Origin of the sequence: Streptomyces sp. NPDC094034, from assembly GCF_040303865.1 — a bacterium.
Taxonomy (GTDB): Bacteria; Actinomycetota; Actinomycetes; order Streptomycetales; family Streptomycetaceae; genus Streptomyces.
In genome coordinates this window covers 54,728-112,398 of record NZ_JBEOUD010000027.1, presented here as the reverse complement: position 1 = coordinate 112,398, position 57,671 = coordinate 54,728, and the positions used below count along the sequence as shown (strand labels likewise).

The following is a 57,671-nucleotide window of genomic DNA, read 5'->3' as shown; positions in this document are numbered from 1 at the left end:
AGATAGCCGATACCCGGGTAGTTGAAGACGACTTCGGTGAGCAGCGCGCCGCCGACGACGTGGCCGAGGGCGAGGGCGAAGCCCGTGAAGTTCGGCAGGACGGCGTTGCGGGCCGCGTAGCGGAGCATCACCCTGCCGTTGGACAGGCCCTTGGCCTGGGCGAGCAGCACGTAGTCCTCGCGCACGGTGGTGACCGTCATGTTGCGCATGCCGAGCAGCCAGCCGCCGAAGGCCGAGAAGATGATGGTGGCGGCGGGAAGCGCGCCGTAGTGCAGCACGCTGAGGAGGAAGGACGGGGAGAAGCCGATCGGGAGGTCGGCGTCGTATCCACCGGACAACGGGAACCAGCCCAGCAGGAAGGCGAAGAGCCACAGCCCCAGCAGCGCCATCCAGAAGTAGGGGATGGCCGAGACGAATGTGGTGAGCGGGCTGATCACACTGTCGAAGCGACCACCCGCCTTCCAGCCGGCCGCGGCGCCGATGCCGGTGCCCAGGACGAACGCGATGACGGTGGTCGTGCCGACCAGCAGCAGGGTCCAGGGCAGGCCCTGCCACACCAGGTCGCTGACGGGCGTGGGGAAGTGGCTGACCGAGACACCGAGGTCGAAGCGCGCCAACTGGCCCAGGTAGTCGAGGTACTGGCGGCCGAGATGGGCGCCCGGGTCGCCGAAGACCTTCTGGATCGACTCCATGGCGCTGGGCGACAGTTGCTGGCCGCTGACTCGCTGGAGCTTCTCGACGATCGCGGCGGAGGGGTCGCCCGGCATCAGCCGCGGCAGAAAGAAGTTCAGGGTGATGGCCGACCAGACGGCGGCCAGATAGAAGCCGAGCCGGTGCATCAGGAAGCCCCAGCGCCGGGGTGCCCTGGCCCGGCGCGCGGCGGGCGCGGCGGGTGCGGCGGGTGCGGCGGGCGCGGGAGGCTCCGTGGAAGTGGTCACCGCGGTCACTTGGTGGCCTGCTTCAGGTTCAGGAGCGTGAGCGTGGTGTCGGGGCCCAGGCCCGGGAACGGCACGTAGTCGAAGTCCTCGGGCGTGGGCCAGCCGGCCCAGTGGTCCGCGCTGATGGCTATGAACCAGTAACTGTTGTAGATGGGGCTGTACGGCACCTGCTCGGCGACGATCTTCTGGAGCTCGTGCCCGGCGCTCCGCGCCACCGCGGGGTCCTGCGTTTCCAGCAGCTTCTCGATCGCGGCGTCGGTGGCCCCGTCCTTCCAGCGGCCGATGTTGGCGGCGGCCGTCTCGCCCAGCGGGCGATAGGCCCGGCTGCTCAGCGCGCTGTAGATGCCCGCGACACCGGCGCCGCCCGTCAAGTTGATGGAGAGGTCGAAGTCACCGGTCTGCTGCTGCTCGTAGAGATTGGCGCTGGGAGCACCGACCGACTTCACCTCGATCCCGAGGTGCTTCTTCCAGCTGCGGATCATGATGTTGGCATAGGGGTCCCAGCCGAAGTCCTGGTTGAAAGACAGCCTCGGAGTGTAGGACGTGCCGTCCTTGACCAGTTCGCCGCCCTTGACCTCGAAGCCGCCGAGCGCCAGTTCCTTCCGCGCTTCACCGGCGTCCAGCTCCTGTACCTTGTGCCGGTATTCGGGAAGGATGTCGTCGGCGTATACCTCGTCGACCAGCCCCGTGGGGCCCGCCTCCGTACCGGGGCGCTGGAGCGTGGTGACGATGTCCTTGCGCGGAATCGTCATCGCGAGCGCCCGCCGCAGATGGACATTGTCGAAGGGGGCCCGGCCGGTGTTGAAGAAGAGTGAGTAGGCGCCGCCTGTGGCGTACTTCTGGTAGAGGTGGTGCTCGGGGTCCTTGCCGACGTACTCCTGCTCGGCCCCGTTCCAGGCCACGAGTGCCCAGTCCACCTCACCGCGCAGCAGTTGGGCCCGTACGGAGTCGCCACTGGTCGGGATGATCTTGAGCTGCTTCAGCGCGAAGCGGCCGCCCCAGTAGTCGCTCCGGGCGCCGAGCGTGACCTGCTGGGGCGCGAACCGCTCCAGGACGAACGGGCCGGTACCCACCGGGTCCGGGTTGGCCCAGCTCTTGAGGTCCTTGCCTTCCCAGATGTGCTGAGGCACGACGGGCAGTTGCGGGGACGCGAGTTGGTTCAATTCGCTGAAGGCGGGCCGCTGCCAGTGGACGGTGACGGTGGTGGCGTCCTTCTTGGTGACGCGGTCGTAGGTGGTGCCACCGGTGTTGAAGGCGGGGTCCTTGAGAGGAACGCCCAGGGAGAAGACCACGTCGTCCGCGGTCATGGGCTTGCCGTCCGAGAACGTCACATCGTCACGCAGCTTCACGGTGAGGGTGGTGCCGGCCTCGTCGAACTCCAGGCTCTTGGCCAGCCACGGCTTGACCTTCGCACCGTCGCTGTAGTCGATGCGCGCCAGCGGCTCGTAGATCAACTCGTTGTTGGGGGACTTCTGGGTGGCGGGGCCGAACATGTTGTAGTTGCGGACGAAGGTGGTCCCACCGTCGGTCTTGCCGAATACGAGCGCCTGTGTGCCCGTGCCTCCCGCTCCGGCTCCGCCGGTACCAGCCGTGCAGGCGCTCGCTCCGAGGGGGATCGCGAGGGCCGCCGCGGCGGTGCGCGCTAGAAAGACTCTTCTCGTGGGCATGGCTGACTCCTGGCTCCTCGTGAGGGCTGAGCTGGGCACGGAAGAACTGCGCATACGTATGACCTCGACCGTGGGAGACCCTCAGGCCTCCGCTTCTACGTATGACCACGGAACGTACGGACGTTGCGAGGGTGCGTCAAGAGTGTGACGTGAAGGTTTTTTTCGGCCACCCCTCCTCGAAGGTCAGCTCAACGGAAGGCCGAGGGACGCGACTTACGTGTTCCGCCAGGCAGGACCGCAAGACTCCGCGGGAAGAACGGGCCATTCGCGCCGGGCGCATGACGTGGCATCATCCGGACCGGTTCCGGCCCGCGGAGCGCGGACGGGAGGCGGACGCACGGCTGTCGCGCGGTGCCCCGGACGGGAGGCGGACACACGGCTGTCGCACGGTGCCCCCTCCAGTGCGCTCACTCTCATTGACACCTCGACGCGGCCCGCCTATGTTGAGCGCGCTCGTCGTCGGGGGCGGCATCGACCGCCGCCTCCCGGACCCCGCGTCGAGCGGTAACCGGCAACGCGTCCACCGCCGCCTAGGTCCTGTCCGGTCGATCTTCGCGGATAAGCCCGCGGCGTCTGGTGCCGTGCATCGCAAGGCGGAGGATCGCCCATGTACTGGACGTACTTGGGTGATCCGACAACGCGGCGAGGTGCGGTGCCAGGCGTCGCGGGCCCGCGAAGATCGACCGGACAGGACCTAGGTCCTGTCCGGTGGTCTTTCCGCTCGTGCCACCGGCCCGCGACAGCTCCGTGCCTCGGCTGACACGCCCCTGGTTCACCGACAGCCACCACCGGATCCCCGCCTCTGCCCTCTCCCCCGCTCTCCCGCGCCCACAACCGCCCCGAGCAACGCCGCACTTCTCGACCGCGTTGTTCGCGGCTCAGGACTCAGGAGCTTCGCCATGCCGCGATCCGACCACCCGCACCTCACCTGGGGCCGCGTTCCACGCCCCGCCTACGGCGCCGACTACAACCCCGAGCAGTGGGACAGAGCGACCTGGAAAGACGATGTCCGTCTGATGCGCGAGGCCGACGTCAACCTGGTGACCCTCGGTGTCTTCTCCTGGTCCTGGATCGAACCCAGGCCGGACGCCTTTGACTTCTCCGGCCTCGACGAGGTCATCGCTCTCCTGCACGCGTCGGGCATCGCCGTCGACCTGGCCACGCCAACCGCGGCACCCCCGCTGTGGTTCTCCCACGCCCACCCCGAATCGCTGCCGGTCACGGCCGACGGGCGTAGGCTCGCACCCGGCTCCCGTCAGGCGTACTGCGCATCGTCACCCGTCTACCGGGAACGCGCCGCGCTGGTCACCCGCCGCCTCGCGGAACGCTACGGCGATCACCCGGCCGTGGTCATGTGGCACATCAACAACGAGTACGCCAACGGCAACGCCCACTGCTGGTGCGCGACCTCGGCCGACGCGTTCCGCGACTGGCTGCGCACCACCTACGGAGACGATCTGGACGCCCTCAACGACCGCTGGGGCACAACCCTTTGGGGAGTGCGCTACAGCGACTGGGAGCAGGTCATCCCGCCGCGCACCAGCACCAGCAGCCTCCCGCCGGGGCTGTGGCTGGACTTCTACCGCTTCAGCGACACCGAGCATCTGGCCTGCTTCCGCGCCGAGCGGGACATCGTACGCGCCCACTCCCCCGGCCGCCCCGTCACCACCAACTTCATGGCGAGCGCGCTGCGCTGGAGCGACTACTGGCGCTGGGCGCGTGAGGTCGACATCGTCTCGAACGACCATTACCTCATGGCCGAGGACCCCGACCGCGCCGCCGACCTCGCCTTCGCCGCCGACCTGACCCGCGGCCTCGCGAACGGACAGCCCTGGATCCTCATGGAGCACTCCACCTCCGCGGTGCAATGGCAACCCCGCAACGTCGCCAAAACCCCCGGGGAGATGACCCGCAACACACTGACCCACCTCGCCCGCGGCGCGGACGGCGCCTTGTTCTTCCAGTGGCGTCAGTCCGCCTACGGCCCGGAGAAATGGCACTCGGCCATGGTTCCCCACGGCGGGGAGGACACCAGGATCTGGCGGGAGGCCAAGGCCCTCGGCAACACCGTGGCCGGCCTCGCCGACATCGCGGACAGCACCTGCCCGCCCGCCGACATCGCCCTCCTGCTGGACTACGAAGCCATGTGGGCCCTGCAACTGCCCCACCGGCCCAGCGGCGACATGACCTGCTCCGGCGTTCTTCGTGACTGGCACCGCGCCCTGTGGAGCCTCGGTCTGTCCTGCGACGTGGTGCCCGCTCCCGGCGAACAGCGCCTCCTGCTGGTTCCTTCGCTCTACGCCCTGTCCACCGACACGGCCAGGGCGCTGGAGGACTACGCGGCACGCGGCGGCCACCTGGTCGTCGGCCCGTTCAGCGGAGTGGTCGACCCGCACGACCGCGTCCACCCCGGCCCGTACCCCGGCGCGCTGCGTGACCTGCTCGGCCTGCGGGTGGACGAATACCTTCCGCTCGCCGCCGGCGCGTCGGTCGGCCTGGACGACGGCGCGACCGGCCACCTGTGGGCCGAGCGCGTCCTGCCCGATCCGGGCACCGAGGTGGAGAGCCGATTCATCGACGGACCCGCGCGAGGAGGCCCGGCCGTCCTGCGTCGCGGCCACACCCGCTATCTGGCCACCCGCCCTGACTCCGCCTCCCTCCTGGAACTCCTTCCCCGGTGGGCCGCACAGGCAGGCTGCGCCGCTCCGGTCCACGGGGCCGGCGGTGGAGTGGAGGTCACCCGCCGAAGCAACCCCAACGGCATGACCTGGCTCTTCGCCGTGAACCACACCGACCACCCCGCGCAGGTGGCCACGACCGGGATCGATGTCCTCTCGGGCACCCGTTCACCGGGCATGATCACCGTCCCGGCGGGCGAGGTCGCCGTAGTGTCCGAGGGAACTCGTCACACAACACTGGCGGCCGAGACTTACCCGCCCCGCTCGGCAGCTGCCCGCGGCGACGGCTGATCGTCGGTGTCGAAGTTCTGTCACGCGGAGCACTCCTTGGCCTGGCTTCCCATGAACCGCGAGTCGACGAGCGCTCCCACCGCTGCGAGTCAACAGCGCTCCCGCGGACTTCGGGGGCCGGTGGTCCTGTCCCTACGCCGTCGCCCTCATCTCCGTGCCCAGTTCGCGTCGGGCGCGGGCGGCGGCGCCGACCGCGACGGCGTCGGAGGCCAGGGCGGCCCGGACCAGGCGGATGGGGTGGCCGCTGACCGGGGGTTCGACGGCGAGGGCCGACAGGATCGCGGGCTCCAGCAGGTGCCAGGCGCGGCTGACGCCGCCGCCGACGACCACCGTGGTGATGTCGACGACGCCCGCCGTGATGACGATCGCGTGGGCGATGCCCGTTCCCGCCGCGCGGTAGACCGCGAGCGCGTCCTCGTCAGCCTGGGTGGCGGCCTCGGCGACTTCACGGGCGGTGAGGCGGCGGCCGGTGCGGTCGGCGTAACGAGCCCCGATGGAACGGCCGGAGGCCAACGTCTCCAGGTGGCCCCGGCCGCCGCAGGAGCAGGGCAGGTCGCCGAAGCCGGGAATGTGCCCGATCTCGCCGGCCGCACCGTGCGGACCCGGGAACAGGGCGCCGTTGGTCCACAGAGCGCCGCCGACGCCGGTCCCCAGAGTCATGCCGAGGACGTCGGCCTCGCCACGCACCGCTCCGGCGCAGACCTCCCCGTAGAGGAAGGCGTTGACGTCGTTGTCCAGGAAGGCCGGGACGCCCAGGGCCTCTTCGACGGCGGCCGTGACAGCGAAGCCGGCCCAGCCGCGGAAGGAGTCGCTCGCGACCAGGATGCGACCGTTCACGGAATCCACCACCCCGGCGGCGCCGATTCCGGCGCCCACCAGGCGGCCCGGGGTGCGGGCCAGCAACGGGGCGAGCGCGTCGAGCGCGGCGCCGACCATGGCCCGGCCGCCCTCAAGCGCGGGGGTGGCGGCCTCCGCGCCGTCGAGGACGGTCAGATCGTCCGAGCAGACCACCACCTGGGTGGTGGTGCCGCCGATGTCGATGCCTACGATCAGCGGCCGGAGGGTGGTGGGAATCGCCGGGTCCCGCGGGGTGCGGGGCGCGTGAAGAGGTCCGCTCACGCCTGGGCCTCCGTACGGCCGATCGCGAGGATCGTCAGGCGTTCGGCCCTGCGGCCCCGCTGCACCACCGGGTCGGGCACCGGCACCGCGGCCAGCAGACGGCGGGTGTAGTCGGTCTCCGGATGGAGCAGGGTCGTCCCGGTGGAGCCCTGCTCCTCGATACGGCCGGCCCGCATCACGACGACGCGCTGCGCGAAGTGCTGTACGACGGCGAGGTCATGGGAGACGAACAGGCAGGCGAAGCCCAAATCGGCCTGGAGTTCGGTGATGACCTCCAGGACCGCTTCCTGCACACTCACGTCGAGCGCGCTGGTGGGTTCGTCGGCGACCAGCAGCCGGGGCTCCAGGACCAGGGCTCGGGCCAGGCTGACCCGCTGGCGCTGTCCACCGGAGAGCTCGCGGGGCGCGCGGCGGGCGAGTTCGCGTGGCAGCCGGACCCGGTCGAGGACAGCGGCGACCTTGGCCTGCCGGTCTTTGGCGGACAGGTCGCGACGGTGCACCCGGAGGGGTTCGGCGACACACTCGCCGACGGTCATCCGAGCGTCGAGGGATGCCACCGGGTCCTGGAGGACGACACCGATACCGGCCCGCAGGGCGCGGCGGGCCCGGGCGCGGGTGCGGCCGAGGTCGGCGCCGAACAGGGAGACGGTGCCGGAAGTGGGCGGGATCAGTCCGAGCGCGACCCTGGCGGCGGTCGACTTGCCGGAGCCGGACTCGCCGACCAGGCCCAGGGTCTCCGCGGGCCCGACCCGGAACGACACTCCGTCGAGGGCGCGTACGGCCGACCTGCCGCGGCCGAACACCACATTGATGTCGCGCAGTTCGACCACCGCTTCGGCCTCGGGGCCGCCGGGCCCGGCGGGCGAGGCCGACGGCCCGGCCGTGGAACGATTCGTATGGGCCGGCCCGGACGCGGCCGGACGGCCGGTGCCGTCCGCGGCCTCGGCGACGGACAGCCGGGGCACGGCGGCCAGCAGGCGCCGGGTGTAGTCGTGGGCGGGGCGCAGCAGGACGTCCTCGACCGGTCCGGTCTCCACGATCTCGCCCTGGTACATGACGGCGACCCGGTCCGCGAAGTCGGCGACGACACCCATGTTGTGGGTGACGAGCAGCACACCGGTGCCGGTCTCGGCGGCGAGCCGGCGCAGCAGATCGAGGATCTCGGCCTGCACGGTCACGTCGAGGGCGGTGGTCGGCTCGTCCGCGATGAGCAGGCCGGGCTCGTTGGCGATGGCCATGGCGATCACGACCCGTTGCCGCTGTCCGCCGGAGAGCTGGAACGGGTAGGTGTGGGCGCGCTTCTCCGGTTCCGGGATGCCGACCCTGCGCAGCAGTTCGACAGCCTCGGCGGCGGCGTCCTTGGCGGACACCTCGCGGTGGTTGCGGATCACCTCGGTGATCTGCTTACCGATCCGGGTGAGCGGGTCGAGTGCGGTGGCCGGCTCCTGGAACACCATGGAGACGGTCTTGCCGCGCAGCGTCGCGAGGCCGTTCTCCGAGGTGCCGACGATCTGGGTGCCGGCGATGACGGCGCTGCCGGTGGCGCGGGCGTTCCCGGCGAGCAGGCCCATCGCGGCGAGCGCGATGGTCGACTTGCCGGAGCCGGACTCGCCGACCAGGGCCAGCGTCTCGCCCGGTTCGACGTGCAGGGACACGCCCTTGACCGCGGGTACGTCGCCGGTCTCGGTGGTGAAGACGACGCCGAGGTCGTCGAGTTCGAGGATCGGGCCGGATGCCGCGGTGCGCGCGGCGGAGTCCTTGGTGGTGGCGGTCATCCGCGTCCCCTCACATCGAATGCGTCACGGAGTCCGTCCCCGATCGCGTTGAACGCCCACACCACGAGGATGATGGCGAGGCCGGGCGGCAGGATGAGCCACCAGTAGCCGGAGTAGGCGGCGGTGAGACCGGCGGAGAGCATGCCGCCCCAGTCGGTCTGTGGCGGCCGCACTCCCATGCCCAGATAGGAGACGTAGGCGACCAGCAGGATGGCGTCGGCGACCTGGAAGGTCGCGGCGACGATGATGGTGGAGACCGAGTTCGGCAGGATGTGACGCAGGATTGCCCGGGCGTGTGTGCCGCCGGTGGCGCGCAGGGTCAGGACGTAGTCCCGGTTCTTCAGGGTCAGCGTCTCGGCGCGCACCAGCCGGGACGGCACCAGCCAGGACACCAGGCCCAGGATGACAACGAGACCGGTCAGGCCCGGCGTGGTGATGGCGGAGACCACCAGCAGGATGAACAGCGCGGGGATGGCGATGCCGGCGTCGACGATCCGCATCATCAGGGCGTCGATCCAGCCGCCCGCGTAACCGGCGGCGGCGCCCCACAGAGTGCCGATGACGGTGGCGAGTACGCCCGCGGCGAGGCCGACGGTCAGGGAGACTTTGCCGCCGTACATCAGCCGGCCCAGCACGTCGTGGCCGACGGCGTCGGTGCCGAGCCAGTGCGCGCCGCTGGGGGCGAGGTTGACCTGCTGGAGCATGGTGTGGGTCTGGTCGGTGGAGTACACCAGCGGACCGGCGAAGCAGAACAGGAAGAAGAAGACCACGACGGCGAGCCCGACGACGGCCAGCTTGTTGCGCAGGTAGCGGCGGACGGCGAGCCGGGCGCCGGAGGCCGCACGCGGCGGGCGGGCTTTCGCCGGGGCCATGTCCGGCTGGATGACGGCGCTCATGCCCGGCCTGCCTTCACTCGGGGGTCGATGATCCGCTGGACGATGTCGGCGAGCAGGGTGCCGACGACGGTGGCGACGGCGATCACCAGGACGCAGCCCAGCAGGACCGGGTAGTCGGAGGACTGCGCCGCGGTCCAGAACAGCAGCCCCATGCCGGGGTAGTTGAAGAGTTGCTCGACGACCAGGGCACCGCCGAAGAGCACCGGCACGTAGTAGCCGAGCATGGCGACCACGGGCGTCAGCGAGTTGCGGAACACGTGCCGCCACAGGATGGCGCGGGAGCGGGAGCCGCCCGCTCTGGCCGTGCGGACGTAGTCCTCGGAGAGGTTCTCCAGGGTGGCCGCCCGCATGTAACGGCTGAACACCGCGACCATGGAGGCCGCGCCCGCGACCACCGGCAGTACCAGCGCCTGCGGTTCGGAGATCACCTGGCCCAGCGTCTCGCCCTGCGGAGCCTGCGACGGGAACCACGCCAGTCCTTGGCTGAAGACCAGCACCAGGATCAGCCCGAGGAAGTACACGGGTGTGGAGTAGGCGATGAAGCTCAGCGTGGTGATGACGTAGTCCACCGGCTTGTTGCGGCGAACCGCCTGCCACATGCCCATCGGGATGGCGAGGACGAGGCCGACGAGGGCCGACAGCATGGTGAGGACCAAAGTCTTCGGCAGCCGCTCGGTGATGAGCTGGGAGACCGGCTCGTTGAGGGTGTACGAGGTCCCGAGGTCCCCGTGCAGCAATTGGCCGAGGTAGTAGAAGTACTGCACGGGCAGGGGCTTGTCGAGGCCCTGTTCGTGGTTGAAGTGGGCGATCTGCTGTGCGGTGGCCTGCGGTCCGAGGATCCCGCGCGCGGGGCCTCCGGGCAGGGCGTGCAGCAGGCCGAAGACGACGATCGTCACGATGACGATCACCGCGACGGCCTGGAGGACGCGTCTGATCAGATACGAGGGAGTGCTCATGTGTGTTCCGGTCGCTCCGTCTTCGTGGTGCGCGCGGGCGTCACTGCGACGTGGGTGTCGGCGTGGCGGGGGCCGGCGTGGCGGGGGCCAGTGCGGCGGGGGCCAGTGCGGCGGGTGCCGGTGCGGCGTGGGCGCCAGGGGTGCGCGCGGGCCCCGGGGCGGCCGGCCGGGTGGCCGGACGACTCCGCAGGCCCGCGCGGGCACCGACCGGGCTTACTTGGTCCACTTCCACATGGCGGGGTGGAAGTTGGCGAGGGAGTCCTGGGCGAAGCCGCCGAGGCCGTCCTTGACCACGGAGATCTGGTAATCGGGCTCCGGCAGCCAGATCACGGGGAGGTCCTTGGCGAGCGCGGCGCTGTACTTCCGCACCGCCTCGTTCGAGGAGGACGTGGTGGTTTCGGTGATCAGCTTGTCGACCTCGGCGTTGGAGTAGCTGCCGAAGTTGGAACCGCCTCCGGTGGCGAAGAGCGAGTCACCGCTGGGGTAGGCGGGGAAGTACCAGCTGCCCGCGGTGCCGAAGAACGACAGCTGCCACGTGCAGCTCGACTCGTCGGCGGTGCACTGGCCGGACTGCGACAGGACGGAGTTGACCGGGGCGGTCTTGATGCTGAACTTGATGCCGGTCTTCGCGAACGACGACTGCAACGCGCTCATCATGTTGTCCGTCACGGTCGAGCCGGACTGGGACAGCACCTGCATCTCGAACTTGGCGCCCTTGTCGACGCCCGCGCCGCACTGGTTGTCGCCGGTGCCGGGGACGGCGCACACCATGGTGCCGGCCTGTTCGGTCCAGCCGTGGTCGGTGAGGAGCTTCTTCGCCTTGGCCGTGTCGAACGGGTACGGGTTGGTCTTCTGCTCCGGGGAGACGAAGGACGAGTCCTGGCCCTGCGGGACCGGGCCGTAGGTGGGGACGGCGGTGCCGTTGAAGACCACCTTGGAGAGGGTGGCCTGGTCCACCGACATCTGGATCGCCTGGCGGGCGTACAGCTGCTTGAACACCGGGCCCATGACGGGGTTGTTGAAGTTGTACGGCATGTAGGTGATCGCCCAGCCGGTCCACGGCTTCACCGAGTAGCCCTTGGCCTTGAACGACGACTCCTGGCTCAGGTCGGTGGCGTTGATGTAGCCGTAGTCGACGGTCCCGGCGCGCAGGGCGTTCGCCTCGGCGTCGGCCGTGGTGAACGGCAGCAGATTGACGTTCTTGATGTTGGCCTTGCCCCCGCCGTCGTACTTCGCGTTGGCGGTCAGCTCGACCTTGCCCGCGGTGGAGAACGACGTGATGGTGTACGGGCCGCTGACCGTCTTCCACAACGGGTCGGACGCGTAGCCGGAGATCTTCTTGGCGGCGTTGTTGAGATACGTCCAGACCTTCTTGGCGCCGGCGGCGGTGCGGTCCAGGTCGGAGACGGCGCCGGAGTCGCTGGTCTTGTCCCAGACGTGCTGCGGCATCGGGCGGATCATGCTCAGCTCGTTGGCGAGCATCCACTCCTGGTTGTACGCCTTGTCGAAGGTGATCGTGAAGTGCGTGTCGTCGATCGTCTTGAAGGAGGTCCAGTTGTCCGGCGCCTTGCCCGGGCTATAGCTTGCCCAGTCCTCCTTGTTGGTCTTGACCAGGTAGAACCAGAACTCCACGTCGCGTGAGGTGATCGGCTTGCCGTCGCTCCAGTGACGATCGCCGAGGGTGATCGTCACGCTCTTGCTGTCCGCGGCGAACTTCGCGTCGGTGGCCAGCGAGTTGTCCTTGTTCCATCCGACCTTGCCCGTGGAGCCGTCGTACGCGATCAGCGGCTCCCAGACGGCCTGGGATATGGAGGAGTTGTTGGTGTTCAGGTGCGAGGCGGTGCCGACCGGGAGGATCCAGTTCGGCGTGAAGTTCGCCGGGAGGGCGTAGTTAATGGTGTCCGACGATGCCGAGCCGGAGGACGACGATCCGCCTGAACAGCCGGTGAGCAGCGCGCCGGTGGTGACGGTGGCACCCGCGACGAGGGCCCAGCGGCGGACGGCGGCCGTGTAAGCAAGGAACATGACTCTCCTCAGAGTGAAAGGACCCGCATACGTCCCGGGAGACCGGGTCGGCGCCGCGGGGTCGGCGCTGCGTACGGCGACAGTCAACGGCGCACGAGCCGAACAAACAAACAAGAGTTAGTAAAAAGTAAGTTTCCACGATCTCGAAAGCGTCACGCTCATCCGCTCCAGCCGTATCAGGAGGTGTTTATGGTGCGATTTAAGGCGATTTAACTCGCGTCGACGCTCTCCACTTTCATCGTGAGGCTGTTCCCCGCCCGCCTGGACGGGCGTACTGTCTCCGTCACACCCACCGTTGCGGAAGTTACTTCGTACATGACTGAAATAAGTGCTCGGGACCGCAAGACCCCCAAGAGCGTGTCCCAGAAGGGCTCGACCACCCTCGCCACGCGGGTCCTCGAACTCGTCGCCTCGGGCGAGGCGTCGTCCCGCGCCGAACTCGCGGAACTCCTCGGCACGGCCGCCTCCACCATCTCCCTCACCGTGGCTCAGTTGGTCGAGCGCGGGCTCATCGCCGAAGAGGGCACCCACTCCTCCACCGGCGGACGCCCCCGCAGGGTCCTCAGGGCGGGCAGCAACGACGAGTACGCCGTCGCCGCCGACGTCGGCGGCCGCCATGCCCGGATCGGTGTGGTGCTCCCGGGCGGCGGTGTCCGTGACGTCACCAACGTCCCGTTCGAGGTCTCCGACGGGCCCGAGGCCGCCCTGCCGAGGCTCGTCGAGCACCTTGAGTCCCTCGCCGAACAGCGTGGACGTGACCGGCTGCGGGGCGTCGGGCTCTCCCTGCCCGGGCCGGTGGACGTCGCCTCAGGCGCCGTCGTCCTGCCGTCCCGGATGCTCGGCTGGAACCGCTTCCCGGTCGGCCCTTGGCTGGAGGAACGTTTCGGGATCCCGGTCGCCGTCGACAACGACGCCAACTGCATGGCGGTCGGCGAGCAGAGCGCCAGGCACTCCGAACACCAGCAGTCGATCATGGTGAAGATCGGCTCGGCGATCGGCGCCGGCGTCATCGCCGACGGTCGCCTCTACCGGGGCGCCACCGGAGCCGCCGGCGACATCACCCACATCCGCATCGACGGCGGCGCCGACATTCCCTGCTCCTGTGGCAACACCGGTTGTCTGGAGACGGTGGCGTCCGGCGCCGCGCTCGTCCGTATCCTGCGCGAACGCGGTCTCGACGTCGCCAGCCCCGAGGACGTGGTACGGCTCGCCACCGACGCCGACCCGGAAGCCACCCGCGCCGTCCGCAGGGCCGGCGACCATCTCGGCCAAGTGCTCGCCGCGAACGTCAACTTCTTCAATCCGGACGCCGTCTACCTCGGCGGCATCCTGTCCACCCTCGAACCGTTCGTCGCCGCGGTACGCAGCAAGCTCTACGAGAGCTGCCACCCGTTGGTGACCGAACACCTCACCATCGAGCGGGCCAGTCTCGGCGCCGACGCCGGCCTGGTCGGCGCCGGACTCTTCGCCCTGCGGCTCGCCCTGACCCGCGCCCTCGGCGACATCGGCCGCGCCACCCCCGGCGCCGACCGGCGGCACACCGTCACGAACCGCGAAAGGATCTGACGCCGCTGCAAAAAGCCGCGCGGTCAAGGAAATTAGTCCGCGCGCACGTCGAAGCAACCGTCCGGGTATCGAAGTCCGCGGCACGCCCTCCGTGCCGGGCCGCGGAACGAGCCTCACGCACCACACCCCGTCCGAGGAGCCATGTCACCCACCCGCACCCCCGCCGCCCGCCCGGTCATCGCCGTCGCCGGGCTCGGCATCGAGTCCTCCACCTTCTCCCCGGCTCGCACCGAAGCCCCCGCCTTCCACCCCTCGCGCGGCGCCGGGATCTTCGACCGGTACCCCTTCCTCGCCCCCGGCGAGGAACTGCGTGAGGCCGCCGAGTGGCACGGCGCCCTGGTCGGCAAGTCGCTGCCCGGCGGTACCGTCACCGCCGCCGCCTGGACCGGCCTCACCGACGAGCTCATCGAACGCCTCGCCGCGCTGCCCCAGTTGGACGGCCTCTGGTACGACATCCACGGCGCCATGACCGTGGAGGGGATCGACGACGCCGAGGCCGTGCTGCTGGAGCGGATCCGCGCCACCGTCGGCCCCGACGTGATCGTCTCCACCTCGATGGACCTCCACGGCAACGTCTCCCGCGAACTCGCCCACCGCAGCGACCTGATCACCTGCTACCGGATGGCCCCGCACGAGGACCACATGGAGACCAAGGAGCGTGCCGTCCGCAACCTGGTCGACCTGCTGGCGTCCGGCGCCCCCCGCCCGGTCAAGGCGTGGGTGCCGGTCCCGGTGCTGCTGGCCGGCGAGCAGACCTCCACCCGGATCGAACCCGCGAAGAGCGTGTACGCGGCGGTCGACGAGATCGAGGCCACCGACGGTGTGACGGACGCGGCCATCTGGGTTGGCTACGCCTGGGCCGACGAACCCCGCAACCGCGCCGTCGTGGTCGTCACCGGCGACGACGCGGCGGCGGTCTCGGCCGGGGCAGAGCGACTCGCCCGGGGCTTCTGGAACGCCCGCCACGACTTCGACTTCGTCGCCCTGACCGGCGCCTACGACGAACTCCTTGACGAAGCCCTCGCCTCCGACCAGCGGCCGTACTTCCTCAGCGACACCGGCGACAACCCCACCGCGGGCGGCGCCGGTGACGTCACCTGGGGCCTGACCCGGCTGCTGGAGCGCCCCGAGTTCCAGCAGGAGGACGGGCCGACCGTCATCTACGCCTCCGTACCCGGCCCCGCCGCGATCGAGACCGCCGTCGCCGCCGGGGTCGGCGCCACCGTCACCGTCACCGCCGGCGCCGAGGTCGACGACCGGCACGCCGGCCCCGTCACCCTCACCGGTGTGGTCCACGCGATCCGGCACGGCGACCGCGACGCCGAGACCGAGGTCGTCATCCGGGTCGGCAGCGTGTACGCGATCCTCACCAGGCTGCGCAAGCCCTACCACCACGAGCACGACTTCACCGACCTCGACCTCGACCCGCGCTCCGCCGACATCGTGATCGTCAAGATCGGCTACCTGGAGCCCGAGCTGTTCGACATGTCGGTCGGCTGGAAGATGGCCCTCACTCCCGGCGGTGTCGACCAGGACCTGGTACGCCTCGGCCACCGTCGCATCCGCCGCCCGATGTTCCCCTTCGACCGCGACATGGCGGACCCGGACCTGACGGCCCGTATCATCCCGGCCTCCGACCAGCCGCTCACCGGGGACGACGAATGACCGACCACATCACCCGGCCCCCCGGCCCGCCCCGGGCCGGCGGCGCGGGCCGCCCCCCGGCACCGGTCGCGGCCGACGAGGGTGCCGGACTCGGGCGGCCCGGCCCCGCCGGACCGGTCCGGCGGCCCGCACTGGAGATCGCCGTCACCTCACCGGCCGGTGCCCGTGTCGCCTTCGACCACAGAGCCGATCGCGTCGAACTCTGCACCGGCCTTGAACTGGGCGGTCTGACCCCGTCGGCCGCCCTCGTCGAGGCGGTCGCCGCCGTAGGCCTGCCGGTGCAGGCCCTGGTCCGCTGCCGACCGGGCGACTTCGTCCACGACGCCGAGGAGATCGCCCTGATGGTCGCCGAGGTGCGGTCCGTGATCGCCTCCGGCGCCTCCGGCGTGGTCATCGGCGCGCTCACCGCCGACGGCGGCCTCGACATCGACGCCGTCACCCGCCTCACCGCGGCGGCTCATGACATGGACCGCCCCGTCGAAGTGACGCTGCACCGCGCGATCGACCTGTCCGCGGACCCGGTCGCCACCGCCGCGCTGCTGCCCGCCCTGGGGCTCACCCGGGTGCTCACCTCGGGCGGCGCCCCGGCCGCCGGAGAGGGACTCGCCGCCCTCGCCGCCATGGTCGAGGCCGCGCCCGGTGTGCAGGTGATGGCGGGCGGCGGGGTGCGCCCCGCCGACATCCCTGCCCTGACCGCCGCCGGTGTCGCCGCCGTCCACCTCTCCGCGAAGCGCCGCGCCGAACCCCGCGGCGGGGGTGCATGGATCCCGCTCGGCGCCTCCAGCGCCTCCGCCGAGCAGGACACGCACTTCGTCACCGACCCGGCGGTGGTCGCCGAGGCGAGGGGAATGCTCGAATCGCGGCCGGCCGGCTGACCGGCGGTGTGTTCCTTGCCGGGAGCGCGCCGTCCCGGGAGTCCGTTCGCGGGAACGATGCGGGGCGCCCGGATGAGCGGCGCACTTCCTTCGCCGCGCCCGCCTGGCGCCGTACCCCGAGAACACGGTGGCCATGCGGGCGCGGGGCCGCATACATTCGCCTCCATGGTTGACGCAATGTTCGGGCATCCGCGCCTCGCCGCCATCTACGACCCGCTCGATCCGGATCGCGGCGATCTCGACGCGTATCTCGCGATGGCGGAGGAGTTCGGCGCGCGGTCCGTGCTGGACATCGGGTGCGGTACGGGCGTGTTCGCGCTGCTGCTCGCCGAGCGCGGGATGACGGTCATCGGGATCGATCCCGCGCGGGCGTCCGTCGATGTCGCGCGCGGCAAACCGGGCGCGGAGCGGGTGCGCTGGATCGTCGGCGACGCGGGGGACCTGCCGCCCCTGCGGATCGACCTGGCGACGATGACCGGGAACGTCGCCCAGGCGATCGCCGATCCGCAGGCGTGGCGTACGACACTGCGCGGCGCGTACGAGGCGCTGCGGCCCGGCGGACGGCTTGTCTTCGAGACGCGCGATCCGGCGCGGCGCGTGTGGGAGGAGTGGGCGGAGTGGACGCGCGAGACCACGTACCGCGTGACGGACATCCCGGGCGTCGGCCACGTCGAGACCTGGGCCGAGCTGACGGACGTGAGCCTGCCGCTGGTGAGCTTCCGGGGTACGCACGTGTTCGCCGCGGACGGGGACGTACTGACCTCGGAATCGACACTTCGTTTCCGCGAACGTACGGAGATCGAGCGGGACTTGCACGAGCACGGCTTCATCGTCGAGGACGTACGCGAGGCACCCGACCGGCCGGGCCGGGAGTTCGTGTTCGTGGCGCGGCGCGCTACCGCGGAACCCGCCCCTCGTGGAGTGCCTCAGGGTGCGCGCGCACCACACAGCGCCGACCAGACGGGACTTTGAGGACACTGCCCGCGCGGTCTCGACCCCTGCCCGGCCGTCGAACCGAACGCCGACGCCATCTTCGTAGAGCCGGGCGAGGGCGGTGACGTGGCCCGCCGGTTCGGGGAACGCTCGGCGGCCGAGCTCCCCCGTCGCGGCGGTCCGCCGCCCCACCGCCTCCGCGATGCCCGGGTCCATCTCCCCTACCGGCCTTCGGCTAGTTTGTTGCAGGACAGGTACACGGGCCCGTGGTGCACGGGGGACGGGAGGTGGTGAAGGGTGTCGCTGCGCGTAGGCGATCCAGTCGAGATCGGCGGTTATCCGCTTGAGGCGCGGCTCGGCTCGGGTGGCATGGGCACGGTCTTTCTGGCCCGTACGAGTTCGGGGCGACCTGTCGCGATCAAACTGATCCACCAGCAGTTCGCGGGGGACGACGAGTTCCGCATCCGTTTCCGGCAGGAGGTGGCGGCGGCGAGGCGGGTGAGCGGCGCGTTCACCGCCGCCGTGGTCGACGCCGCCCCCGAGGCCGAGCAGCCGTGGATGGCGACGACCTACATCGAGGGGCACACGCTCGCCCAGCGCATCGCCGCGCAGGGCCCGCTGAACGGGCCGGAGCTGAGAAGGCTCGCCATCGGGCTGGCGGAGGCGCTGCGCGACATCCACCGGGTCGGGGTGGTCCACCGTGACCTGAAGCCCTCGAACGTCGTGCTCTCGCCCGAAGGCCCGCGCGTCATCGACTTCGGTATTTCGCGCGCCGTGGACCAGCAGACGCTGACGATGACAGGCCGGGTCATCGGCACGCCGCCTTTCATGTCGCCCGAACAGTTGCAGGCGCCGCGTGGTGTGGGGCCGCGGTCCGATGTCTTCTCCCTGGGGACGCTGCTGGTGTACGCGGCGACGGGCCACGGGCCCTTCGACGCGGACAGCCCGTATCTGACGGCGTATCAGGTGGTGCACGAGGAGCCGTCGCTGGATTCCGTGCCGGCGGCCTTGCGCGCGGTCGTCGAGCCGTGCCTGGACAAGGATCCCGAGGGGCGCCCCTCGGCGGACGAACTCCTGGTGCTGCTGCGGGACCTGTCGGCCGACCTCGGCGGGACCGACACGGACTCGATTGGCGCGGGCCGCACCCGCGACATGATCACCGAGCACAACTTCATGGCGCCGGCCACCCCGGCGCCGACTGCCCCGGCCGCCGCCCCGGCCGGTCCCGGTACGGAGAGCACCGGCACCCCCGTCAACCGCCGTCCGCGCAGCCGATGGCGGCCTGTGCTCGCCGCCGCGGTCGCGGTGGCGGCGATCGGCGGCGGAGTCGCCGCCCTGCGGGCGGGCGACGTCTGGGGAAACAGCGGAGACGACAAGGGCAACAGCGTTGCGGCGCCGGGTGCGCCACTTCCGGACGGCTTCGCCCCGTGGCGCGAGACCGTGCCGGGCGGTCGCGAGGACATTCCCGACGAGCTGCGTTGCGTCACGCGCGGCGACGCGCTGTTCTGCGGGGGCGGCGGTGTTGTCGCGACCCGTATCAGGGCCCTGGACGGCTCGCGCGTGTGGACGGCGAAGAGCCCGGGCGTCCCCGTCCAGGGCATGCACCTGGTGGGCGCCACCGACGACACGGTGCTCGGATACCGCTTCGCCGCCGAGGACGCCCCACAGGACCCTCCCAGCGAGGTGGTGGCCATCGACGTGGACAATGGCCGGGAGTTGTGGTCCGTGCCGTCCGGCGCCCAGTCCACGGCCGTCACGGGCCGGACTCAGGACGCCCTTGTGGTCGGCTCCGCCGTCGTGACGGTCGACGCTTCCAACTCCCGCTTCGAGGCCCGGGACGCGCACAGCGGTCAGGTCACCTGGACGACCCCGTTCCCCACGGGCACGCAGTGCGCTCCCGTCCCGGTGGGCCCGCGGCTCTTCGCCATGTGCGCGACGAATACGGAGGTGGACGCCTCAGAGGTGCGCCACCCCACTCTGCACCCGGTCGACCGCGCCTCGGGGAAACTGGGCGGGCCCATCGCGGTCAACGGCCCCGCCGTGCCGATGGGCGTCGCCGACGGCGAGCTCGTACTCCTTCTGGGACACATGGAGGGAACGGCGCTGGCCGGGTACGACGGGGTGGCGCGGGTCGACCCGACCTCGCGGAAGGTCACCTACTCCCGGCTGGCCAGGACATACGCGGGGACGCCCGGCATGGCGGACGGCACGGTCTACGTGAGCGGACAGGCCGGTCTCGTCACGGCGCTCGACCCCGCGACCGGCCGGAAGAAGTGGTCGCGGCAGACGGGCGTGGAGGGCGCGTCGGGCCCCACGGCGGGAGCCGACGCACTGTACTTCAGCTCGGCCACCGGCCGGGTGGTCGCGCTGTCGCCATCCGACGGCAGACCCCTGTGGACAACGGATCCGCAGGCCGAGGGCTTGACGGGCGAGCAGGGCGCCAGCCCGCGCGTGACCGTCGTAGGGCGTGCGTTGATCGTAGCCGCGGCCAAGAACACCCTCTTCGCCTTCGACACGCAGAAGCCGCCGAAGTCGGGCTGACTCCGGCGGCGCGCCCCGTCCGCCGAACGGTGACACACGACAGGGGTTAGGCCGCGAGACTCCGCAGCGCCTTGTCCTCCGGCGTCCCCGGTGCCGCCGTATAGACGAGCAGACTCAGCTCCGTGTCCTGGGGGAAGCGGGTGATCTCGTACGAGAGGGTGAGCGAGCCGAGTTCCGGATGGTCGATGCGCTTGAGTCCGTATGCCTTGGTTCGCACGGTGTGCTGAGTCCAGTGGTGCCGGAACTCCACACTGCCCGCCTTCAGTTCATCGACCAGCTCCCACAGTTCGGGATCGTCGGGGACGACTCCGGCCGCGATCCGCAGCTGCCCCACGACCTCGCGGGCGACCATGTCGCGATCGGGATAGCGGCCGCCGATCGTCGTGTCGAGCAGATGAAGCCGCGGCAGATTGCGTTCACGCGCGGGCAGTCGGCCGAAGTCGGTGATGAGGCCGCACACCGGCCGGTTCCAGGCCAGGACATCCATCCGGCGTCCCATGACGAGCGCCGGGGCGCTGATCCAGTCCAGCAGTTGCTGTATCGCCGGGCGCGTTCCGTCGCCGTCGACGGTTTTCCTGGCCACGTCGTGGGGGCGGGCGAGCCGGAAGAGATGGTCCCGTTCGTCCTCGTTCAGTCGGAGCGCGTCCGCCACGGCGCCGAGCACCGCGTCGGAGACGCTGTGGTTACGGCCCTGCTCCAGTCGCATGTAGTAGTCGACGCTCACACCCGCCAGATGCGCCAGCTCCTCCCGTCGCAGACCGGGCACCCGGCGCTGTCCCGATCCGGAGGCGTAACCGACGTCCTCGGGCCGGATTCTCGCTCGGCGCGAGCGCAGGAAGTTCCCTAACTCTCCTTGTTTCCTCATGAGTTCATTGTCCTTCCTGGAGTCCGTGGTCCCTGGGTACGCCAGACCCCAGGCACGGCGGGGCACACGGACGGGACGGCCCGCCGGGAGAACATGGAGAGGTCACCGGGTCGCCAGGCGGGTGGAGTGGGAGCGGGGGTGCCGCCTGGCAGGCCGGCCTGTCGGTCAGTTCCGCCGAGACGTCGGCAAAACCCGGGGAGAAAGTGCCGCTTCCTCGTGATCACAAGCTCAACCGACCCGAAAGGGACAGATTCCATGCGTGTCAGAGCCCGACTTCTCGTACCCGCCGCGGTGGCGCTGCTGCTGCCTCTGAGCCTCACCTCGACCGCGCAGGCGGATGCCCCGCGGATCCTCGCGGGAAGCTGCGCGGCACCCAACTTCTGCCTCTTCGAGAACAATGACTTCAACCTGGGGAACACCAACCACTGGCGTGACATCACGCACAGGGACAACGACTTCCGGGGGAACCACTGGCGGGACGGCAACGGGTGGCTCACCGATGACGACATGAACGACGAGACCAGTTCGGTGAAGAACCGGACCGGAGTGTCGGTGTGCCTGTACCAGAACCCCAACTACACGGGGAACCGATCGGGCTTTCCCGACGGCGCCGATGACGGATACCTCGCCAACAACAACATCGGGGACAACAGCGCCTCATCCGCGGAATTCGCCCTCTGTCGCTGACAGTTCGCCGCTTCAGTGAGCCCGGGGTCCGTTCCATGAGCGGTTCCCCGGGCTCATCGGGAGAAGTGAAGGAACGCGTTGTGGATCGTAGACACATCACTGTACTTGTCCCTCTTGTCGTGGCTCTCCTCACCGCACTCGGCGCATGCTCCGACCCCGACCAGCGGTCAGAGCACAGCGCCGCCGCTCCGCCCCTTCCGGAGGGCACCCCCTACGCCTCGGAGCTGGTGCTGCCCTTTGATACGTACAAGTGGACCGCACGCGAGACATGGCTGCACGACCGGGCTCGTCGGGTGCTGACCGAGCGCTGCCTCGAAGGCCGCGACGTCAGTCTCGATTTCCCGGACACCGGCCCCGAGCCGCCGGACTCCTACGACAACAGCCGCCGCTACGGGGTCGCGGACGACCGTGCGGTGGCCCGCTCCGGCTATCACCTGCCGGAAAGGTGGGAAGGTGGCCAGGGCGACAGCGCCTCTACGGGGTGGGGCGAAGCCCTGAGCGCGCAGGAGGAGGCGGCGCTTTACGGGACGGATCTGAGCCCCGGCTGCTACCGTCACGCCGATTCCCTGCTCGCCCGTGACGTCCCCAAGGCGGACCTCTCCTGGTTCGCCGACCAGAGCGCCGAAACGCTGGAGAAGACGGAGAACGTCCCAGCCGTCACCCAAGCGCGAAAGCGCTGGGAATCGTGCATGAACCAGGCCGGCCATCCCTACGCGCATCCCTCGGCCGCGATCGGTGATCCACGATGGAACCTCGACAGCTCCACGATCACCGAGCGAGAGAAGAAGACGGCGCGGACTGACGTGCGGTGCAAACAGTCCTCGGGCCTGCTGAGCGAGTGGCACGCGGCCGAGGCGGCCATGCAGCGTCAGGTGATAGCGCGTAACACGGAGACCTTCCATGCCTTGTCGTCGCACAAGCGTGCCCTGCTGAAGAACGTTCTCAGCGTGCTGAACGGCCCGGAATCGACCGCATGACGGGGCCCCGGGCCCGCCGATCAGCCAAGTGCCCGCAGTACCAGCCGTATCACGCCGGCGATCCCTCGCGCGATCCACCCGAGCAGTCCTACCTCCGCGGCGAGCTCCACGGCATCCGAGGCCGAGTCCGCCCGCTCCAGCCGAGAACCGCGGCACCGGGAGCAGGAACGAGGCCAACGACGCTTTCGCGCACCGCACTTCTTGCATATCGCCATGGCCTCATTCTCACCCGTCACCACGGCCTCCGAGACCACATGGGACTCGCGGCGTGTCCGGGCACCGGCGTCGTCGGCGAAGGCCGGCATCGCGACACCCGAGCCCGCCATCGAGCGGACGCGCGGCAGGGAAGGTGCGGGCCGCACGGCGCGTCCGCACCGCCGCCGGCTCGCCGGCAGGCGGTCCGCCCGCCCTGCCGGCAGGGCGGCGAAAGAGGGTCAGTCCTCGCTCCGGTGGGTGACCGGCGCGTCGGTGCGATCGCCGGGGAACTCGTACCAGCGGCGCCGCAGACACACGAACTCCACGTCGGCGCGCACCAGTCGCATGAACCCGCAGACGGTGTCGGCGAGCCGCTCCTGAGAGCCGGGGTGGGCGAGTCGGCCGTCCTCGGTGAAGGCATCGTACGCACGGGGCAGGCTGAACATGTCGGGGTAGACCCGTGTGCCCAGGTGTTCGAGCGGGACCCGCAGCGCCCACAGGCCGCGGTTGCCGCCGATCATCGACGGGGAGGACGAGACCAGCAGCGCGTGCTTGGTCTTGAACGGCTGCGGCCGTACTCGGGAGACCCAGTCGATGGCGTTCTTGAGCAGTCCCGGGACGGAGGCGTTGTACTCGGGCGACGAGATCACGAACGCATCGCAGCGGTTGATCTTTTCGCACAGGGCCAGGGCGCCGGCGGGCAGCCCTTCGGAATCCTCCACATCCCCGTCGTACAGCGGCATGTCGAAGTCCCGCATCCTGGCGAGGTCGACCTCGGCACCGGTCTCGGCGATCAGGTTCGACGCCAGCGAGGCGAGCCGCGCATTGGTGGACCCGGTGCGCAACGCGGCTCCGAATACCAGAACCCGAACGGGCGGTGATTGAGCGTCCATGGTCATCCTGCGGTCTCTTTCGCCGGGCGGTTGTCCCCCGGCAGCCAGTTTCCCCCAGCCCGGCCCGCCGAACCAGACGACACTCCCCGGCCCCCGGAGCGATGCCGCAGGGGGCCGGGCGGGCACGCTCTGCCCGTCGGCCCAACCGCCGGAACGAGGTGAGGAGTGATGTCACGCCGCCGCTGAGTACTCCGTCGCCGTTCCAGGGCAACGGTCGGATGGTTTCTGCCACTTCGGGGTGCTCGGTCGTCCAAGCCGGTACGTAGGGGGCGTTATGACCCCGGCTTCCCGATGCTCACCCGCTGACGCACGTGCGCGCGCCGTGGGTGCTCGGGTCGCCGGGGTGGAGTGGCGGCGCGGCTATCGCGGCTATCGCGGGTGCACGGCGTAGGTCAGGTGCGTCACCCGCGACGACGGCACCGAACGGACCAGCTCCAGCGCGACCCTGGAGGCGTCCACACCGTCGAACAGGCGGGTGCCGGCGCCGAAAAGCACCGGTGACAGCGTGATGGAGAACTCGTCGACCAGTCCGGCGTTCAGGTGCTCCAGAATCGTCGCGCCGCCGCCTGCGATACGGACGTCACGGTCACCGGCGGCGTCACGGGCCTGGTCGAGGGCGTGCTCGATGCCGTCGTTGACGAAGTGGAACGTGGTGCCGCCGGGCCGCTCCCACGGGTCACGCTTGGTGTGCGTCACCACGAAGACCGGGGTATGGAAGGGCGCCTCCTCCGGCCATGACTGCTCGCCGAGGTCAAACATGCGCTTTCCCATGACGCTCGCGCCGGTGCGCTCGAACGTCTCCCGCGCCATGTCGTTGTCGTGGCCCTCCTCGCCGCCCTCACCCAGCTTCAGGTTCTCCCGGAAGAACCGCAGCGGGAAGAGCCACTGCTGAAGCTCCATCCACTGCGCCATCCAGCGCCGAACGTCCGGGTCGTCCTGCTTGTCGGGCGCGAAGAGCTCGTCCTCAACGGGCACGGACTGGGGCGCGATGAAACCGTCCAGCGACAGCGACACACTGAAGAACACCTTCCCGGCCATCAGCCCTCCGCCCCCTTCCGCGCGAGATCGGTGACGTAGGCCGCCAGGCTGCTCAGGGTCTGCCGGCCGCCCTCGATCGCGTGGTACTTCTCGACCGCCTCGTCGCGCAGTTCCTTGGTGGGGAACACCGTGCGCATCACGATCCGGGTCGCCGCGCCGTCCGGCGCGAAGGTCAGGACCGACTCGAAGGCGTACGGGTCGTCGCGGGACTCACCGTGCAGCAGCGCGATCCGCTCCGGCGGGACGATCCGCAGCCAGCGGATCCACTCGGAGTAGTCGGTCCCGTCCGGCCCGTGCAGCACGAAGACCCACTCCCCGCCCTCGCGGAACTCGAAGGACCGCGTGGTGGTGGTGAACCCCTCCGGACCCCACCACCGCGACAGGTGCCGGACCTCGGTGAACGCCTCGAACACCAACTCCCGCGGGGCGTCGATGACCCGGGAGATCACGATCTCCCGGTCGGCCGTCCCCGGCTCCCCCCGCGTTTCATGCCTTGCCCCTGCCATCGGTCATTCCTCCTGCTGTGTCTGTTTGAGGTCCTGCACGTAGGTGTCGAGCCGGTCGAAGCTCTCGTTCCAGAACCGCTCGAATCCGCCGGCCCACTCGTGGACCGGCCTCAGCCCGCGGGCGTCCAGGCCGTAGAGGCGTTGCTTGCCCGCCTCGCGGACCCGCACCAGCCCCACCTCCCGGAGCACCCGCAGGTGCTTGGACGCCTGCGGCTGGCTCATCCCCAGCTCCTGGGCCAGGTCGGTCACCGGCCGCTCACCCGCCCGCAGCAACGCCAGGATGTCCCGGCGCTGCGGCTCGGCGATCGCGTTGAACGCGTCCGACGTCGTCGCTGCTCGTGCCATGACAGCAATCATATTCCCATAACGGAATGCGTCAAGCCGCGGACGCGTGAATGATCACATCGGCCGCCCCACACGCACAGCGCAGGAGCGCCGCCCACCGCTCCTGCGCTGTGTTGTGCTGTGCCGCGCTGCGCTGTGTTGTGTTGCGCTGTGTTGTGCTGTGCTGTGTTGTGTTGTGCTCTCAGAGGCTGATGACGCCGGTCCGCAGATCTGTCATGGCCAGCAGGGTGTGCTTTCCGCCGATCCGGCCCCAGCCGGTGGACCGGCCGCCGGCGCCGCCGAAGGGCATGTTGATGTCCCAGAAGCAGGTCGAGTCGTTGACAACGACCTGGCCGACGGACATCTCCTCGACAAACCGGTGCGCGGCCGTCATGTTCCGGGTGAACACCGCGCCCTGTAGGCCGAGTTTGTCGTCGTTGGCGATGCGTAGGAGGTCGTCGTCATCGGTCCCGGTGATGATCGGTACGACCGGCCCGAACGACTCCTCACGGGACAGGAGACTGTCCTCGGGGACGGCGTCGACGACGGTGAACTCGTAGTAGAGATCGGTCGGCGCGTCCTTGCGGCGGTGTCCGCCGAGCAGGATCTCGGCGCCACGCTCACGCGCGTCGGCCATGTGCCGGTCCATCTTCGCCGCGACACCCTCGTTGTTGAGCGGACCGAGGTTGGTGGTGTCGGCGAAGGGGTCGCCGAGCACGACGTCCTGGGCGGCGCGGAGAACCGCGGCGACAAAGTCGTCGTGGACGTCCCCGTGGACGATCGCGCGCTCCGTGGCGCAGCACACCTGCCCCGCGCACAAGTACGCGCCGTAGACGGCGGCTTGGGCCGCGGCGTCCAGGTCGGCGTCGGCGAGGACGACGAGGGGGCCGTTGCCGGAGCACTCCATGACCGAGCGCTTCAGACCCGCCGCGGACTGGATCTTCGAGCCGGTGGCCGAGGACCCGATGAAACCGATCGCGTCGGTGCCGGCGTGACGTACGAGCGCGTCACCGGTGGCGCCCTCGCCCGGAAGGATGTTGACCAGCCCGTCGGGAACCCCGGCCGCGGCGAAGGCTTCCATCGCCTTCAGCACTGTCAGTGGGGTGTTGGCCGGAGGCTTGACGACATGGGCGTTGCCGGTGGCCAGGCCGGGGGCGACGAACTCCGCGAGCATCAGCAGCGGAAAGTTCCAGGGGGTGATGATCGCCCATGTGCCCACTGGGCGGTAGAAGGTCCACATCCGCTTTCGGCCGTCGTTCGAGGGGAACGTCTCGCCGTGCAGGCGTATGGCGTCCTCCGCGTGCAGATGGAAGAGCTGGGCGGCCTCCTCGATGTCGGCGACCGACTCGGCGAGCGGCTTGCCCTGCTCCAGGGTCTGTAGCCGGGCCAACTCATCGACGCGCTTGGTGAGTTCGTCCCCGACACGGTGGCAGATCTCCGCGCGCTTCCAGACGTTGACGCCTGCCCAGGCCCGCTGGGCGGCGTTCGCGGCGGCGACCGCCGCATCGACATCGGCCGGCGCGGGGAGCGGAACAGTACCGATCAGTTCCCCGGTGGCGGGGCTGATCACGTCGTAGGTGTCGGAGCCCGCCGCGTCGACGTACCGGCCATTGACGAAGAACTGCCGGCGGATGGGACTGACAGTGCTCACGAGACACCCCTTCTGTCCTGCACCACTGACGATGGCTCATGCTCCCCTCGGCAAGAATTCACTGTCAAGACGCACAAATCGGCAAGCCGGACCGAGCGACGCGGAGGCGATCCCTGAGGCGGTCCGGATCTCCCGGCGGATCCCCCAGCGGATCTCCCAGCGGCACTTCGCCGAGGACGGCGCCAGCGCGTCGCGGGCGTCGCTCGACGCGTCCATCACCGACGCTGAAGCCGACCGCTTCGGTCTTCACCGCGGGCGACCCGGTCTGCCCGCCGCCATGGTCCGCGACCCGCTGGGCAGCGTCTCCGGGCCGCCCAGCGTGGCTGTTTCCCGCGCGGTGGCGGCGGTGATACCTCACTATCGTGACCACCATGGCAGCGGACAACACACCCCAGAGCACTCAGACCGCCCCTACAGCCGGAGAAGTCGGCGCCTCGTACGACGAGTTCGGCGACCTCTACGGAATGATCCTCGGCGACTCCGCCATCCACATCGGTATGTGGACGCCCCCCGGCGGACCCGCCCGCGCCTCCACGCTCCTCGATCTGGCCAACCTCGCCATGGACCGCCAGACCGACCACTACATCGACGCGCTGGACCTCGGCCCGCAGGACCACCTCCTCGACATCGGCTGCGGCACCGGCGGCCCCGCCGTGCGCCTCGCGCGCGCGACCGGCGCCAAGGTCACCGGAATCACCGTCAGCCAGTCCCAGGTCGCACTGTGCGAAACACGGGCCCGCGAGGCGGGACTGCGCGACCGCGTCACCTTCGTCCACGGCGACGCCATGGACCTGGGCCAGGAACACACCGACGCGTCGTACGACGCGGCCTGGGCCATCGACTCCTTCCCCCACATGTCCGACCGCCTCGCCGCACTGCGCCACGCCTGGCGGGTACTGCGCCCCGGCGGACAACTGCTGTTCACCGAGTTCACCCGCCGCGGCGAACCCAGCCCCGAGCATCTCGCCGTCTACCGCGCGGTGTGGACCTCACCACCGCCGCAGACCCCGGCCACGCTGCTGGAACGGACGGCGCGGGCCGGATTCGACCTCGTACGGCTGGAGGACCACACCCACAACGTCATGGTGAGCGGCCAGCTCATGGACGTCCTCTACCGCGACCACCACGACGAGATCCTGGAACGTTACGGAGCCCGGACCACCGCGCAGATGGACGCCGCGATGCCGCTACTGCGCGAGTTCGTCAACGATCACCTCGGCTACTACGTCTTCCTGCTCCGCAAACCGCGGTGAGGCAGCGCGCCGGCGGACCGCCCACGCGTACGCCGGCGCGCGCGGCCCGCTCCTCCCTCGCGACCGGGCCCGTACCCTCTGGCAGCTCGTACCCTTTGCCAGCCCGTGCCCTTTGCCGACTCGTGCCCTTTGGCAGAGCCTGGCAACCGCCGTTGAGCGGCGCGTGAACCGCCACGACAACTCTGCCTGAGAACGGGAATCGTCAGCACTGAGGCCGACCCGGCGCCGGGTCGGCCGCTTCGTGGGCGGCACCGGGACGTTCGATCAGCCGGGCGGCGGCCGGCGATGGTGCCGGCCCGTACGAAGCCATACGTGATCTTGGACGGCACGCTGCCGCCATCCGACCGGATCGCTGCCGTCCGACCGGATCGCTGCCGGCCGGCGGTCGGCAAGGGCGGTTTTCAGAAGGTTCTCAGAAGTCCGGCTGTGAGGCTGGCCGCCCGTCAGCGGAAATGATCGCTATCCGGAGGATCACCATGACCACCGCGTTCACCACCACGCCTGCGGGCCGCGGGGTGCGCCACCGGCGCCCGCGCCGCGACGTCGTCCCCCTCGCGGCGCAACTGACGATCTGGGCGGGCGCCGCCGGGGTGCTGGCCCTGTGGTGGAGCGACACGAGCGCGGTGGTCGGCCCGGCGGGCTGGCTCACCGGCGCGGGACGCATCACCGGCCTCCTGGCCGGTTACGCCTGCGCCGTCCTGCTGGCCTTGATGGCACGCATGCCGCTCCTGGACCACACCGTGGGCACCGACCGGCTGGCCCGCTGGCACGCCTGGGGCGGCCGCTGCACCATATCCCTGGCCCTCGCCCACACCCTGCTGATCATCTGGGGATACGCGCTGAGTTCCCACACGAACGTGGTGAGTCAGACCTCCACGCTCGTGCTGCACTACCCCGACCTCCTCAAGGGGACGGCCGGCTTCCTGCTGTTCCTGGCCACCGCGGTCCTCTCGGCCCGCGCGGCCCGCCGCAGGGTGAGCTATGAAACCTGGCACTATCTCCACTTCGCCACCTACCTGGCGGTCTTCCTCGCCTTCGGCCACCAGCTCTCCAACGGCGCCGACTTCGTCGGCAACCGCCTGGCCCAGATCGCCTGGTACACGCTCTTCATCACTGTCGCGGCGCTGGTGGCCTGGTACCGGTTCGCCGTTCCCGTCCGGCGCGGGCTGCGCCACCGCCTGCGCGTCACCGCGGTCCACCCCGAAGCACCCGGTGTGGTCTCCGTCCACCTCACCGGCGACCATCTGAACGAGCTGGGCGGCGAGCCGGGGCAGTTCCTGCGCTGGCGCTTCCTGACCCCCGGCCTCTGGTGGACGACCAACCCCTACTCCCTCTCCGCACCCGCACACCCCCACCAACTGCGCATCACCGTGAAGACCGCCGGTGGCCACAGCGCCGCACTCGCCCATCTGCGGCCCGGCACGCGAGTGTGGGCCGAGGGACCGTACGGCGGCTTCACGGCGAACCGACGCACCGCCCCCAAGGTGCTGCTTCTGGCAGGCGGAGTCGGTATCACCCCCCTGCGCGCCCTCTTCGAGACCCTGCCGGGCCAGGTAACCCTCGTCTACCGGGCGCGCCGCGCTGCCGATCTGGCCCTGCGCGGCGAACTCGACACGATCGCCGCCCGCCGACGGGCCACCGTGCACTACGTCGTCGACGGACCGGCCCGGTCCTCCTCACCCCTGACTGCCCGGGGCCTGAGCGCCTTGGTGCCGGATCTGGCCGCGCACGACGTCTATCTGTGCGGACCACCCGGCATGACACAGGCCGCCATCCAGGCGCTGCGCGATGCCGGTGTACCGGCGCGGCGCATCCACCACGAGTCATTCGCGTTCTGAGGAGATCCGTCATGCGCAGCGCCGTCCCCGCCACCACCGCGATCAGTGCCCTCGTCGTCGCCCTGCTCGCCCTCAAGCCGCATCAGCTCCCCTCACTGGGCGGGGTGACTCCGCGTTCCCCCACGACCTCGCACCCTTCCGCGGGCACCTCGGCGGGCACGTCCACCGGGACGGGGGCGCCCACCGGGACGGGTACGTTCACCGGGGATCCCATCGACACCCAGTACGGGACCGTGCAGGTGACCGCCACCCTCACGAAAGGAAGGATCACGTCGGTCACGGTGCTCCGGGCGCCGGACCAGAACGGGCGCGACCAGCAGATCTCCTCCTACGCACTGCCCCGCCTCACCCAGGAAGCGATCGCCGCCCAGAGCGCACACATCGACGCCGTCTCCGGCGCCAGCTACACGAGCCAGGGCTACATCCAGTCCCTCCAAAGCGCCCTGGACCAGGCCCATGCCTGACGCCACACCCGGGCTCAGACCCATGCCTGACGCCGCTCCGGGGCTGCGCCATGTCGAGCACGTCATGGGCACCGTCTTCTCCTTCGACATCCGCGACAAGCCCACCACCGCCATCCACCGCGCCCTCGCCGAGGCCGTGCGCCTTCTCCACCGGGTCGATGCCGTCTTCTCCACCTACCGGGCCGACAGCCACATCCGCCGCCTCGACCGCGGCGAGATTCATCTGGAGGACTGCCCGCCCGAAGTCCACGAAGTGCTGTCCTTGTGCGCACAGGCCGCCCGGGTCAGCGACGGCTGGTTCAGCAGCACCCCCGCGGGGACGCTCGATCCATCAGGGCTCGTCAAGGGCTGGGCCGTCGAAGCCGCCTCCCAACTCCTCCACGAAGCCGGAGCGCGACACACCTGCGTCAACGGTGGCGGCGACATTCAGCTCCGCGGCCCGGCAGCTCCCGGCACCCCGTGGCGCATCGGCATCGCCCACCCCCTGCGCCCCGCCGAACTGGTCACCGTCATCGCCGCCCACCATGACCTGGCCATCGCCACCTCCGGTACCGCCGAACGCGGCGCCCACATCCTCGACCCGCACCGCGGCACACCCGCCACCGGGTGCGCCTCCCTGACCCTTGTCGGCCCCCGCCTGACACTGACCGACGCCTACGCGACCGCCGCGTTCGCCCGAGGTGACGGAGCACGGGACTGGGTGCGGGCACTGGACGGCTACGAAGCCCTCGCGGTCCTGCCGGACGGTCGGGAGTGGCGAACACCGGGATTCCGCCGACTAACGTGTTCCCTCACTGTGGAGTAGACGTCCGCCATCACTCGAAATCGAAGGCCCGACTGATGGCGGAGCCTGCCACCGTGTCTCCCCCATGAGGGTCTGTTCACCAAGGGGGGCGTTCGCGGCGGCGATACAACCTTGCGCACGTGCCGCCGGACAGCCGATGACGGTAGGTGTGTTGGCCGGCTGCCCTCGCCATCAACATGGTTGTCGGGATATAACCACACGCGGCCGTTGCGGAGTCCGTCCATGATGTCCGCGTAGCTTCCCGTACTAGGGGTGGGCCCGACAGCAACAGCGGTTTCATTTCCGCGTGGATCGTCGAGTCGGCAACCAGGCGTCAATGGCTTCCGCCAGCTCGTCGCGACCGGTGAAGACGTGTCCGTTCATTCCGATGGCCTGCGCGGCGCGTACGTTCTCCTCGCGGTCGTCGATGAAGAGGAATTCGGCCGGGGCGGCCCGCATGGCGATGACGCAGTGATGGAAGGCCGCCGGGTCCGGCTTTGCCACCTTGATCTTCCCGGAGAAGGCAACGTGGTCCAGCTCGTGCAGCCAGGGCTGCTCGGCGAGGAAGACGTCCGCGTGGTCCGCCGGGATGTTGGACAGCAGGGCGACCTCCGCGACGCCGCGGAGGGCCCGGGCGTAGGCGACCATCCGGTTGTCGACGCGTGACCAGCTGTTGATGTCGATGAGGCGCAGTTCCTCGATCGTGTCGGCGTCGACGGTCCTGGACAGCCAGCGCAGTACGGCGGTCCAGTACTCGCTCGCGGACTGCCGACCGGCGTCGTAGGGGCCTCGGCACGCCCAGTAGGCCGTGGTGAAGGCGTCGGTGGGGGCGTGGCAGCGGGCCGCCATCCTGCCCAGGGCGCCCAGGCGTTGACGGCGGGCGATGACGCCGAAGAGGTCGAACAGCACGATGCTTCGATCGGTGCGCATGATGTTCCTCCGGATCCCGAGGGGGTCAGTGGCTGCTTGTCGCGGTCTCGCGCGGGCGGTCGGATCCGGTGCGCAGGATCCCGGCGGCCGCGGCGGTGATCGCACACAGCAGGGTCAGCAGTACGAAGGCGTGGTTCAGGGCGACGAGGTGGGTCAGCCAGCCGATGACGGCGGGGCCGGCGAGCATGCCGACGTAGCCGAGCCCGGCGACGCGGGAGACGTTGGCGCCCGCGGCCGAGGGGTCGGCGTGCCCGGCGGCGCTGAACAACTGCGGGACACAGCCGGACAGTCCCAGGCCGAACAGGGCCCACCCGGCGAACGCGGCCCACATCCACGGGGCAAGGGCCACGATCGTGATGCCGACGGCCGCGGCCGCGGCGCCGTAACGCAGGATCGCCATGGACCCGAACCGGGTGACGAGGCGGTCGGCGAACAGTCGGCCGATGGTCATGGTCGCCGCGAACGTGCCGTACGCGAAGGCGGCGATGCTCGCGGAGGCGCCGAGGACGTCCTTCAGGTGCAGCGCGCTCCAGTCATTCGCGGCTCCCTCGCACAGCATGACCATCAGCGCCAGGGAGGCGAGGACCCAGATGCGTCCACCGGGGCTGCGGCGCCTGCCGCCCGGCACCCGCCCGGCCTCTTCGATGCCGGTGTCGACGTCGGCCGCGGTGCCGCTGCCGGTAGCGGTGGCGGTGGCGGTGGGTGCGGCCGGTAGCAGGGCGCGTGCCGATACCAGGGAGATGATGACGCCCAGGGCTCCCATGGCGGCCATGCCCACGGCAGGGCTCAGGCCCACACTCACCGTCGCCGCTCCGACGAGCGCGGCGAGGGCACCGCCCGCCGAGAACGTGGCGTGGAAGGCCGACATGACGGGACGGCCGTACTCCTTCTCCACATGCACGGCGTGGGCGTTCATGCTCACGTCCAGGCAGCCGTTGCAGAAGCCGAAGACCAGCAGGGCCATCGCCAACGTCCACGGCTCCTGGGCAAGGCCGGGCAGTACGAGGGTCGCGCCGCACAGCACACCGGTGGCGGGGACGACCGCGCGCGCCCCGAGACGGTCGGTCAGCGGCCCGGCCACCCGCATGCCCACAAAGGCCCCGGCGCCCAGCAGCACCAGCAGACCCCCGAGCGTCGCGTGACTGATGCCCACACGCGACTCGACGGCGGGGATGTGCACCACCCAGGTGCCCGTCATCGTGCCGCAGAGAACGAAATACACAAAGGTCGCGACTCTCGCGGATCGCACCGAATAGCTCATGACAGCTACCGTAACGAACAATCCAGATGATTGAAAGGCCGTCTTTCGAACACGTTGATTGTTCGTTCCGGGTGGTGTTCAATCGCAGCATGAGCAACGCAGACCGGCACGGGTTGATCGCGCAGACCGTCAGGGAATCGGGCAGGGCCACGGTCCAGGAACTCGCCGGCCTGACCGGCGCCTCCGAGATGACCATCCGGCGCGACCTCGACACGCTGGCCGCGCAAGGTGTCCTGGAGCGTGTCCGTGGCGGCGCGCGCACCCTGCTGCTCCGCGGCGAGGAGCCACCCTTCGCGCTGCGCGCTCGCGACGCCGTCGACGCCAAGCGCCGCATCGCGGCCGAGGTCTCCTCACTCATCGCCGACGGCGAGAGCGTGCTCCTCGACAGCGGCACCACCTGCTTGGAGGTCGCACACCTGCTTCGCGGGCGTCCGGTCACCGTGATGGCGCTGTCCTTGCAGGCCATCCACGTACTCGGAGAGGGCCCGGGCCCGGCCACGCTGATGGTGCCCGGCGGCCGGCCCCGCGCCGCCGAGGGAGCCCTCACCGGCCCCCTCACCCTCGCGTCCCTGGCCGCGCTGCGCTTCGACACCGCCGTCATGGGCTGCTGCGGTCTGAGCGCAACCGAGGGCCTCACCGCCTACGACCTCGATGACGCGGCCGTGAAGAAGGCCGGCATCGCCTCCACACGACGCGTCATCGTCGCCGCCGACGGCAGCAAACTCGGCCACACCGCCTACGCCCATGTCGGCCCCTCCGCTCTCCTGCGCACCCTCGTCACCGACACCTCGGCACCCCCCGCGGAGGTCAGCGCACTGGAAGACATGGGCATCGTCGTCAAGACCGTATGAACCCGAGGATCCGGCCGCGAGACCGTCACCCGCGACGCCGTCGACGCGGACAACGCCCGCGCCCTCGCGCCGTTCCGGAAGGCGACTGGGACGGTCTCTCGGCGACGGCTCTTCGGCGCAGCGGGCTGTTCATCCGCTCCGGGGACGCTCTCGCCTTCCTCGACCCGACCAATTGGATCCGGCGATCGCGCGCGATGGCACGCTCAATTCTTCGAATGCCAAAGGTGCGGCCGATTAAGGTCGGGGGCATGACGACGCCCCTTGCCGACAGTGCTTTCGACTCGCTCCGCATCGACGCCGTGTCCGACCAGGAGACACTGCGCCGGATCTACGCGCTCCCCAGCGACGCGGCCATGCGGAAGCAGATGACCGAACTCACCGAGCAGACCCGGCGGCTGATCGGTCTCTCGTCGCTGGTCCTGGTGGCCAGCGCGGATGCCGAGGGCAACTGCGACGTCTCTCCGCGCGGCGGACCCGCCGGCTTCGTCGCCGTCCTGGACGCCCGGACGGTGGCGATACCGGACGCGACCGGCAACAAGCGTCTGGACACCCTGCGGAACGTCGTCGCCACCGCACGGGCCGGACTGCTGTTCGTCATCCCGGGGCGCACCACGACGCTCAGGGTGAACGGCCGGGCCTGCGTCTCCACCCGCCCGGAACTGCTGTCGCAGCTGACCGCCGTGGGTAAACCGCCGGCCAGTGCGCTGGTGGTGGGGATCGAGGAGGTCTATCCACACTGCCCCAAGTCGCTGCTGCGCAGCGGGGCCTGGAAGCCGGAGCAGTGGCTGCCGGCGGACGCCCAGCCGACCTCGGCCGAGGTGACGCTGGCCCAACTGCGGATGCCGGAACTGACGATCGCCGACATCGAACAGGCGGAGGCGGACTCGCTGAAGTACCGGTACGAGTAACCGGAGTAACCGGAGTAACCGGCCGGACGCGGGCACCTGGGCCCGGTCCGGCCGGTCCTCGTGGGCCCGCGACGCCTGGCACGGCACCAGACGTCGCGGTCTGATCCGCGAAGACCGACCGGACAGGACTCGCAGGGCCGCCCCAGGATGCCGGGCGGGGGCTCTCAGCCGGTGATCTTGAACGTGGACACCGAGTCGTTCCGTGTCGCGTCCTGTCCCGGGCGCAGGTTCCGCACCGTGTTCCCCGTGAAGGACCCGGTGCCGGTGACTCCCGAGGTGATCCAGATTCCCTGGGTCGCCGGACCATCGATGATGTTGTTCTTCAGGGTCGCGTTGACACGCGTCAGATCGATGTAAAGGCCCGCACGGAGCGCTCCGCGCAGGACGTTGTCGGTCAAGGTGACGTTCGTGTAGGCGTCCGGGTACAGCGAGGTGCCCGTGGGAGAGCTGATCCGCACGCCGTGCCGGACGCCGTTCCAGCCGCCACCGCCGAGCAGGACGTTTCCGCTGACCGTGGCGGACTCCAAGGGGTGTCCCGTATCGCCGAACACGCCGATGTCCAGGGCGCTGTTCGACGACACACTGTTCACCAGGTTGTTCTTCATCTCGATGTCCCGGCCGCCCGCGATCCGCAGTCCGTTGGCCCACCAGGGCGCGATCGCGGTGTTGTTCAGGACCTTCGCACCGCTCAGTTGGCCGTTGGTGCCGGCGGCGCCGGAGTCGGAGTAGACCGCGAAGGAGTCGTCGCCGGTGCCCCGGGCGAAGTTGTTCTGGACCGTGATGTCGAGGCCGAGCTTGTCGGGATTCTTTGTGTTGCCGTTGTTGATGTTGAATCCGTCACCGTAGGTGTCAGCGGTCCGGCTGTTGCGAGCGATGCCGCCGGTGCCGGAGAGCCAGTTGGCGTCGATGTGCCGCGTCCAGATCCGGTCGAGCAGCCAGCCGCCCGCCCCGCTGGCGTTGAATCCGTAGTCCGAACCGCCGGTGCCACCGACTCCTCGCCAGATGGCGTTCGTGTCGACCTGGAGATCGGTGACCGAGGTACCCGAGCCCACCAGGATCTGCGAGCGCCACGAGTTGGCCGGCAGTGGAACCTTGCGGTAGAGCGTGGTGTGCCACATCCCGGCCCCCCGTACCTTCACGCCGGTGAAGTCCAGCGGCTTGGACGCGAGGCTGTTCGTCAGATACTTGCCCTTGGGGATCCACACCGACTTTCCCTGCTGCCGGGCGGCGTTCACCGTGTCCTGGATGGCGACCGTGGAATCCTTCGAGAAGTTCGGGTCGGCGCCGTAGGCCACGACGGAGAGCGAATCGGCCGGTTGGGCCAGTGCGGCCCCGACGTTCTCCAGATCGATGGAGTCGATGTCGTAGACGGCCGCCGTGTTGGCGGCGTCCTTCTTGAGCGTGATGGTGCTGCCCGGGGCGATGGGAGCACCCGTGACCCAGACGGGGAACTCGTTGTAGAAGCGGTAGGGCATCCCGCCCGCGTTGGGGTCGTCCGGGTTCGTGGTCGCCTCGCGATAGTTCCACGCCTGCGCGGAGCTCAGCGTGATCGCCTGGCGGAACTGCCCGTTCACGTACAGGTTCAGCGACGCGGTGATGCCGCCGCCTTCCGGAGCGTCAGGAATCGAGGCGCGGACCACCAGCGTATTAGCCTTCTTGCCCGTTTTATTCCGTATTTCCACCGAATCACCGGTGCCGCTCAGCTCGACAAGCGCGTAGCCCGAGGCTTCGGTTTCCAAAGACGCCTTGGTCGGCGCCGGGTCTCCCGGCTTGAGGGAGCGGACCACGGCGCCGCCCCCGAGACTGCCGGACTCGGCTTCGACCGTCACGAAGGGCGTGGTGGCACCGGCCGAGGCAACCGCCTTCGCGGCGCCCCGCGTCGCCCCGTCCCCCGTTGCCGCCTCCGCGTGAACTTCGGCGCCTGGAATGACGAACAGAGCCCCGGCGGCCAGCATGGCGATGCCAGAGAGCCGCATGGAGACTCGTCGGATTCTCCGGTGCATATGTCACCTCTCGAATGGATTGACGACAGATATGGACTGACGGCGAATCTTGATCGGATCAGCGATCCCCGCCCGAGGCGCGCGACATTCGCACCCTTGGTGCGTGGCCGCACTGATGCACTCTGCTGGAACGAGTCGGAGTCGCCCGATACACCAGGCCCCGCGACATCTGGGCACGTCAGGTCATGCCGGCGCCTTGATCGGAATGGGGGCAAGCGCGGCTGACGGGTTGGCCGCGTCGTCATGTAAATCCATCGAGTTGTGTTAGTCAATGCGTTCGACAGCCCGAACGCGGGCGCGTTCAGCGGGCCTTGGGGGTGTTCAGGCTCCAAGGAGAGGGGTCGAGAGAGGCCTGCGGGGCGGTGGCGCACCGAGCTATCCGGCGACGGGACCGCCGAGCAGGCACGATGGGCCTTCCCTGCGAGCTACGGACCCTCCGACGGCACGCCCCATTTCGGGTGGTATGCGGGGTTTCATGGCGATCGCCGCGCGCCACACTCGCGTAAACGGTGGCCACCACCCACCCCCCACCCCACTTCGTCCAACATATTGACAAACTGTGGTGCCGTTCATACGTTCAGTCGGCAGCGGCTCAACTGGGCCCGAAGAGAGGCAGTTGCTTCGCCCCGGCCTGTTGGGCAACCTCGCCCGACCCCGACCCCGACCCCGACCCTGATCACCGCCCGTCCGACCGCGCCACTCTCGACTGCCCCCACACGCTCGCAGCTACAGGAGACCTCCTTCATGCATGACGACCGGAAGCTGGTCGAAGCACGTCTGGAACGCGTCCTCAGGGAACGCATCCGGCCGGCTGTCCACCCCGTCACCACACCCTTGGCCGTGGAGATGTGGTCCACCGCGGGCGAACCCGTGTCCGTATCCGAGGGGTTGGCGGCACCGACCGTCCCCATCGCCCCCGGCACACCGTGGGGCCTGCCCTGGGGGACCAGCTGGTTCAAGGTCACCGGCACCGTCCCCGCCGAGTGGTCAAGCCGTACCGTCGAGGCCGTACTGGACCTCGGATTCACCCCGCGGACCCCGGGGTTCCAGTGCGAGGGTCTCGTCTACCTGCCCGACGGCACCCCGGTCAAGGGACTCCATCCGCGCAACGCGTACATCCGCGTCGGCTCACCGGTGACCGGCGGGGAGCGGGTCCACTGGCGCGTCGAGGCCGCCTCCAACCCCGACCTCGACGCGAGCGGGGTGCCGTTCCAGCCGACGTGGATGGGCGACAAGGCGACGGCGGGCGAGGCGCCCCAATACGTGCTCGGGCAGATGCGGCTGGCCGTCTTCGACGAGACGGTGTGGAACCTGGTCATGGACCTGGAAGTCCTCGGCGAGCTCATGGCGGAGCTGCCCCTCGACGGCGCACGCCGCTGGGAGATCCTGCGCGCGGTCGGCCGCGCCCTGGACGCCGTCGACCTTCAGGACGTCAACGGCACGGCCCAGGCGGCGCGTGACGAACTCGCCGGAGTGCTCGCCGCGCCCGCCGCGCCCGCGGCGCACCGCATCAGTGCGGTCGGGCACGCCCACATCGACTCCGCCTGGCTGTGGCCGCTGCGCGAGACGGTCCGCAAGGTGGCCCGTACGGCGTCGAACATGACGGCGCTCCTCGATGAGGAGCCCGACTTCGTCTTCACCATGTCGCAGGCCCAGCAGTTCGCCTGGATCAAGGAGCACCGGCCCGAGGTGTACGCCCGGGTCAAGAAGGCCGTCGCGGACGGCAGGTTCGTACCCACCGGCGGGATGTGGGTGGAGTCCGACACCAACATGCCGGGGTCCGAGGCGATGGCCCGTCAGTTCGTCCATGGCAAACGCTTCTTCCTGGAGGAGTTCGGCATCGAGAGCGACGAGGCTTGGCTGCCGGACACCTTCGGCTTCGCGGCGGGACTGCCGCAGATCATCAGAGCCGCCGGCGCCACGCGACTGCTTACCCAGAAGATCTCGTGGAGCCGGACCAACACCTTCCCGCACCACACGTTCTCCTGGGAGGGCATTGACGGTACCCGCGTCTTCACCCACTTCCCGCCCGTCGACTCGTACAACTGTGAGATGGCGGGCCGTCAGATCGCCCACGCGGCACGCAACTTCAAGGAGAAGGGCGTCGCCACCCGCTCCCTCGCGCCGACCGGTTACGGGGACGGCGGGGGCGGGACCACGCGCGAGATGGTCGCCAAGGCGGCACGGATGCGCAGTCTGGAGGGCTCGGCGAGGGTCGAGTGGGAAGCCCCCGCCGAGTTCTTCGCCAAGGCCGAGGCCGAGTACCCCGACCCGCCCGTGTGGGTCGGGGAGCTCTACCTCGAACTGCACCGCGCCACGCTCACCAGCCAGGCGGGGACCAAGCGCGGCAACCGCCGCAGCGAGTCGCTGCTCACGGAGGCCGAGCTGTGGGCCGCCACGGCGGCGGCGCGCACCGAGATGCCGTATCCCTACGAGGAGTTGGACCGGATCTGGAAGACGGTTCTCCTGCACCAGTTCCATGACATCCTGCCCGGATCCTCGATCGCCTGGGTGCACCGCGAGGCACGCGAGACATACGCGCGGCTCGCCGGGGAGCTGGAGGGCATCATCGCCGGTGCGCAGCGCGCGCTCGCCGGTGACGCGTCGGGCGGCACCGAACTGGTCTTCAACTCGGCTCCGCACACGCGCTGTTCGGTTCCCGCCGGGGGCGCGTCGGCCCGGACCGCGCAGGACGACGTGGTGCCCCCCGTCCCCCGCGAAGGAGGCGGGTATGTCCTCGACAACGGAATGCTCCGGGTCGAGATCGACGGGCGCGGTCTGGTGGTCTCCGCGTACGACCGCGTCGCGGACCGGGAGTCGGTCGCACCCGGGCAGGCGGCCAACCTTCTCCAGCTCCACCCCGACTTCCCCAACCAGTGGGACGCGTGGGACGTCGACGCCTTCTACCGCAACGTCGGCAGCGACCTCGCGGAGGTGGCGGAGCTGGGTGTCGAGGGCGCCTCGGTGCGCGTCGAGCGGGTTTTCGGGGCGTCCCGTGTCACCCAGATTCTGTCGGTCCCGGCTGACGCCAAGCGGCTCGACATCGACACCGAGGTGGACTGGCACGAGACCGAGCGCTTCCTGAAACTGGCCTTCCCGCTGGACGTGAAGGCCGACCGGTACGCCTCCGAGACGCAGTTCGGCCATGTGTACCGGCCCACCCACCAGAACACGAGCTGGGAGTGGGCCAAGTTCGAGGCGTGCAACCACCGTTTCGTGCACGTCGACGAGCCGGGCTGGGGCGTCGCGGTCGTCAACGACGCGACCTACGGCCACGATGTGACCCGTACGGTACGGACCGGCGCCCACGCGGGCACGACGACGACCGTGCGCGCGTCGCTGCTGCGCGCCCCCCGCTACCCGGATCCGGAGACCGATCAGGGCGTCCACCGGTTCCGGCACGCGCTGGTGCCGGGCGCCGACATCGGCGACGCGATCCGTGAGGGCTATCGGGCCAACCTGCCCGAGCGCCGGGTCACCGGATCCACCGCGGCGGTCGCGCCACTGGTGACCGTGGACAACGACGCCGTCGTGGTCAGTGCCGTGAAGCTGGCCGACGACCGCAGCGGCGACCTGGTCGTACGCCTCTACGAGGGGCAGGGAGGCCGGGCCCGCGCCACGGTCCGTGTCGACGGTTTCGCCACCGGCCGGGCCTTCCCCACGGATCTGCTCGAACGTCCGCTCCCTGACGTCGAGCAGCCGACCGCGGCCGACGGCGGTGTCGTACTCGCCCTGCGTCCGTTCCAGATGGTGACCCTGCGTCTGCCGCGCGCCTGACGGCGGGCCGCACCGGGACGGCGGCCGATCCGCGCGTATCCCTACAGACAACTCCACATCAGTACGTAGCGAAAGAGGCCCCTCTCATGACAGCCAGAGCCGAACACCGCGAACGCCCAAGGGCGGTATGCGTCATGAGTCCCGGTACCGCGGAGCTCGTGCTCCCCGAGGACCAGCGCGCCCGGCTCTCCGCACTGGTCCGACTCGCCCCCGACGCGTCCGGAGCCGATCTGGGAGCCGCGCTCGCCGACGCGGAGATCCTGGTCAGCGGCTGGGGCTGCCCCCGCCTGACGGCCGACGTGCTGGCGGGGGCACCCCACCTGCGTGCCGTGATGCACGCCGCGGGCACGGTCAAGCCGATCGTCAGCGAGGCGGTCTGGGAGCGCGGGATCGTCGTGTCATCGGCGGCCGACGCCAACGCCGGTCCCGTCGCCTCCTGCACCGTCGCCCTCATCACGCTCGCCGCGCGGCGGACACTGACGATGGCGGCCGGTTACGCGGACGGATGGCCGGAGTTCGCCGACCGTTCGGGCGCCGACGGGCTCGCTGTCGGGATCGTCGGTGCCTCGCGCATCGGGCGCCGGGTGATCGCCGAACTGGGCAGGTCCGACGCGGGCTTCCGGGTGCTGCTGAGCGATCCGTACGTCACGGACGAGGAGGCCCGCCGGCTCGGTGCCGAGCGGGTCGAGCTCGCCGATCTCTGCGCACGGTCGGCGGTGGTCAGCGTCCACGCCCCGCTCCTGCCCGAAACCACGGGACTGCTCGACGCCAGGATGCTCGCGCTCATCCCCGACGGGGGCGCGCTCGTCAACACCGCCCGAGGAGCCATCGTCGACACGGACGCGCTGACAGCCGAATGCGCCTCCGGCCGGCTGGAGGCTTACCTCGATGTGACGTCCCCCGAACCCCTGCCGCCCGGCCACCCGCTTCTGTCACTGCCGAATGTGCTGGTCACCCCGCACATCGCCGGCGCACAGGGAAGCGAGGTACGAAGGCTCGGGCAGTACGCGGTCGCCGAGGTGGCCCGATGGGTGGCGGGCGAGCCGCTGCTCGGCGAGGTCACCCGCGAAGCGCTTCCCCGCCTCGCCTGACGGGCCTCGCGAGCACCCACTCCGGAACGGACAAGGAGGCCGGACCGCCGCTCGAACTTCCGCATGACCTGCTGACCCCGGGAGTGGCCGAAGACGCCCTTCTCCCGGTGAAAGGGCCTCACATCATGACAACGCTTGACCAACCCGCCGCCCGCGCGGCCGAAAAGGCCGGGCAGAGCGACAAGGGCAGACTACGGCGGCTGCGTCCCAGCAACCGCCGGGACATGGCCCTGTTCTGGTTTCTGATACCGGGCATCGTGGTGCTGCTCCTCTTCCACTACATCCCGCTGCTGGGCAACATCATCGCGTTCCAGGACTACCAGCCGTTCATCGGCATCATGCACAGTCCCTGGAGCGGGCTGAGCAACTTCGAGGTCATCTTCAACGGCGACGACCAGTTCCTGAAGGCACTGGTCAACACCCTGGAACTCACCCTGATCCAGGTCGTGTTCGTCTTCCCCGTGCCGATCGTGCTGGCGCTCGCGCTGAACAGCCTGGTCAGCGAGCGGATCAAGAAGTGGGTGCAGAACGTTCTGTACCTGCCGCACTTCCTGTCGTGGGTGGTCATCGTCGCCCTCTTCCAGCAAATGCTGGGCGGCACCGGCATGCTCAACCTGTTCTTGCAGGCCCAGGACTTGGGTACCTGGAACATCATCGGCAACCCCGACTTCTTCAAGACGCTCATCACCTCCCAGGTGATCTGGAAGGACGCCGGGTGGGGCACCATCCTCTTCCTGGCGGCCCTCTCCCGCGTCGACACCAACCTCTACGAGGCCTCCGCCATGGACGGCGCCAGCCGCTTCCGGCAGACCTGGCACGTCACTTTGCCGGCTCTGCGCGGCCTGGTGATCCTGCTGCTCATCCTGCGTCTCGGCGACGCCCTGTCCGTCGGCTTCGAACAGATCCTGCTCCAGCAGACCGCCGTCGGCCTGGACAGCAGCGAGGTGCTGGACACGTACGTCTTCAACAACGGCGTCGTCGGCGGACAGTGGGGCGTAGCCGCCGCCGTCGGCCTGGTCAAGGGCGTGATCGGGATCCTGCTCGTGCTGGGTGCCAACAAGGTCGCCCATCTGTTCGGCGAAGAAGGTGTCTACCGGTCATGACAACGCTGTCTCCAACCCGCCCCGCACGCGGCGGCAGGCCGCGCGGGTCCTACAGCGCGATCCCCGGCGAGAGCCCCGGCACACCGCCGTGGCGCGCTCTGAAGTCGCTGTTTCTGCTGATCTGCGTGCTCCTGGTCGTACTGCCCTTCCTGGCGATCATCTCGACCTCGATCGCCGACCCCGAGCAGATCACCAAGGCCGGTGGCTTCGTGCTCTGGCCCGACAGCCCGACCTTCGAGTCGTACTCGGCGCTGCTCTCCGGCGGCCTGGTGTCACAGGCCATGATGGTGAGTGTCGCGGTCACCGTGGTGGGCACCGCCCTGAGCCTGGTCACCTCCATCCTGCTGGCGTACGGGCTGAGCCGGCCCGGCTCCTTCGGGCACAAGCCGGTGCTGATGCTGCTGCTGATGTCCCTGCTGTTCGTGCCGGGTGTCATCCCGACCTATCTGATGGTCAAGCAGCTCGGACTGATCAACAGCTACTGGTCGCTGATCCTGCCCACCATGGTCAACGCGTTCAATGTGATCGTGCTGCGCTCCTTCTTCATGAGCCTGCCCCGTGAGCTGATCGACGCCGCCCGCATCGACGGCGCGTCGGAGTGGTCGATCCTGACCAAGATCGTGATCCCGCTGTCCAAGGCGTCCATCGGCGTCATCGGCCTCTTCTACGCCGTGACGTACTGGAACGCCTTCTTCAACGCCCTGTTGTTCATGAACGACGCGGCCAAGTGGCCCATGCAGCTCGTGCTGCGCACATACGTCGTCAACAATGCCTCACTCAGCGGCGGCCAGCTGGACGTCGCCGCCGGGGTGCCGGTGCCACCCGCGCAGTCGCTACAGGCGGCGATCCTCGTACTGTCGATCGTGCCGATCGTGCTCGTCTACCCCTTCGTCCAGCGCCACATGAACAAGGGCGTCATGATCGGAGCGGTGAAGGGATGACCATGAAGCCAACACTCAACCGCCGCGGCTTCCTCGCCTCGGCCATCGGCGTCGGGGCCGGTCTGGCCCTCACCGGCTGCGGCGACTTCAAGCCCAGGCCGGCCAATCTGGCCAACGCGAACGCGGAGCTGCCCACGTACATCCAGTACAAGGGCGTGCCGACCTCGATGCCCGCCACACAGGACGGCGTCTCCGCCGGCTACCAGCGCTTCCCGGCCGATCCCCCCAAGGCCTTCCCGGACGGCCCGCCCGCCAAGGGCCCCGACATCACCATCATGAACCTGATCTTCAACCCGGTGCCGCCGCCGGTGGAGAGCAACGTCATGTGGCAGGCCCTCAACAAGTACATCGGCTGCGACATCAACTTCGCGATCACCCCGGTCAACGACTATCCGCAGAAGTTCGCGGTGACCCTCGCGGGGGGCGATCTGCCGGACGCGATGCTGATGCTGCCCCCGGACCAGAACAGCGCCGCCACCCCGGACATGCTGTACACCCTCTTCGAGGACCTCACCCCGCACCTGTCCGGCGACAACATCCGGGACTATCCGTACCTCGCCAACATCCCCACCGATTCGTGGCGCCCCTGCGTGCGCAACGGGGGGATCTACGCTCTCCCGATGCCCCGCCCGGTCTCCGGCGGCCCCGTCTACACCCGGCTCGACCTGTTCAAGAAGAGGGACCTCGACCCGAATCCGAAGTCCTGGCGCGAGTTCGTCCAGCTCTGCAAGGACATCACCGACCCCAAGACCCACCAGTACGCCCTGGGCGACCCCGTCACCACGTGGAACCTCGTGATGCAGATGCTGGGCGCGCCCAACTGGTGGCGTGAGGATCAGGGCAGGTTCACGCACCACTTCGAGATGGAAGAGTGCAAGCAGGCCATGGACGCGGTCAACCAGCTCAAGAAGGCGGGCGTCATGCACCCCGACGCCTTCGCCATCAAGGGCAAGTTCAAGGAGTGGTTCGGCAACGGCCAGATCGTCATGCACCCCGACGCACCCGGGGCGTGGAACGACCTCTACACCACGTACGGGCCCGTCTCCCAGGGTCTGGACATCGGTTACCTGCTGCCGCCCGACTGGGACGACAGCACCAAGGGCGGCCAGTGGCAGGGCCGGGCCAACTACGCGACGCTCATCATCAAGAAGGCCCCCAAGGCGCGCATCCAGCAGATCCTGCGCGCCATGAACGCCCTCGCCGCCCCCTTCGGCACCGACGGATATCTGCTGCGCAAGTATGGCGTGCGGGGTCCCGATCACACTCTGAAGGGATCGGATCCGATCCCCACGCCCAAGGGCACGGCCGAGACCTATCTCCCGACGATCTTCGCCACCGACTCGCCGTTCACGCTCTACTACCCGCAGAAGCCGGAGATCGTGCCCGACCAGTACGCCTTCCAGAAGGAAGCCGTCACGCAGCTGATCCCCAACCCGGCCGAGGCGCTGTACTCGGCGACGGACGCCAAGATGTCCAAGCTCTTCTTCGCGACGCTCGACAGCCTCCGGATGGGCATCATGCAGGGCCGCGACTCCCTCGGTGAGTGGGACGGCGCGATAAGGAACTGGCGGCAGAAGGCAGGCGACAAGATGCGCGCCGAGTACGAGCAGGCATGGGAGGCCCGCAATCGATGAACCGCACCCCCGCCGAGGCCCGCGCCCATTGGGAACAGACCGCGGACCGCATGCTGCTCGCCGTACGGCCCTACGCCGCCGCCGGGCACGATCTGATCCACCTGCCCGGTACGGCGAGCCACAACGGCGCGCACAGCGATGGCCTTGAGGGGTTCGCCCGCACGTTCCTGCTGGCCGGTTTCCGGCTGGCGGGGGCGGCGGGCTCGGACCCCCACGACCTCGCCGGGTGGTACGCGGCCGGTCTCGCCGCCGGCACCGACCCGAAGAACCCGGACCGCTGGCCGTCCTTCGCCGAGTGCAACCAGGCCAAGGTCGAGGCGGCGTCCATCGCGCTGGCGCTGCACGAGACCCGGCCATGGATCTGGGACCGCCTCGACGAGGTGGTCAAGGAACGGATCCTGAACTGGCTGGCCCCGATGGTCGGCAACCTGATGCCCGGCAACAACTGGATCTGGTTCCAGGGCATCACCGAGGCCTTCGCCCGTACGGCCGGGGGTGAGTGGCGCCAGCAGGACCTCGACCGGACCATCGCGCTCACCGACGGCTGGTACGCGGGCGACGGCTGGTACTCGGACGGCCTCACCGGCGCCGGGCATCGCAACTTCGACCACTACAACGGCTGGGCGATGCACCTGTACCCGCTGTGGTTCTGCCGCATCCTCGGCGACGCGGCGCCCAGCGGACTGCTCGACCGCTACCGGGAGCGGTTGCGGCGGTTCCTGCTGGACCAGCGGCTGCTCGTCGGCGCCAACGGCTCACCGCTGATCCAGGGCCGCTCGCTCACCTACCGGCACGCGGCACTGGCGCCGGTGTGGACCGGCGCGCTCTTCGACGCCACCCCGCTGGCGCCGGGAGAGACCCGGGCGATCGCGACCCGGATGCTCGACCACTTCACCGAGCATGGGGCGGTCAACGACGCGGGGCTGCTCACGCTCGGCTGGCACCGGCCCTTCCGCGGTGTTCTCCAGAGCTACTCGGGCCCCGCGTCCCCGTACTGGGCGAGCAAGGGCTTCATCGGTCTCGCCCTGCCGCCCGACCACCCTGTGTGGACCGAGGAGGCGACGCCGCTCGCCGTTGAACAGGGCGATTTCGAGCGGGCGTTGGCCACCCCCGGCTGGCTCGTCTCCGGCACCGCCTCGGACGGCGTGGTACGTGTCGTCAACCACGGCGGCGACCACGCCGACCCGGCGCGGCCACACGCCGACGACCCTTCCTACGCCCGCATCGCCTACTCCACCCACACCGCGCCCGAGACCCCCGGCGACCCCACCGTCCCGGGCGGCAGCGCGTCGGCGGACCCGCTCGACAACGCGGTCGTGCTGCTGGACGCGGCCGGCCGCGCCTCTCACCGGCGCCCCACCACCAGGATCTCCATCGACGGTGCCACGGCCGTCTCGCGCTCGCGCGCGCACTGGCTCGACGACGCCACATGGGATGTGTTCGGCGGTCCCGACACCGACTACACCCTCGGCCCTTGGATCACCGTCGGTTCCGCGCTGCGAGGCTCGGTCGAGGTACGGGCGGTACGCGTCGACGGCGCCCCCGGGAGCGGACATGTGCTGCGTATCGGTGGCTGGGCGCTCGCGGTCGATCCGCGGCCCGCGTCCGAGGCCGGTTCCGTCGACGGTGGGAGCGCCCGGGTCGAGGACGGTGGGAGCGCCTGGGTCGAGGGCGCCGACGGCCTGGTCTCCCTCGTCATCGGCGCGCGGGGCCTCCCGAACGCCTCCGTCGTGACGGGTGCCGACACCAACGCCCTCGGCCCCGCCTCCGCCACTCCGGTCGTGGAGACCGAAGGACCCGTCGCGCACGGCACCGTTCACATCGCTCTCGTCCACCTCGGCGGCACCGACCCCACCGCCCTGCCCCAGGTCACCACCGGCACGCGGGGCACCACCCTGCTCGTGGACGTGGCCTGGCCGGACGGCGCGCGGGACACCATCCGGCTGCCCGCTCCCGACCCCGAGAACCCCGCCACGTACGGCCTTTGGAAGGACCAGCACCGTGCATGACGACCGCCGGATCATCGAGACCCGGATCCGCAAGCTCCTCGACCGAGTGATCCGCCCCGCCCTTTACAGCGCCGCGCGCCCCCTGACCCTGAGCGTCTGGCACGTCGACGGCGAACCTGTCCCCGTGGCCGACGCCCTGCACGCCGACTACGAGCCCTTCACGCTCGGCGCCACCTGGGGCGGCCCCTGGGCGACGACCTGGATGCGGGCGAGCGCGGAGATTCCCGAGGAGTGGTCGGGGCGCCGGGTCGAGGCCGTCTTCGACCTCGGGTTCGACCTGACCAAGGGGCCGGGCGGCCAGGCGGAGGGCCTGGTCCACGACAGCCAGGGCGCCCCGCTTCAGGGCCTGCATCCGTACAGCCGCACCGTGCTCCTCGCCGACTCCGCCACCGGCGGCGACCGGGTCGACCTGCTGATCGAGCTGGCCGCCAACCCGCCCATCGTCGCCAGCGCCGGCCTGCACATCCACCACGGTTCGCTGGAGACCGCGGGCACGGCGCACATCTACCGGCTCGAACAGGCCGAGATCGCGGTACGCGAGGACGACGTCTGGCACCTCATCCACGACATCGAGGTGCTCGACGAGTTGATGCACGAGTTGCCCGCCGGCTCCTCCCGACGTCACGAGATCCTCCACGCCCTGCGGCGCGCCGCCGATGCCATCGTCCCGAACGATGTGGCGAACACCGCGGCCGGGGCCCGGCGCGCACTCGCCGATGTGCTGTCCCGGCCCGCGCACGCCTCGGCGCACACCCTCGCCGCGGTCGGCCACGCCCATATCGACTCGGCGTGGCTGTGGCCGGTCCGGGAAACCGTCCGCAAATGCGCGCGTACCTTCACCAACATGACCACGCTGGCGAACGAGTACCCCGAGCTGGTCTTCGCCTGCTCCTCCGCGCAGCAGTACGCGTGGATGAAGGAACAGCGCCCGGAGATCTTCGCCCGTATGAAGAAGGCGGCGGCCGACGGGAACTGGGTTCCGGTGGGCGGCATGTGGGTCGAGGCCGACGGCAACCTCCCCGGCGGTGAGGCGCTGGCCCGCCAACTCGTCTACGGACGGCGCTTCTTCGCCGAGGAGTTCGGCGTCGAGCAGCACGGGGTGTGGCTGCCCGACTCGTTCGGATACACCGCCGCGTATCCCCAGCTCGCCAAGTTGGCCGGCGCCCGGTGGTTCCTCACCCAGAAGCTCTCCTGGAACGAGACGAACAAGCTCCCGCACCACACCTTCGACTGGGAGGGCATCGACGGAACGCGTATCTTCACTCACTTCCCGCCCGTCGACAGCTACAACGCGTCCCTCACGGCAGGTGAACTCGCCCACGCCGAGCACAACTTCGCGGACAAGGGGGTGGCCACCCGCTCGCTGGTCCCCTTCGGCTACGGCGACGGCGGGGGCGGGCCCACCCGCTCGATGCTGGAGAAGGCCCGCCGGCTGCGCGACCTCGAAGGCTCGCCCAAGGTCGTGGTCGAGGCGCCCGACACGTTCTTCGCCAAGGCCCGTGCCGAACGCGACCAACTCCCCGTATGGCGCGGCGAGTTGTACTTGGAGAACCATCGCGGCACCTACACCAGCCAGGCCCGCACCAAGCGTGGCAACCGACGGGGCGAGGCACTGCTGCGTGAGGCCGAACTCTGGGCCGCCACCGCGGCCGTCCGGGCCGGCGCGCCCTACCCGTACGAGCGTCTGGAGTCGCTGTGGCGGCGAGTCCTGCTCAACCAGTTCCACGACATCCTGCCCGGCTCGTCCATCGCCTGGGTGCACCGGCAGGCCGAGCGCGAGTACGCGGAGATCCACGCCGAACTCGAATCGCTGATCGCCGACGCGGTCGGCCATCTGCCCGGCGGTCCCGCGCTCCTCAACGCCGGACCGTACGCACGCCGCGAGGTCGCGGTCGTCGCCGGTGTCGCCGACGGCTCGTTCGCCGGTGCGCAGCGCCTGTCGGACGGACGCACGGCGATCCTCGCCGAGGTCGCACCCCTCGCCTCGGGCGGCACCGCGAACGCCCCCCGTGGCGCCGTCACGGCCACGGCCCGGGACGGTGGTTTCGTCCTCGACAACGGGGTGCTGACCGTCGTCGTGGACCGGCGCGGCCTGCTCACCTCGGTCTACGACCACTCGGCGCGGCGGGAGGCGATCGCTCCCGGCGCGGCCGGCAATCTCCTCCAGCTCCACCCCGACGACCCCAATCTGTGGTCGGCGTGGAACATCGACTCGTACTACCGCGACACCGTGCGCGATCTGGACGAGGCCGAGTCGGTGACTCTCGTGGACGAAGGACCGCTGCTGGCGTCGGTGCGGGTCGAACGCGTCCACGGATCCTCCCGGTTCGTGCAGCACATCGAGATCGCCGCCGAGAGCCGGCAGGTGAGCGTCCGCAACGACATCGACTGGCAGGAGCGCGACACCGTACTGAAGGCGGCCTGGCCGCTCGACGTACACGCGGAACGCGAGAGCGCCGAGATCCAGTTCGGTCACGTCCAGCGGCCCACCCACGAGAACACGAGCTGGGACGCGGCACGCTTCGAACTGTGGGCGCACCGCTGGGTGCACGTCGGCGAGCGGCACTGGGGCGCCGCTCTGCTCAACGACTCCACCTACGGGCACGACGTCCGCCGCGACACACGGGACGACGGCGGAACCACCACGACGGTACGGCTCTCCCTGCTCCGTTCCCCGCACAGCCCCGACCCGGAGGCCGACCGAGGCCGGCACAGCTTCCGCTACGCGCTGCTGGCCGGGGCGGGGATCGAGGAGGCGATCGCCGGAGGCTACGCCCTGAACCTGCCCTTGCGCCCCGCCCCGGCCGACGCCCGGTCCCTGGTGGAAGTCGACACCACCGACGTGGTGGTGGAGTCCGTGAAGCTCGCGGACGACCGTAGCGGCGACATCGTGGTCCGACTCTACGAAGCGTGCGGCGGAGCGGTCTCGGCTCGTCTGTCCGCGGGCTTCCCCCTCACCGCGGCCCTCGACTGCGACCTGCTGGAGCAGCCGGAACAGGAACTGGCGGGCACATCCGGCGAAGGGGCCGTGAACCTCAGGTTCCGGCCCTTCCAGATCCGCACCCTGCGTCTGCGTCCCGCCGTGGAACAGACGAGGTCACCCGACCCGACGGAGGTCTGAGCGGGGGCGCCCTCCGCACTGCCCCCGCGTCGTACCAATCCATCGATCTGTTGCCCTCGGAGCGGCGGCCGCGCGGCACAGCCGCCGCTCGCCCGAGGCTGGGAGAGACAGTTGTCCACGGTGAGACACGAGAAACACACGATCCGGCGCGGCACCAATCTGCCGCGCATGGGGGACTTCAACGAGTCCGTGATCCTGGACGCGATTCGCAGGCACCCGACGGGCCTGAGCCGGGTCGAACTCGCGCAGGCCACCGGCCTGTCGGCGCAGACCGTTTCGAACATCACGCGCCGGCTGCTCGACCAGGGCGTGGCTCGCGAGTCCGGGAAGCAGAACACCGGCAGTGGGAAGCCCCGTACCCTCCTCGAAATCGTCCCGACATCTCGCTACGCCGTAGGGGTCCACCTCGACCCCGCGGTGATCACCTGCGTTCTGGTGGATCTTCTCGGCACGGTCGTGGGCCATCGCAGCCGTCGGACCCCGAGCGGCGGTGACACCGACGGGATCGTCGCGGACATGGCCGCCTCGGTTCGCTCGCTGGTGGCGGAGTCGGGGATCGACGACGCGCGTGTGCTGGGCCTGGGCATCGCCGCGCCGGGGCCCATAGACGCGTCCGCCGGCTGGGTGGTCGATCCGCCGGAGCTGCCCGGCTGGGGCCGCTATCCGCTGCGCGACCGGCTCAGCGAGGCGACCGGACTGCCCGCGCTGCTCGACAAGGACGTCACGGCCTCGGTCGTCGCGGAGCGCTGGGCCGGAGCGGCCACCGCGAGCCGCAATCTGCTCTTCTTCTACTTCGGCACCGGCTCGGGGATGGGGCTGGTGGTGGACGACACCGTGCTGCGCGGCGTCTCCGGGAACGCGGGCGAAGTCGGCGGACTCGGCGCCGCCTGCTCGACGCGGACGCTCGTCGACGAGGCCATCGCACTGGGTGTGCTCAGTGCAGAGTACACGGTGCTGGATCCGGCCGATGCCCAGCGCGGTCTGGAGCGGCTGGCGCGGCTCGCCGCCGAGGGGGACACACAGGCGGACGAGATCATCGAGCGCCTCGCCCTGCGCATCGGCCGGGGAGTCTGCGCGGCGGCGACGCTCCTGGACGTCGACACCATCGTCTTCGGCGGACCGACGTGGCTCGTGCTCGCCCGCCGTCTTCTCGCGACCATCGAGCCGATGGTCGCCCGCTCCCCATTCGTCAGGGCGACCCATTCGACAACGGTCGTCTCCACCACGCTGGGCGAGAACGTGGCCGCGGTGGGGGCGGCGTCCCTGGTCCTCGACCAGGCCCTCTCCGCACAGCCCAGGTCGTTGCTGCTGGGGTGAACGCGCCTGTCCCGAGGCTCGCCGGCGGTAGGTCCGGCGACAACGTAGGCGCTGTCCGGCCTGGCCCGCGCTGTCCGCGGGCCAGGCCTCCACCGCCGACGGCGAGGGCCCAGTGGCGGCCAGTCACGCCGCGGGGCGGAGCGGGTTACGCGGTCCTGTCCAGCTTCTCCGTGAAGAAGTCGGCCAGCTTGTCCACCGCCGGGTCCACGTACTCGTCCTTGTAATACAGGTCCTGGTGGCTGGCGCCCTCGGCCCAGAAGAACTCCTTGGGGCCGGTGAGGCGCTGGAAGGCGTCAATGCTCATCCAGGAGGTGGCGGCGCGGGTGCCCGCGATCATCAGAACGGGGCGTTCGCCGATCAGCGGGATCGCGGCGAAGGTGTCGTAGGACACGATCCGGTCGACGCTGTTGAGGGTGAAAATGCTGTCCGAACGAGGATGGAAGGCAATCGTGTTGTGGTAGGCGAAGCCCTCCGCGCCGTAGTCGCCGCCAACCGCACGGGCCTCCTCAAGGGAGTTGGGGAGGACCTTCATGGTCGCCGCCTCACCGCCCTGTGCCTCCCCGGTGCGCGCCCCGGCCGCCGCGTCGAGCATGCCCCGGATGACCGCCGGGTCCTGGGTGCCGTTGCCACCGAAGCGGAAGTGCCGGGACAAGTCCACCGCGCACACCGTGCCCAGCGCCTTGATCCGGTGGTCACCGGCCGTCGCGTTCAGCGCGTAACCACCGGACGCGCAGATCCCGAGAGCACCGATCCGCTCGGGGTCGACATCCTCACGAGTGGTGAAGTAGGAGACGACGGCCTTGAGGTCCTCCACCCGGTGCGCCGGGTCCTCCAAGCCATGCGGCAGGCCGCCGCTCTCCCCCTGGAAGGCGGCGTCGAAGGCGACCGTGATGAACCCCTTCTTCGCCAGCCGCTCCGCGTACACACCGGCGACCTGCTCCTTGACACCACTGCCGGGATGCCCGACGACGATCGCGGGACGCGGGCCCTCCACAGTGGTGTCCGGCAGATAGAGGTGACCGGCCAGCGGGATACCGGCGCTGTCGATGGTGACGTCGATCCTTGCCATGGGACGCTCCATTCCAATCTCTGTTCGATCTTTACGTGGGTTTGGTTCCGTCCTCGAAGGACGACCCCCGTCACCCTCGGGCGGCGGGCTCCCGACCCGGCTCCTTGCCGGGCACATGTCCACCGTGCACCCCCTCTGAGCTGCGCAAAAGCGTCAGGTTTATGCCGGGGAAGGATCCTGCCCCCTCACAAACGGGCCCCTCGCCGCGATAATGGAGTGCATGACCGCTTCATCCGGTGACAGCGAGGCCGGCGCCTTCCTCAAGGCCCGCCGGGCGCAGCTGCGGCCGCGGGACGTGGGTCTCCCGGAGACCGACTCGCCCCGCAAGGTCCCAGGCCTGCGCCGCGAGGAGGTCGCTCAGCTCGCGGCGATCAGCGTCGACTACTACACCCGCCTGGAACGAGGCCGGGTACGCGCCTCCGCGTCCGTCATCGCCACGCTGGCCGACGCTCTGCGCCTGGACGACGACCAGCGGCGCTACCTGTACGAGCTGGCGGGCCAGTCCCCGGCAGCACGCCCGCGGCGGGCTGCCCAGCGCCCCCGCCCCGCCATTCAGCGCCTCCTCGACCAGCTCACCGAGACCCCCGCCATCGTGCTCGGCAAGCGATTGGACATCCTCGCCTGGAACGCCGCCGCGACGGCCCTGTACCTCGACTTCTCCCAACTACCCCAGGACCGCCGTAACTATCTGCGACTGCTTTTCACCCACCCCGTCATCCGCGCCATGCACACGCGGTGGGAGTACGAGGCCCGGATCGCCGTCTCCGCCGTGCGCATGGAAGCCGCGGCCGACCCCGGCGACGCGGAACTCGCCCGGCTCGTCGGCGAACTCTCCCTCCAGGACGCCGACTTCCGCACCTGGTGGGCAGAACACCGGGTCACCGGCACAGGCCATGGCACCAAGCACTACCGCCACCACCTGGTGGGCGAGCTGACACTCGACTGCGACACCTGGACCAGCCCCGACGGCTCCGGCCAGCGCCTGATGATCCTCACCGCGGAGCCGGGCACCCCCTCACACGACGGCCTGCGCATCCTCACCGCCTGGGCGGCGCAGCCGACCAGCGAGACACTGCCCCACGGACAGAACACCTGACTCAACGGCCGCCGGCGTAGTCGCCGCAGCCGTACTCGGCCTGATCCTCACCGACGATCCCGGAACACTCCAGACCTCAGCGCAGCTCAGTAAGGCGCACCCGACAGTCTCAGCGCAGTTGCTCGGCCAGTCCTACGATGATGCCCTCCGGGCCGCGGACGTAGCAGAGCAGATAGCTGTCCTCGAACCGGGCGATCTCCCCGACGAGTTCGGCACCGTGGGGGCGCAGGCGGGCAACGGTGTCCTCGATGTCGTCGACGGCGAACATGACGCGGTGTGTGCCCAGAATGTTGTGCGGGCGGTTGCGGGGCCCGGAGCTGATGACCGCGGGGCTGTGGTACTTCGCCAGCTCAAGCCGGCTGTGACCGTCCGGGGTCCGGACCATCGCGATGTCACAACGGACGCCGTCGAGTCCGGTGCACTGGTCGGCAAAGGGGCCTTCGACCTCCGCCCTGCCCTCCAGTTCCATACCGAGTTCCACGAAGAACGCGATGGCGGCATCCATGTCGTCGACGACGATGCCGACGTTGTCCATCCGCTGAATCGCCATGCTGGTCTCTCCTTCTTCCTTGTGCGGCCGGTGATGGCCGCTGATGTCCCTGGGACGGAGCCGGTGGCGCGCTTTCGACATGCGCGGAGCGCCAGACGCCGAAAAGATCCGGATCGCGCCTGCACAGTGTGCGGTCCCCGCTTCTGAATGCCTCCTCGGCGATTCGCAGCGCGCGCTTGAGCATCGCACCTCTCCTATCGGTTCACGGTTCCGGGTCACTCGTGGCGGGTAGGGTTTTCCGCGCCACTCGCCGTCGCCGCACCCCGCCGCGGCCGACCGTGTGTCCGAGGAGGTGGTCCGGCCATGCCTGTGCCGAGCTTGCTCGCGGTTTTCGCTCACCCGGACGACGAGTCGTTGTCGGCAGGCGGAGTGCTCGCGCGTCACGCAGCCGCGGGCGCGCCCACCGCAGTCGTCACGGCGACCTGGGCGGCGGACACCGGGCGGGCCGCGGAATTGGCCGAGGCGCTGCGGATCCTCGGCGCCGGCAAGCCGCGGATGCTCGGCTACGCCGATGCGCGTGTACCGCGGTCGGCCCCGGGCCGCGTGCGGTTCTGTGAGGCGCCGCTCGACGAGGCGGTGCGGCGGCTGGTGGCGCACATCCGCGAATTCCGCCCCGACATCATGGTCACCCATGACGCCTACGGCGGGCTGCCCGGCCACCCGGACCACGTGCACACCCATCGGGTAACCATGCTCGCCGCCCAAGCGGCCGGGCTGGGACGGCTCTACCCGGATGCCGGCGCCCCCTGGCAGCCGCGTGCTCTCTACCTGGCCACGCACCCGCACTCGGCCGTACCGGCGCTGCGCGACGTGATCGGTGCACGCAAAGCGGTGTACAGCGTTCCGGACGAACAGGTCACCGCAACCGTCGATGTCGGCCCTTGGATGGAGCAGAAGATCGCCGCGGTCCTGGCGCACCGCTCCGAGGTGGAGCGAGGAGCCCTGCCGGGAGTGATCGCCGGCCTTCCACCGGATGCACGGGAGCGGCTGTTCGCCACCGAGTGGTACCTTCGCCATACCCCCGTCGAAGCCGCGTCGGCCCAGACTGAACTGACCGTCTGACTACACGGTCCTGGGCTTGATCCGCTGTGACGGCGATCCGGGAGGAAGCGGCCGGCAGACTCGGCAGCGGGTCATGACAGAAAATCGACGGCCGCTCCCGTTTCCGTCGCCTCAGCCCGCTGGAAGGCCAGCCAGCTCAAAGCCAGGTCCTGCCAGGGCAGGCCGACCGGGGCATAGACAGTGATTTCCCGGCCGTGGGAGCGGGCGGGGGCCTCACCGCGGATGACCTCGCCGAGGGAGGCGGCAGCCGAAGAGGCGGGCAATCCGGCGTTGGCGAGGGCGCCGTGCGCTGCGACGAGTGCGGCGTCGTCGACGATCAGCCGGGCGGAGACGAGGACTTCGGGGGCGATTTCCTGCTTTCCGGGTTCGTCGGCACCGAGCGTGGTCAAGTGCTGCCCCGGCGACAGGTCCGCCGCATGCAGCAGGGGTTCGCGCGCCCAGGTGGCCAGTACCACCGCGTCCGCCGCGGCGGCGACCTCCACCGGCGTGGACGCCACGGTGCCGCCGTGCCGCTCCGCGAAGGCAGCCGCGCGCCGCGCGTCGGTGTCGTGGACGACGAGACGGTCCCATGAGCGCAGCGTGCGAAGTCCGCGGACGGTGAGCTCGGCCTGGGCTCCGGCTCCGATCACGCCGACCGTGTGACCACCGTCGTCGGCCGGCCGGGCGATCAGATCGGTGGCCAGGGCCGCGGCGAGGCCGGTGCGCCAGGCCGTGATCGTGGCGGAGTCGATCAAGGCCAGCAATTCACCGTCCGTACCGCTGTAGAGACAGACCACACCCCGCAGCGACGGCACCGCGCCGGGAAACTTCGCGTTGACCTTGACCGTGTAGGCATCGGTCCCGGGAAGGAGCCCGGGCAGCAAGGCTGTCGCTGTGCCCGGGAAGGGAAGGTCGGTGCGCACCCGCCGACCCGGCAGAGCACTCTGCACGGAGGCGGCGAACCCTTTCCGCAGCACTTCGACGCACTCTGAGGGGTTCAGCAGTTCCAACAGGTCCGTACGGGTCAGAATTCGGGTCATGTGCGTCAGAATCTCACGCCGTTCCGCCACGGCCGGTGCGGGGGGGGGCAGCGGCTCCCGCCTGGCCCCCACGCTGACGCACACTCCCCCGACACTCCAGGGCGTCGATACGGTCATGCTGGTTGAGGACACGCCGGATGGCATCGCGGACGCCGTCGTGAACGGCTGACCGCTCTGGCAGGCAGGGGCGGAGCTCCGTCTCGGGTCGCGAGAGTCAGTGGGGGAACTCCGCGACGGCCCTGCCGAGTTCGCGTTCCACTTCGCCCGGGGTCTGCAGACCGTGGGAGGCGAGGTGGTCCAGGCGCTCGCGGGTCTCGGGCAGGGCGATCAGGCTCTGGAAGATGATGGCGTCGGAGCGGATTTGCGCGGGGTCGGCCAGGGTGAGGTCGTTCACGGCCCGCTTGGCCGCCTTGACTCCTTCCGGCGGGAACCCTGCGATCCGCTTGGCCAGTCGCTCGACGAACCCGTCCAGCTCGGCGTCCGGGACAGCACGGTTGATCCAGCCGTAGCGCTCGGCGAGGTCCGCGTC

Annotated in this window: 44 protein-coding genes (2 of these 44 running past the window's edge); 24 read left to right on the top strand and 20 right to left on the bottom strand. The window is 69.9% G+C overall.

The annotated features are described in order from the left end of the window. Together ABTZ59_RS23300 and ABTZ59_RS23295 are read right to left on the bottom strand one after the other, a co-directional pair. A protein-coding gene (locus ABTZ59_RS23300; RefSeq protein ID WP_351412468.1) for an ABC transporter permease crosses the window boundary here: on the bottom strand, window positions 1-839 show its 5' portion. The gene continues 142 nt to the left of window position 1, outside the view; only the first 839 of its 981 coding nucleotides appear in the window; the start codon lies at window positions 837-839; the stop codon falls past the left edge of the window. Between the two features lie 104 nt (window positions 840-943). Then, the gene (locus tag ABTZ59_RS23295; protein WP_351412370.1) at window positions 944-2,605 is read right to left on the bottom strand and encodes an ABC transporter substrate-binding protein; all 1,662 of its coding nucleotides are present in this window, start codon (window positions 2,603-2,605) and stop codon (window positions 944-946) included. 899 nt (window positions 2,606-3,504) lie between these two features. Between ABTZ59_RS23295 and ABTZ59_RS23290 the strand changes: the two genes are divergently transcribed. Further along, complete coding sequence (locus ABTZ59_RS23290; protein ID WP_351412362.1) at window positions 3,505-5,574, top strand: beta-galactosidase; 2,070 nt, start codon at window positions 3,505-3,507, stop codon at window positions 5,572-5,574. A gap of 132 nt (window positions 5,575-5,706) precedes the next feature. On the opposite strand, the gene ABTZ59_RS23285 is transcribed toward ABTZ59_RS23290, so the two are convergent. The 5 genes from ABTZ59_RS23285 to ABTZ59_RS23265 all read right to left on the bottom strand — a co-directional run bounded on the left by ABTZ59_RS23285 (window position 5,707) and on the right by ABTZ59_RS23265 (window position 12,345). Then, window positions 5,707-6,627 carry an ROK family protein gene (locus tag ABTZ59_RS23285; RefSeq protein WP_351412457.1) on the bottom strand — a complete coding sequence of 307 codons (921 nt, stop codon included), beginning with the start codon at window positions 6,625-6,627 and terminating at the stop codon, window positions 5,707-5,709. 62 nt (window positions 6,628-6,689) lie between these two features. Beyond that, a complete protein-coding gene (locus tag ABTZ59_RS23280; RefSeq protein ID WP_351412355.1) occupies window positions 6,690-8,468 on the bottom strand; it encodes a dipeptide ABC transporter ATP-binding protein in 1,779 nt (592 codons plus the stop codon). Then, window positions 8,465-9,364 carry an ABC transporter permease gene (locus ABTZ59_RS23275; protein ID WP_351412346.1) on the bottom strand — a complete coding sequence of 300 codons (900 nt, stop codon included), beginning with the start codon at window positions 9,362-9,364 and terminating at the stop codon, window positions 8,465-8,467. Before ABTZ59_RS23275 ends, ABTZ59_RS23280 begins: the two co-directional genes overlap by 4 nt. Beyond that, window positions 9,361-10,320: an ABC transporter permease gene (locus ABTZ59_RS23270; protein WP_351412335.1), complete on the bottom strand. Its 960-nt coding sequence runs from the start codon at window positions 10,318-10,320 to the stop codon at window positions 9,361-9,363. Before ABTZ59_RS23270 ends, ABTZ59_RS23275 begins: the two co-directional genes overlap by 4 nt. Window positions 10,321-10,533: 213 nt before the next feature. Continuing rightward, on the bottom strand, window positions 10,534-12,345 hold the full coding sequence (locus tag ABTZ59_RS23265) for a peptide ABC transporter substrate-binding protein (RefSeq protein WP_351412327.1): 1,812 nt from the start codon (window positions 12,343-12,345) through the stop codon (window positions 10,534-10,536). A gap of 315 nt (window positions 12,346-12,660) precedes the next feature. Here ABTZ59_RS23265 and ABTZ59_RS23260 point away from each other — a divergent pair, with 315 nt between their 5' ends. The 5 genes from ABTZ59_RS23260 to ABTZ59_RS23240 all read left to right on the top strand — a co-directional run bounded on the left by ABTZ59_RS23260 (window position 12,661) and on the right by ABTZ59_RS23240 (window position 19,925). Beyond that, the gene (locus ABTZ59_RS23260) at window positions 12,661-13,911 is read left to right on the top strand and encodes an ROK family transcriptional regulator (RefSeq protein WP_351412321.1); all 1,251 of its coding nucleotides are present in this window, start codon (window positions 12,661-12,663) and stop codon (window positions 13,909-13,911) included. 141 nt (window positions 13,912-14,052) lie between these two features. After that, on the top strand, window positions 14,053-15,576 hold the full coding sequence (locus tag ABTZ59_RS23255; RefSeq protein ID WP_351412317.1) for a M81 family metallopeptidase: 1,524 nt from the start codon (window positions 14,053-14,055) through the stop codon (window positions 15,574-15,576). After that, window positions 15,573-16,451 (top strand): copper homeostasis protein CutC, encoded by an 879-nt coding sequence (locus ABTZ59_RS23250; RefSeq protein ID WP_351412284.1) that lies wholly within the window; start codon window positions 15,573-15,575, stop codon window positions 16,449-16,451. Before ABTZ59_RS23255 ends, ABTZ59_RS23250 begins: the two co-directional genes overlap by 4 nt. A gap of 165 nt (window positions 16,452-16,616) precedes the next feature. After that, a complete protein-coding gene (locus tag ABTZ59_RS23245) occupies window positions 16,617-17,423 on the top strand; it encodes a class I SAM-dependent methyltransferase (RefSeq protein WP_351412255.1) in 807 nt (268 codons plus the stop codon). 258 nt (window positions 17,424-17,681) lie between these two features. Continuing rightward, window positions 17,682-19,925 (top strand): serine/threonine-protein kinase, encoded by a 2,244-nt coding sequence (locus ABTZ59_RS23240; RefSeq protein WP_351412248.1) that lies wholly within the window; start codon window positions 17,682-17,684, stop codon window positions 19,923-19,925. 46 nt (window positions 19,926-19,971) lie between these two features. Here ABTZ59_RS23240 and ABTZ59_RS23235 read toward each other — a convergent pair whose 3' ends face one another. Continuing rightward, window positions 19,972-20,790 (bottom strand): helix-turn-helix transcriptional regulator, encoded by an 819-nt coding sequence (locus ABTZ59_RS23235; protein ID WP_351412241.1) that lies wholly within the window; start codon window positions 20,788-20,790, stop codon window positions 19,972-19,974. Window positions 20,791-21,045: 255 nt separating this feature from the next. On the opposite strand from ABTZ59_RS23235, the gene ABTZ59_RS23230 reads away from it, so the two are divergent. Continuing rightward, a complete protein-coding gene (locus ABTZ59_RS23230) occupies window positions 21,046-21,477 on the top strand; it encodes a peptidase inhibitor family I36 protein (RefSeq protein ID WP_351412234.1) in 432 nt (143 codons plus the stop codon). A gap of 119 nt (window positions 21,478-21,596) precedes the next feature. After that, entirely contained in the window at window positions 21,597-22,454 is an 858-nt protein-coding gene (locus ABTZ59_RS23225; protein WP_351412229.1) for a hypothetical protein, read from the top strand. A 434-nt stretch (window positions 22,455-22,888) separates the two neighbouring features. Here ABTZ59_RS23225 and ABTZ59_RS23220 read toward each other — a convergent pair whose 3' ends face one another. The 5 genes from ABTZ59_RS23220 to ABTZ59_RS23200 all read right to left on the bottom strand — a co-directional run bounded on the left by ABTZ59_RS23220 (window position 22,889) and on the right by ABTZ59_RS23200 (window position 27,061). After that, the gene (locus ABTZ59_RS23220) at window positions 22,889-23,548 is read right to left on the bottom strand and encodes an NADPH-dependent FMN reductase (RefSeq protein WP_351412225.1); all 660 of its coding nucleotides are present in this window, start codon (window positions 23,546-23,548) and stop codon (window positions 22,889-22,891) included. A 363-nt stretch (window positions 23,549-23,911) separates the two neighbouring features. Further along, window positions 23,912-24,580, bottom strand: coding sequence for a dihydrofolate reductase family protein (locus tag ABTZ59_RS23215; protein ID WP_351412219.1), 669 nt, complete (start codon window positions 24,578-24,580; stop codon window positions 23,912-23,914). Then, on the bottom strand, window positions 24,580-25,086 hold the full coding sequence (locus ABTZ59_RS23210; protein WP_351412212.1) for an SRPBCC family protein: 507 nt from the start codon (window positions 25,084-25,086) through the stop codon (window positions 24,580-24,582). Before ABTZ59_RS23210 ends, ABTZ59_RS23215 begins: the two co-directional genes overlap by 1 nt. A 3-nt stretch (window positions 25,087-25,089) precedes the next feature. Beyond that, entirely contained in the window at window positions 25,090-25,431 is a 342-nt protein-coding gene (locus tag ABTZ59_RS23205; protein WP_351412200.1) for an ArsR/SmtB family transcription factor, read from the bottom strand. A 181-nt stretch (window positions 25,432-25,612) separates the two neighbouring features. Then, complete coding sequence (locus ABTZ59_RS23200; protein WP_351412187.1) at window positions 25,613-27,061, bottom strand: aldehyde dehydrogenase family protein; 1,449 nt, start codon at window positions 27,059-27,061, stop codon at window positions 25,613-25,615. Window positions 27,062-27,432: 371 nt separating this feature from the next. On the opposite strand from ABTZ59_RS23200, the gene ABTZ59_RS23195 reads away from it, so the two are divergent. The 4 genes from ABTZ59_RS23195 (at window position 27,433) to ABTZ59_RS23180 (ending at window position 31,421) form a co-directional block, all read left to right on the top strand. Beyond that, on the top strand, window positions 27,433-28,314 hold the full coding sequence (locus ABTZ59_RS23195) for an SAM-dependent methyltransferase (RefSeq protein ID WP_351412177.1): 882 nt from the start codon (window positions 27,433-27,435) through the stop codon (window positions 28,312-28,314). Between the two features lie 476 nt (window positions 28,315-28,790). Then, entirely contained in the window at window positions 28,791-30,152 is a 1,362-nt protein-coding gene (locus ABTZ59_RS23190) for a ferredoxin reductase family protein (RefSeq protein WP_351412165.1), read from the top strand. An 11-nt stretch (window positions 30,153-30,163) separates the two neighbouring features. Beyond that, entirely contained in the window at window positions 30,164-30,616 is a 453-nt protein-coding gene (locus ABTZ59_RS23185) for an FMN-binding protein (RefSeq protein WP_351412153.1), read from the top strand. Between the two features lie 22 nt (window positions 30,617-30,638). Then, the gene (locus ABTZ59_RS23180) at window positions 30,639-31,421 is read left to right on the top strand and encodes an FAD:protein FMN transferase (protein WP_351412147.1); all 783 of its coding nucleotides are present in this window, start codon (window positions 30,639-30,641) and stop codon (window positions 31,419-31,421) included. 276 nt (window positions 31,422-31,697) lie between these two features. Here the strand turns inward: ABTZ59_RS23180 and ABTZ59_RS23175 are convergent, their stop codons facing one another. Both ABTZ59_RS23175 and ABTZ59_RS23170 read right to left on the bottom strand, forming a co-directional pair. After that, window positions 31,698-32,330, bottom strand: coding sequence for an HAD family hydrolase (locus ABTZ59_RS23175; RefSeq protein ID WP_351412143.1), 633 nt, complete (start codon window positions 32,328-32,330; stop codon window positions 31,698-31,700). 25 nt (window positions 32,331-32,355) lie between these two features. Beyond that, window positions 32,356-33,591 carry an MFS transporter gene (locus ABTZ59_RS23170; protein ID WP_351412137.1) on the bottom strand — a complete coding sequence of 412 codons (1,236 nt, stop codon included), beginning with the start codon at window positions 33,589-33,591 and terminating at the stop codon, window positions 32,356-32,358. Window positions 33,592-33,680: 89 nt separating this feature from the next. On the opposite strand from ABTZ59_RS23170, the gene ABTZ59_RS23165 reads away from it, so the two are divergent. Both ABTZ59_RS23165 and ABTZ59_RS23160 read left to right on the top strand, forming a co-directional pair. Then, complete coding sequence (locus ABTZ59_RS23165) at window positions 33,681-34,442, top strand: DeoR/GlpR family DNA-binding transcription regulator (RefSeq protein ID WP_351412122.1); 762 nt, start codon at window positions 33,681-33,683, stop codon at window positions 34,440-34,442. A gap of 248 nt (window positions 34,443-34,690) precedes the next feature. Further along, complete coding sequence (locus ABTZ59_RS23160) at window positions 34,691-35,350, top strand: MSMEG_1061 family FMN-dependent PPOX-type flavoprotein (RefSeq protein ID WP_351412114.1); 660 nt, start codon at window positions 34,691-34,693, stop codon at window positions 35,348-35,350. Between the two features lie 164 nt (window positions 35,351-35,514). Here the strand turns inward: ABTZ59_RS23160 and ABTZ59_RS23155 are convergent, their stop codons facing one another. Beyond that, on the bottom strand, window positions 35,515-37,326 hold the full coding sequence (locus tag ABTZ59_RS23155; protein ID WP_351412110.1) for a right-handed parallel beta-helix repeat-containing protein: 1,812 nt from the start codon (window positions 37,324-37,326) through the stop codon (window positions 35,515-35,517). 771 nt (window positions 37,327-38,097) lie between these two features. On the opposite strand from ABTZ59_RS23155, the gene ABTZ59_RS23150 reads away from it, so the two are divergent. The 8 genes from ABTZ59_RS23150 to ABTZ59_RS23115 all read left to right on the top strand — a co-directional run bounded on the left by ABTZ59_RS23150 (window position 38,098) and on the right by ABTZ59_RS23115 (window position 52,346). Beyond that, complete coding sequence (locus tag ABTZ59_RS23150; protein ID WP_351412103.1) at window positions 38,098-41,130, top strand: alpha-mannosidase; 3,033 nt, start codon at window positions 38,098-38,100, stop codon at window positions 41,128-41,130. Window positions 41,131-41,264: 134 nt separating this feature from the next. Continuing rightward, window positions 41,265-42,221 (top strand): hydroxyacid dehydrogenase, encoded by a 957-nt coding sequence (locus ABTZ59_RS23145; protein WP_503003446.1) that lies wholly within the window; start codon window positions 41,265-41,267, stop codon window positions 42,219-42,221. Between the two features lie 125 nt (window positions 42,222-42,346). After that, complete coding sequence (locus tag ABTZ59_RS23140; protein WP_351412087.1) at window positions 42,347-43,324, top strand: ABC transporter permease; 978 nt, start codon at window positions 42,347-42,349, stop codon at window positions 43,322-43,324. Next, a complete protein-coding gene (locus ABTZ59_RS23135) occupies window positions 43,321-44,265 on the top strand; it encodes a carbohydrate ABC transporter permease (RefSeq protein WP_351412078.1) in 945 nt (314 codons plus the stop codon). Before ABTZ59_RS23140 ends, ABTZ59_RS23135 begins: the two co-directional genes overlap by 4 nt. A gap of 2 nt (window positions 44,266-44,267) precedes the next feature. Beyond that, complete coding sequence (locus tag ABTZ59_RS23130; RefSeq protein WP_351412071.1) at window positions 44,268-45,899, top strand: substrate-binding domain-containing protein; 1,632 nt, start codon at window positions 44,268-44,270, stop codon at window positions 45,897-45,899. Then, complete coding sequence (locus tag ABTZ59_RS23125; RefSeq protein WP_351412067.1) at window positions 45,896-47,908, top strand: DUF2264 domain-containing protein; 2,013 nt, start codon at window positions 45,896-45,898, stop codon at window positions 47,906-47,908. Before ABTZ59_RS23130 ends, ABTZ59_RS23125 begins: the two co-directional genes overlap by 4 nt. Then, window positions 47,901-51,029, top strand: coding sequence for an alpha-mannosidase (locus ABTZ59_RS23120; protein ID WP_351412063.1), 3,129 nt, complete (start codon window positions 47,901-47,903; stop codon window positions 51,027-51,029). Before ABTZ59_RS23125 ends, ABTZ59_RS23120 begins: the two co-directional genes overlap by 8 nt. Before the next feature lie 168 nt (window positions 51,030-51,197). Continuing rightward, window positions 51,198-52,346: an ROK family transcriptional regulator gene (locus ABTZ59_RS23115; protein WP_351412452.1), complete on the top strand. Its 1,149-nt coding sequence runs from the start codon at window positions 51,198-51,200 to the stop codon at window positions 52,344-52,346. A gap of 145 nt (window positions 52,347-52,491) precedes the next feature. Here ABTZ59_RS23115 and ABTZ59_RS23110 read toward each other — a convergent pair whose 3' ends face one another. Then, window positions 52,492-53,415 (bottom strand): alpha/beta hydrolase, encoded by a 924-nt coding sequence (locus ABTZ59_RS23110; protein ID WP_351412054.1) that lies wholly within the window; start codon window positions 53,413-53,415, stop codon window positions 52,492-52,494. 220 nt (window positions 53,416-53,635) lie between these two features. On the opposite strand from ABTZ59_RS23110, the gene ABTZ59_RS23105 reads away from it, so the two are divergent. Further along, window positions 53,636-54,511, top strand: coding sequence for a helix-turn-helix domain-containing protein (locus ABTZ59_RS23105; protein ID WP_351412046.1), 876 nt, complete (start codon window positions 53,636-53,638; stop codon window positions 54,509-54,511). A 109-nt stretch (window positions 54,512-54,620) separates the two neighbouring features. Here the strand turns inward: ABTZ59_RS23105 and ABTZ59_RS23100 are convergent, their stop codons facing one another. Next, complete coding sequence (locus tag ABTZ59_RS23100; RefSeq protein WP_351412039.1) at window positions 54,621-55,061, bottom strand: VOC family protein; 441 nt, start codon at window positions 55,059-55,061, stop codon at window positions 54,621-54,623. A 303-nt stretch (window positions 55,062-55,364) separates the two neighbouring features. Between ABTZ59_RS23100 and ABTZ59_RS23095 the strand changes: the two genes are divergently transcribed. Beyond that, a complete protein-coding gene (locus ABTZ59_RS23095; RefSeq protein WP_351412030.1) occupies window positions 55,365-56,123 on the top strand; it encodes a PIG-L family deacetylase in 759 nt (252 codons plus the stop codon). Window positions 56,124-56,194: 71 nt separating this feature from the next. Here ABTZ59_RS23095 and ABTZ59_RS23090 read toward each other — a convergent pair whose 3' ends face one another. Next, a complete protein-coding gene (locus ABTZ59_RS23090) occupies window positions 56,195-57,142 on the bottom strand; it encodes an ornithine cyclodeaminase family protein (RefSeq protein ID WP_351412022.1) in 948 nt (315 codons plus the stop codon). Window positions 57,143-57,356: 214 nt separating this feature from the next. Then, window positions 57,357-57,671: the 3' end of an enoyl-CoA hydratase/isomerase family protein gene (locus ABTZ59_RS23085; RefSeq protein WP_351412016.1), read on the bottom strand. Its footprint extends 1,191 nt past the window's final position; only the last 315 of its 1,506 coding nucleotides appear in the window; its start codon lies beyond the right edge, outside the window; its stop codon occupies window positions 57,357-57,359.

Bases quoted from the DNA above. Each gene is read 5' to 3' on its own strand.
- ABTZ59_RS23295 (WP_351412370.1), bottom strand. From the start codon at position 2,605: ATGCCCACGAGAAGAGTCTTTCTAGCGCGCACCGCCGCGGCGGCCCTC.
- ABTZ59_RS23290 (WP_351412362.1), top strand. From the start codon at position 3,505: ATGCCGCGATCCGACCACCCGCACCTCACCTGGGGCCGCGTTCCACGC.
- ABTZ59_RS23280 (WP_351412355.1), bottom strand. From the start codon at position 8,468: ATGACCGCCACCACCAAGGACTCCGCCGCGCGCACCGCGGCATCCGGC.
- ABTZ59_RS23275 (WP_351412346.1), bottom strand. From the start codon at position 9,364: ATGAGCGCCGTCATCCAGCCGGACATGGCCCCGGCGAAAGCCCGCCCG.
- ABTZ59_RS23270 (WP_351412335.1), bottom strand. From the start codon at position 10,320: ATGAGCACTCCCTCGTATCTGATCAGACGCGTCCTCCAGGCCGTCGCG.
- ABTZ59_RS23265 (WP_351412327.1), bottom strand. From the start codon at position 12,345: ATGTTCCTTGCTTACACGGCCGCCGTCCGCCGCTGGGCCCTCGTCGCG.
- ABTZ59_RS23260 (WP_351412321.1), top strand. From the start codon at position 12,661: ATGACTGAAATAAGTGCTCGGGACCGCAAGACCCCCAAGAGCGTGTCC.
- ABTZ59_RS23255 (WP_351412317.1), top strand. From the start codon at position 14,053: ATGTCACCCACCCGCACCCCCGCCGCCCGCCCGGTCATCGCCGTCGCC.
- ABTZ59_RS23250 (WP_351412284.1), top strand. From the start codon at position 15,573: ATGACCGACCACATCACCCGGCCCCCCGGCCCGCCCCGGGCCGGCGGC.
- ABTZ59_RS23245 (WP_351412255.1), top strand. From the start codon at position 16,617: ATGGTTGACGCAATGTTCGGGCATCCGCGCCTCGCCGCCATCTACGAC.
- ABTZ59_RS23235 (WP_351412241.1), bottom strand. From the start codon at position 20,790: ATGAGGAAACAAGGAGAGTTAGGGAACTTCCTGCGCTCGCGCCGAGCG.
- ABTZ59_RS23230 (WP_351412234.1), top strand. From the start codon at position 21,046: ATGCGTGTCAGAGCCCGACTTCTCGTACCCGCCGCGGTGGCGCTGCTG.
- ABTZ59_RS23220 (WP_351412225.1), bottom strand. From the start codon at position 23,548: ATGACCATGGACGCTCAATCACCGCCCGTTCGGGTTCTGGTATTCGGA.
- ABTZ59_RS23215 (WP_351412219.1), bottom strand. From the start codon at position 24,580: ATGGCCGGGAAGGTGTTCTTCAGTGTGTCGCTGTCGCTGGACGGTTTC.
- ABTZ59_RS23210 (WP_351412212.1), bottom strand. From the start codon at position 25,086: ATGGCAGGGGCAAGGCATGAAACGCGGGGGGAGCCGGGGACGGCCGAC.
- ABTZ59_RS23205 (WP_351412200.1), bottom strand. From the start codon at position 25,431: ATGGCACGAGCAGCGACGACGTCGGACGCGTTCAACGCGATCGCCGAG.
- ABTZ59_RS23195 (WP_351412177.1), top strand. From the start codon at position 27,433: ATGGCAGCGGACAACACACCCCAGAGCACTCAGACCGCCCCTACAGCC.
- ABTZ59_RS23190 (WP_351412165.1), top strand. From the start codon at position 28,791: ATGACCACCGCGTTCACCACCACGCCTGCGGGCCGCGGGGTGCGCCAC.
- ABTZ59_RS23185 (WP_351412153.1), top strand. From the start codon at position 30,164: ATGCGCAGCGCCGTCCCCGCCACCACCGCGATCAGTGCCCTCGTCGTC.
- ABTZ59_RS23180 (WP_351412147.1), top strand. From the start codon at position 30,639: ATGCCTGACGCCGCTCCGGGGCTGCGCCATGTCGAGCACGTCATGGGC.
- ABTZ59_RS23175 (WP_351412143.1), bottom strand. From the start codon at position 32,330: ATGCGCACCGATCGAAGCATCGTGCTGTTCGACCTCTTCGGCGTCATC.
- ABTZ59_RS23170 (WP_351412137.1), bottom strand. From the start codon at position 33,591: ATGAGCTATTCGGTGCGATCCGCGAGAGTCGCGACCTTTGTGTATTTC.
- ABTZ59_RS23165 (WP_351412122.1), top strand. From the start codon at position 33,681: ATGAGCAACGCAGACCGGCACGGGTTGATCGCGCAGACCGTCAGGGAA.
- ABTZ59_RS23160 (WP_351412114.1), top strand. From the start codon at position 34,691: ATGACGACGCCCCTTGCCGACAGTGCTTTCGACTCGCTCCGCATCGAC.
- ABTZ59_RS23155 (WP_351412110.1), bottom strand. From the start codon at position 37,326: ATGCGGCTCTCTGGCATCGCCATGCTGGCCGCCGGGGCTCTGTTCGTC.
- ABTZ59_RS23150 (WP_351412103.1), top strand. From the start codon at position 38,098: ATGCATGACGACCGGAAGCTGGTCGAAGCACGTCTGGAACGCGTCCTC.
- ABTZ59_RS23145 (WP_503003446.1), top strand. From the start codon at position 41,265: ATGAGTCCCGGTACCGCGGAGCTCGTGCTCCCCGAGGACCAGCGCGCC.
- ABTZ59_RS23140 (WP_351412087.1), top strand. From the start codon at position 42,347: ATGACAACGCTTGACCAACCCGCCGCCCGCGCGGCCGAAAAGGCCGGG.
- ABTZ59_RS23135 (WP_351412078.1), top strand. From the start codon at position 43,321: ATGACAACGCTGTCTCCAACCCGCCCCGCACGCGGCGGCAGGCCGCGC.
- ABTZ59_RS23130 (WP_351412071.1), top strand. From the start codon at position 44,268: ATGAAGCCAACACTCAACCGCCGCGGCTTCCTCGCCTCGGCCATCGGC.
- ABTZ59_RS23125 (WP_351412067.1), top strand. From the start codon at position 45,896: ATGAACCGCACCCCCGCCGAGGCCCGCGCCCATTGGGAACAGACCGCG.
- ABTZ59_RS23115 (WP_351412452.1), top strand. From the start codon at position 51,198: ATGGGGGACTTCAACGAGTCCGTGATCCTGGACGCGATTCGCAGGCAC.
- ABTZ59_RS23110 (WP_351412054.1), bottom strand. From the start codon at position 53,415: ATGGCAAGGATCGACGTCACCATCGACAGCGCCGGTATCCCGCTGGCC.
- ABTZ59_RS23105 (WP_351412046.1), top strand. From the start codon at position 53,636: ATGACCGCTTCATCCGGTGACAGCGAGGCCGGCGCCTTCCTCAAGGCC.
- ABTZ59_RS23100 (WP_351412039.1), bottom strand. From the start codon at position 55,061: ATGGCGATTCAGCGGATGGACAACGTCGGCATCGTCGTCGACGACATG.
- ABTZ59_RS23095 (WP_351412030.1), top strand. From the start codon at position 55,365: ATGCCTGTGCCGAGCTTGCTCGCGGTTTTCGCTCACCCGGACGACGAG.
- ABTZ59_RS23090 (WP_351412022.1), bottom strand. From the start codon at position 57,142: ATGACCCGAATTCTGACCCGTACGGACCTGTTGGAACTGCTGAACCCC.